The sequence below is a fragment of the Lacicoccus kunmingensis DSM 17847 genome (assembly GCF_059568765.1).
Genome location: NZ_JCANUC010000004.1, coordinates 1 through 57671, shown reverse-complemented (window position 1 = coordinate 57671; position 57671 = coordinate 1). Strand labels below are relative to the sequence as shown.

At 43.8% G+C, this 57671-nt stretch carries 58 protein-coding genes, 1 tRNA gene and 1 other RNA gene (1 of these 60 running past the window's edge); 51 read left to right on the top strand and 9 right to left on the bottom strand.

What is annotated here, in order from left to right:
• The 9 genes from BO48_RS05885 to BO48_RS05845 all read left to right on the top strand — a co-directional run.
• Nucleotides 1–567, top strand: partial view of a riboflavin synthase gene (locus BO48_RS05885; RefSeq protein ID WP_496366491.1) — the 3' portion only. It extends 72 nt beyond the left edge of the window; only the last 567 of its 639 coding nucleotides appear in the window; the start codon falls outside the window, past its left edge; the stop codon is at nt 565–567.
• Complete coding sequence (gene ribB / locus BO48_RS05880) at nt 557–1747, top strand: 3,4-dihydroxy-2-butanone-4-phosphate synthase (protein WP_496366490.1); 1191 nt, start codon at nt 557–559, stop codon at nt 1745–1747. The genes BO48_RS05885 and ribB overlap by 11 nt, the downstream gene beginning before the upstream one ends.
• Nucleotides 1744–2211: a 6,7-dimethyl-8-ribityllumazine synthase gene (ribH, locus tag BO48_RS05875; protein ID WP_496366489.1), complete on the top strand. Its 468-nt coding sequence runs from the start codon at nt 1744–1746 to the stop codon at nt 2209–2211. Before ribB ends, ribH begins: the two co-directional genes overlap by 4 nt.
• 67 nt (nt 2212–2278) lie before the next feature.
• Complete coding sequence (locus BO48_RS05870) at nt 2279–2683, top strand: FixH family protein (RefSeq protein WP_496366488.1); 405 nt, start codon at nt 2279–2281, stop codon at nt 2681–2683.
• Between the two features lie 76 nt (nt 2684–2759).
• Nucleotides 2760–3443 (top strand): SDR family NAD(P)-dependent oxidoreductase, encoded by a 684-nt coding sequence (locus BO48_RS05865; protein ID WP_496366487.1) that lies wholly within the window; start codon nt 2760–2762, stop codon nt 3441–3443.
• Nucleotides 3444–3570: 127 nt separating this feature from the next.
• Nucleotides 3571–4539 carry an ABC transporter permease gene (locus BO48_RS05860; RefSeq protein ID WP_496366486.1) on the top strand — a complete coding sequence of 323 codons (969 nt, stop codon included), beginning with the start codon at nt 3571–3573 and terminating at the stop codon, nt 4537–4539.
• Nucleotides 4532–5491 carry an iron chelate uptake ABC transporter family permease subunit gene (locus tag BO48_RS05855; RefSeq protein WP_496366485.1) on the top strand — a complete coding sequence of 320 codons (960 nt, stop codon included), beginning with the start codon at nt 4532–4534 and terminating at the stop codon, nt 5489–5491. The genes BO48_RS05860 and BO48_RS05855 overlap by 8 nt, the downstream gene beginning before the upstream one ends.
• Complete coding sequence (locus BO48_RS05850; protein ID WP_052255672.1) at nt 5488–6297, top strand: iron ABC transporter ATP-binding protein; 810 nt, start codon at nt 5488–5490, stop codon at nt 6295–6297. Before BO48_RS05855 ends, BO48_RS05850 begins: the two co-directional genes overlap by 4 nt.
• Before the next feature lie 106 nt (nt 6298–6403).
• Nucleotides 6404–7486 carry a siderophore ABC transporter substrate-binding protein gene (locus BO48_RS05845; protein ID WP_496366484.1) on the top strand — a complete coding sequence of 361 codons (1083 nt, stop codon included), beginning with the start codon at nt 6404–6406 and terminating at the stop codon, nt 7484–7486.
• A gap of 60 nt (nt 7487–7546) precedes the next feature.
• Here BO48_RS05845 and murB read toward each other — a convergent pair whose 3' ends face one another.
• Nucleotides 7547–8488 (bottom strand): UDP-N-acetylmuramate dehydrogenase, encoded by a 942-nt coding sequence (gene murB, locus BO48_RS05840; RefSeq protein WP_496366628.1) that lies wholly within the window; start codon nt 8486–8488, stop codon nt 7547–7549.
• Between the two features lie 154 nt (nt 8489–8642).
• Between murB and BO48_RS05835 the strand changes: the two genes are divergently transcribed.
• Nucleotides 8643–9539 carry an EMYY motif lipoprotein gene (locus BO48_RS05835; protein ID WP_496366483.1) on the top strand — a complete coding sequence of 299 codons (897 nt, stop codon included), beginning with the start codon at nt 8643–8645 and terminating at the stop codon, nt 9537–9539.
• A 10-nt stretch (nt 9540–9549) separates the two neighbouring features.
• On the opposite strand, the gene BO48_RS05830 is transcribed toward BO48_RS05835, so the two are convergent.
• Entirely contained in the window at nt 9550–9789 is a 240-nt protein-coding gene (locus BO48_RS05830; RefSeq protein ID WP_496366482.1) for a hypothetical protein, read from the bottom strand.
• A 102-nt stretch (nt 9790–9891) separates the two neighbouring features.
• On the opposite strand from BO48_RS05830, the gene ytxJ reads away from it, so the two are divergent.
• On the top strand, nt 9892–10212 hold the full coding sequence (gene ytxJ, locus BO48_RS05825; RefSeq protein ID WP_496366481.1) for a bacillithiol system redox-active protein YtxJ: 321 nt from the start codon (nt 9892–9894) through the stop codon (nt 10210–10212).
• A gap of 27 nt (nt 10213–10239) precedes the next feature.
• On the opposite strand, the gene BO48_RS05820 is transcribed toward ytxJ, so the two are convergent.
• Both BO48_RS05820 and BO48_RS05815 read right to left on the bottom strand, forming a co-directional pair.
• Nucleotides 10240–11283: a GGDEF domain-containing protein gene (locus BO48_RS05820; RefSeq protein ID WP_496366479.1), complete on the bottom strand. Its 1044-nt coding sequence runs from the start codon at nt 11281–11283 to the stop codon at nt 10240–10242.
• A gap of 40 nt (nt 11284–11323) precedes the next feature.
• Complete coding sequence (locus tag BO48_RS05815; RefSeq protein WP_496366478.1) at nt 11324–12286, bottom strand: LCP family glycopolymer transferase; 963 nt, start codon at nt 12284–12286, stop codon at nt 11324–11326.
• Nucleotides 12287–12415: 129 nt separating this feature from the next.
• Here BO48_RS05815 and BO48_RS05810 point away from each other — a divergent pair, with 129 nt between their 5' ends.
• On the top strand, nt 12416–13474 hold the full coding sequence (locus BO48_RS05810) for a glycosyltransferase family 4 protein (RefSeq protein ID WP_496366477.1): 1059 nt from the start codon (nt 12416–12418) through the stop codon (nt 13472–13474).
• Here the strand turns inward: BO48_RS05810 and BO48_RS05805 are convergent.
• Together BO48_RS05805 and BO48_RS05800 are read right to left on the bottom strand one after the other, a co-directional pair.
• On the bottom strand, nt 13471–13950 hold the full coding sequence (locus BO48_RS05805; RefSeq protein ID WP_496366476.1) for a hypothetical protein: 480 nt from the start codon (nt 13948–13950) through the stop codon (nt 13471–13473). The two genes, BO48_RS05810 and BO48_RS05805, sit on opposite strands and share 4 nt — an antisense overlap.
• Nucleotides 13951–13967: 17 nt before the next feature.
• On the bottom strand, nt 13968–14585 hold the full coding sequence (locus tag BO48_RS05800) for a YigZ family protein (RefSeq protein ID WP_496366627.1): 618 nt from the start codon (nt 14583–14585) through the stop codon (nt 13968–13970).
• A gap of 111 nt (nt 14586–14696) precedes the next feature.
• Here BO48_RS05800 and BO48_RS05795 point away from each other — a divergent pair, with 111 nt between their 5' ends.
• From BO48_RS05795 to BO48_RS05690, 22 genes are all read left to right on the top strand, one after another.
• Entirely contained in the window at nt 14697–15566 is an 870-nt protein-coding gene (locus tag BO48_RS05795; protein ID WP_496366475.1) for a DegV family protein, read from the top strand.
• 67 nt (nt 15567–15633) lie between these two features.
• Nucleotides 15634–16884 (top strand): DEAD/DEAH box helicase family protein, encoded by a 1251-nt coding sequence (locus BO48_RS05790; protein ID WP_496366474.1) that lies wholly within the window; start codon nt 15634–15636, stop codon nt 16882–16884.
• Nucleotides 16881–17555, top strand: a complete 675-nt coding sequence (locus BO48_RS05785) for a ComF family protein (protein WP_496366473.1) — start codon at nt 16881–16883, stop codon at nt 17553–17555. Before BO48_RS05790 ends, BO48_RS05785 begins: the two co-directional genes overlap by 4 nt.
• A 55-nt stretch (nt 17556–17610) precedes the next feature.
• Complete coding sequence (gene hpf / locus BO48_RS05780) at nt 17611–18168, top strand: ribosome hibernation-promoting factor, HPF/YfiA family (RefSeq protein WP_496366471.1); 558 nt, start codon at nt 17611–17613, stop codon at nt 18166–18168.
• A gap of 159 nt (nt 18169–18327) precedes the next feature.
• Nucleotides 18328–20853 (top strand): preprotein translocase subunit SecA, encoded by a 2526-nt coding sequence (secA, locus tag BO48_RS05775; protein WP_496366470.1) that lies wholly within the window; start codon nt 18328–18330, stop codon nt 20851–20853.
• A 14-nt stretch (nt 20854–20867) separates the two neighbouring features.
• Nucleotides 20868–21969, top strand: a protein-coding gene (prfB, locus tag BO48_RS05770; protein ID WP_496366469.1) for a peptide chain release factor 2 whose coding sequence is annotated in 2 segments (ribosomal slippage) — nt 20868–20939 and nt 20941–21969 — 1101 coding nt in all. Because the reading frame shifts where the segments join, the coding sequence is not laid out codon by codon here.
• Between the two features lie 639 nt (nt 21970–22608).
• A complete protein-coding gene (locus BO48_RS05765) occupies nt 22609–23319 on the top strand; it encodes a CHAP domain-containing protein (RefSeq protein WP_496366468.1) in 711 nt (236 codons plus the stop codon).
• 137 nt (nt 23320–23456) lie between these two features.
• Nucleotides 23457–24044, top strand: a complete 588-nt coding sequence (locus BO48_RS05760) for a TlpA family protein disulfide reductase (protein WP_496366467.1) — start codon at nt 23457–23459, stop codon at nt 24042–24044.
• 1 nt (nt 24045) lies between these two features.
• Nucleotides 24046–24684, top strand: a complete 639-nt coding sequence (locus BO48_RS05755; protein WP_496366466.1) for a YfbR-like 5'-deoxynucleotidase — start codon at nt 24046–24048, stop codon at nt 24682–24684.
• 3 nt (nt 24685–24687) lie between these two features.
• Entirely contained in the window at nt 24688–24924 is a 237-nt protein-coding gene (locus BO48_RS05750; RefSeq protein WP_052255690.1) for a DUF2198 family protein, read from the top strand.
• A gap of 80 nt (nt 24925–25004) precedes the next feature.
• On the top strand, nt 25005–26975 hold the full coding sequence (gene uvrB / locus BO48_RS05745) for an excinuclease ABC subunit UvrB (protein WP_496366465.1): 1971 nt from the start codon (nt 25005–25007) through the stop codon (nt 26973–26975).
• Between the two features lie 6 nt (nt 26976–26981).
• On the top strand, nt 26982–29834 hold the full coding sequence (gene uvrA, locus BO48_RS05740; protein WP_496366463.1) for an excinuclease ABC subunit UvrA: 2853 nt from the start codon (nt 26982–26984) through the stop codon (nt 29832–29834).
• On the top strand, nt 29824–31032 hold the full coding sequence (locus BO48_RS05735; RefSeq protein WP_496366461.1) for a DUF4097 family beta strand repeat-containing protein: 1209 nt from the start codon (nt 29824–29826) through the stop codon (nt 31030–31032). Before uvrA ends, BO48_RS05735 begins: the two co-directional genes overlap by 11 nt.
• A 97-nt stretch (nt 31033–31129) precedes the next feature.
• Nucleotides 31130–32068 (top strand): HPr(Ser) kinase/phosphatase, encoded by a 939-nt coding sequence (gene hprK / locus BO48_RS05730; RefSeq protein WP_496366459.1) that lies wholly within the window; start codon nt 31130–31132, stop codon nt 32066–32068.
• The gene (lgt, locus tag BO48_RS05725; protein WP_496366458.1) at nt 32058–32954 is read left to right on the top strand and encodes a prolipoprotein diacylglyceryl transferase; all 897 of its coding nucleotides are present in this window, start codon (nt 32058–32060) and stop codon (nt 32952–32954) included. Before hprK ends, lgt begins: the two co-directional genes overlap by 11 nt.
• Nucleotides 32955–32956: 2 nt before the next feature.
• Nucleotides 32957–33436, top strand: coding sequence for an acyltransferase (locus BO48_RS05720; protein ID WP_496366457.1), 480 nt, complete (start codon nt 32957–32959; stop codon nt 33434–33436).
• A 1-nt stretch (nt 33437) separates the two neighbouring features.
• Nucleotides 33438–34859 carry a tetratricopeptide repeat protein gene (locus tag BO48_RS05715; protein WP_496366456.1) on the top strand — a complete coding sequence of 474 codons (1422 nt, stop codon included), beginning with the start codon at nt 33438–33440 and terminating at the stop codon, nt 34857–34859.
• Between the two features lie 87 nt (nt 34860–34946).
• Nucleotides 34947–35876: a thioredoxin-disulfide reductase gene (gene trxB, locus BO48_RS05710; protein WP_496366455.1), complete on the top strand. Its 930-nt coding sequence runs from the start codon at nt 34947–34949 to the stop codon at nt 35874–35876.
• 195 nt (nt 35877–36071) lie between these two features.
• Complete coding sequence (rapZ, locus tag BO48_RS05705) at nt 36072–36956, top strand: RNase adapter RapZ (RefSeq protein ID WP_496366454.1); 885 nt, start codon at nt 36072–36074, stop codon at nt 36954–36956.
• Nucleotides 36943–37938 (top strand): gluconeogenesis factor YvcK family protein, encoded by a 996-nt coding sequence (locus tag BO48_RS05700; RefSeq protein WP_496366453.1) that lies wholly within the window; start codon nt 36943–36945, stop codon nt 37936–37938. Before rapZ ends, BO48_RS05700 begins: the two co-directional genes overlap by 14 nt.
• A gap of 10 nt (nt 37939–37948) precedes the next feature.
• A complete protein-coding gene (whiA, locus tag BO48_RS05695; protein ID WP_496366452.1) occupies nt 37949–38896 on the top strand; it encodes a DNA-binding protein WhiA in 948 nt (315 codons plus the stop codon).
• 167 nt (nt 38897–39063) lie between these two features.
• A complete protein-coding gene (locus tag BO48_RS05690) occupies nt 39064–39870 on the top strand; it encodes a SurA N-terminal domain-containing protein (protein ID WP_496366451.1) in 807 nt (268 codons plus the stop codon).
• A gap of 152 nt (nt 39871–40022) precedes the next feature.
• Here the strand turns inward: BO48_RS05690 and BO48_RS05685 are convergent, their stop codons facing one another.
• Nucleotides 40023–40937 carry a TIGR01777 family oxidoreductase gene (locus BO48_RS05685; protein WP_496366450.1) on the bottom strand — a complete coding sequence of 305 codons (915 nt, stop codon included), beginning with the start codon at nt 40935–40937 and terminating at the stop codon, nt 40023–40025.
• A gap of 99 nt (nt 40938–41036) precedes the next feature.
• Nucleotides 41037–41630, bottom strand: coding sequence for an ATP-dependent Clp endopeptidase proteolytic subunit ClpP (gene clpP, locus BO48_RS05680; protein ID WP_496366449.1), 594 nt, complete (start codon nt 41628–41630; stop codon nt 41037–41039).
• 159 nt (nt 41631–41789) lie between these two features.
• Between clpP and BO48_RS05675 the strand changes: the two genes are divergently transcribed.
• The 10 genes from BO48_RS05675 to eno all read left to right on the top strand — a co-directional run bounded on the left by BO48_RS05675 (nt 41790) and on the right by eno (nt 50547).
• Nucleotides 41790–41861 (top strand) — tRNA-Arg (locus tag BO48_RS05675).
• Nucleotides 41862–41883: 22 nt separating this feature from the next.
• Nucleotides 41884–42684, top strand: a complete 801-nt coding sequence (locus BO48_RS05670; RefSeq protein WP_496366448.1) for a threonine/serine exporter family protein — start codon at nt 41884–41886, stop codon at nt 42682–42684.
• Nucleotides 42685–42696: 12 nt separating this feature from the next.
• Nucleotides 42697–43149 carry a threonine/serine exporter family protein gene (locus tag BO48_RS05665; protein WP_496366447.1) on the top strand — a complete coding sequence of 151 codons (453 nt, stop codon included), beginning with the start codon at nt 42697–42699 and terminating at the stop codon, nt 43147–43149.
• A 1-nt stretch (nt 43150) separates the two neighbouring features.
• Complete coding sequence (locus BO48_RS05660) at nt 43151–43420, top strand: glutaredoxin family protein (RefSeq protein WP_496366445.1); 270 nt, start codon at nt 43151–43153, stop codon at nt 43418–43420.
• A 119-nt stretch (nt 43421–43539) separates the two neighbouring features.
• Nucleotides 43540–44556 carry a sugar-binding transcriptional regulator gene (locus tag BO48_RS05655; RefSeq protein ID WP_496366444.1) on the top strand — a complete coding sequence of 339 codons (1017 nt, stop codon included), beginning with the start codon at nt 43540–43542 and terminating at the stop codon, nt 44554–44556.
• A 19-nt stretch (nt 44557–44575) separates the two neighbouring features.
• Nucleotides 44576–45574: a type I glyceraldehyde-3-phosphate dehydrogenase gene (gene gap / locus BO48_RS05650; protein ID WP_496366443.1), complete on the top strand. Its 999-nt coding sequence runs from the start codon at nt 44576–44578 to the stop codon at nt 45572–45574.
• Between the two features lie 100 nt (nt 45575–45674).
• Nucleotides 45675–46862 (top strand): phosphoglycerate kinase, encoded by a 1188-nt coding sequence (locus BO48_RS05645; RefSeq protein ID WP_496366442.1) that lies wholly within the window; start codon nt 45675–45677, stop codon nt 46860–46862.
• Nucleotides 46863–46883: 21 nt separating this feature from the next.
• Nucleotides 46884–47636: a triose-phosphate isomerase gene (tpiA, locus tag BO48_RS05640; RefSeq protein WP_496366441.1), complete on the top strand. Its 753-nt coding sequence runs from the start codon at nt 46884–46886 to the stop codon at nt 47634–47636.
• Entirely contained in the window at nt 47633–49165 is a 1533-nt protein-coding gene (gene gpmI, locus BO48_RS05635; RefSeq protein WP_496366626.1) for a 2,3-bisphosphoglycerate-independent phosphoglycerate mutase, read from the top strand. Before tpiA ends, gpmI begins: the two co-directional genes overlap by 4 nt.
• Nucleotides 49166–49245: 80 nt before the next feature.
• Nucleotides 49246–50547 carry a phosphopyruvate hydratase gene (eno, locus tag BO48_RS05630; protein ID WP_496366440.1) on the top strand — a complete coding sequence of 434 codons (1302 nt, stop codon included), beginning with the start codon at nt 49246–49248 and terminating at the stop codon, nt 50545–50547.
• 295 nt (nt 50548–50842) lie between these two features.
• Here the strand turns inward: eno and BO48_RS05625 are convergent, their stop codons facing one another.
• Nucleotides 50843–51754: a nuclease-related domain-containing protein gene (locus BO48_RS05625; RefSeq protein ID WP_496366439.1), complete on the bottom strand. Its 912-nt coding sequence runs from the start codon at nt 51752–51754 to the stop codon at nt 50843–50845.
• Nucleotides 51755–52011: 257 nt separating this feature from the next.
• On the opposite strand from BO48_RS05625, the gene secG reads away from it, so the two are divergent.
• From secG to tnpA, 7 genes are all read left to right on the top strand, one after another.
• Nucleotides 52012–52242: a preprotein translocase subunit SecG gene (gene secG, locus BO48_RS05620; RefSeq protein WP_496366438.1), complete on the top strand. Its 231-nt coding sequence runs from the start codon at nt 52012–52014 to the stop codon at nt 52240–52242.
• Nucleotides 52243–52354: 112 nt separating this feature from the next.
• Nucleotides 52355–53104, top strand: a complete 750-nt coding sequence (locus BO48_RS05615) for an alpha/beta hydrolase (RefSeq protein WP_496366437.1) — start codon at nt 52355–52357, stop codon at nt 53102–53104.
• Between the two features lie 13 nt (nt 53105–53117).
• Entirely contained in the window at nt 53118–55397 is a 2280-nt protein-coding gene (gene rnr / locus BO48_RS05610) for a ribonuclease R (RefSeq protein ID WP_496366436.1), read from the top strand.
• A gap of 6 nt (nt 55398–55403) precedes the next feature.
• A complete protein-coding gene (gene smpB / locus BO48_RS05605; RefSeq protein WP_496366435.1) occupies nt 55404–55868 on the top strand; it encodes an SsrA-binding protein SmpB in 465 nt (154 codons plus the stop codon).
• A gap of 92 nt (nt 55869–55960) precedes the next feature.
• Nucleotides 55961–56323: a transfer-messenger RNA gene (ssrA, locus tag BO48_RS05600) on the top strand.
• 187 nt (nt 56324–56510) lie between these two features.
• Nucleotides 56511–57224: a hypothetical protein gene (locus tag BO48_RS05595; RefSeq protein ID WP_496366434.1), complete on the top strand. Its 714-nt coding sequence runs from the start codon at nt 56511–56513 to the stop codon at nt 57222–57224.
• Nucleotides 57225–57440: 216 nt separating this feature from the next.
• Nucleotides 57441–57671, top strand: a 231-nt coding sequence (tnpA, locus tag BO48_RS05590) for an IS200/IS605 family transposase (RefSeq protein ID WP_496366433.1), incomplete at its 3' end; no start/stop codon positions are given.

The window sequence follows — 57671 nt, the reverse complement described above, 5'->3', positions numbered from 1 at the left end:
ACAATAAATAACGCCGGATTTGATGATTTAAAAGAGGGCGACTCGGTCGCTGTGAACGGTGTATGTTTGACCGCCTATGATATTACAGGGCAATCATTCAAGGTCACCATGATCAATGAAACGAAAAGAATTACAAGTCTTAAAAATATAAGTGATGGAGAAGAAGTGAACCTGGAACGTGCTTTGAAGCTGTCAGAACGTCTCGGCGGCCACCTCGTCAGCGGACATGTGGACGATATGGGAACAGTCACTGAAGTGTTAAATGACGGCAACGCCGTCGTCATGACAATAAAGTGCCCGTCCCGCCTGATGAAGTATATGGCGGATAAAGGGTCCGTGACGATTGACGGCATCAGCCTGACTTTATTTGAAGTGAATCATGAAGAAGAGACGATTACGTTGAATTTAATTCCTGAAACGATTGAACGTACCATTCTGGGCAGTAGACAAGTGCAGGATACAGTGAATATAGAAGCGGATCAGATAATTAAACACATCGAACATCTGCTGCAGCACGGAGACCTGGACATTACAAAATTAAGTAAAGCGGGTGGTCTTGATGTTTGATTCTATTACTGAAGCGCTGGAAGCACTTAAGAACGGTGAGCTGATTATAGTGGTCGATGACGAAGACAGGGAAAACGAAGGGGACCTGGTCGGCATCGCAGAATATTTAAAACCGGAATCGATCAATTTCATGGCAACTTATGGGCGCGGGCTGATATGCACGCCGATGGCAGAAAGCATTGCCCGGAATCTTGAACTGCCGCCGATGGCTGATGAGAACAGTGATCCGCATTCGACAGCATTTACAGTATCGGTCGACCACCATACGACAACAACAGGCATCAGTGCATTTGAACGTTTTGATACGATTATGGCTTTGATAGACAGTGATTCAAAACCTTCACATTTCAACATGCCGGGGCATATATTCCCGCTGGTCGCGAAGCCCGGCGGCGTCATTGAACGTATGGGGCATACGGAAGCATCGGTGGACTTGAGCAAATTGGCCGGTGCGAAACCTGTAGGCGTCATTTGTGAAATCATGAATGATGACGGAACGATGGCGAGAGTGGATGATTTGAACACATATAAAAAGAAACATCAGCTGAAAATGATTACGATTGAAGATTTGAAGAAGTTTATTTTAAAAGACCATAGAGTTGAACAGGACAGCGAAGTCAATCTGCCGACGGCTTTCGGTACTTTTAAAATGCACGGTTTCAAAGATAAATTGACGGGTGAAGAACATGTGGCACTTGTTCACGGTGATATCAGACAGAATATGAATGTCAGAATCCACTCGGAATGTCTGACCGGAGATGTTTTTCACAGTGCACGCTGTGACTGCGGTGAGCAGCTGGAAAAAGCGATGAAAATCATCAGTGAAGAGGACGGAATCATTTTATATATGCGACAGGAAGGCAGAGGTATCGGCCTTTTGAATAAGCTGAAAGCATATGAATTGATAGAACAGGGGTTTGACACAGTCACTGCGAATGAACATCTGGGCTTCAATGCAGATTTAAGAACTTACGAGGCTGCAGGCGGCATGCTGAAAATATTGGGGCTGAATGAAGTGACGCTCCTCAGCAATAATCCTAAAAAAGCGGCGGGACTTGCCGAAGACGCCATTCAGGTGAACAGACGCAGTCATATAGTGGAAGCGAATATATACAATGATGATTATTTAAAAACTAAAAGAGAAAAACTGGGACATCAATTACAGGAGGATATCAAATGAATACAATTCAAACAACAATGACAGGTGAAGGTCTTAAAATCGGTATCGTCGCAGGCAGATTCAATGATTTCATTACAAATCAGTTGATAAATGGGGCAGAAGGCGCGCTGGTCAGCCACCAGGTCGCCAGTGATGACATCGATCTTGTATATGTGCCCGGTGCTTTTGAAATACCGCTTGTTGCGAAAAAGATGGCGGAATCAGAGAAGTATGATGCGATCATCGCGCTCGGCTGTGTCATCCGGGGCAGCACAACGCATTATGATTATGTGTGCAATCAATCTGCCAAAGGAATACTGGAAGCGGGGCTTACGACCGATGTACCGGTAATATTCGGTGTCGTCACAACAGAAAATATTGAACAGGCGATTGAACGTGCAGGCACAAAGATGGGCAACAAAGGAGTGGACTCCGCGAACGCTGCAATCGAGATGGCCAATCTGATGAATGAATTAAAGTCATAAAATGTATAAAAATGAGGAATGCCCAGCTTTAAAGTAATGTTATAGTATTGTGGAAAGGAGTGATGATATGAATATTAAAACATTATTGCTGGCGGTCCTGGCAAGCGTATTTTTAGCTGCCTGCGGCAACGGGGACGAGGGTGACATGAACCATGATGCGCCGGAATCCGATGAAATGAGAACATTGGATGTTGAATTATTTACACCTGACCATATCATGTCCGGTGAAACTGTAGAAATGACAGCACATGTTACATCGAATGAAGAAGATGTCACAGATGCGGATCACGTCATGTTCGAAGTTCAGGATGAAAATGAAGAGACAGTGGAAGAAATCACCGCTGAACACTCAGAGAACGGAGAATACACGGTAGAATTTACATTTGATGAAGCGGGGACATATACTGTAATATCTCATGTGGATGCATTTTCTTTACACACTATGCCGAGTTCAGAGGTTATAGTAGAGTAACAAAATTGCGTATTTATCTGTGTAACTGAGGCTATATTTGGGTATACTAATGTTACTACAGTAACAGGAGGTTAACATGAGATTGGATGATAAGACTTATATAGTGGCAAATGCAACATCACCTCTTGGCTCTGATTTATCCAAGCACCTTGCAGGTGCTGGAGCAAACTTGATACTGACAAGTTTGGATCATGTCGAATTGGATGCTTTGCTTGAAGAGATACAGACCGACTCGACAGGACATCATAGTGCAGTTCTGCTGCAGCAGTCGAAAGAGATTGACTGGCTGAATGTGCTTTCGGAAATAGAGAAGGACTTTGAAAGCCTTAACGGTATCATCCTCGTACACACCATTCATACGGAAAGTAAATCCATATATGATTTAGGTTTCGAAGAGTTCAGTGAAGTGGTGAACGAGCATATCTGGGGGACATACCTCGGAACGAGAGTGTTGCGTCCTTTATTGAAAGATGAAAGAGAAGCTAAAATCATCAATGTGATTGAACCGTCATTTGAAGAAATTTATGAGCGCAACTTATATTACACTGTAACCGGTGCGATAGAAGCACTGACTCATTCCACAGCAATTGAACTGAGCAAGGAAGATGTGGACGTATATGCACTGAGCTACAGACCATCATTTAAAGAATCGATGGACGAGTCGCTTGAAAGATCAAATCCCGAGGCGATCGGCACTGTCATGGATATATTGTCAGACAGCGGTACACAGCCGACCGGGGAAACAATCATCATAAATTAAAAGACTACCTTTCCACAGGTAGTTTTTTATTGGTAATATTAATCATCCTGCTTGAAAAACGGCATATAGGGTGTATAATATTAATTACGCTCGTAATGATAATCATTATCAGTTAAGGATGGTGGAAATGGCAAAAAAATTATTTCGTCTTGATATTCTGATTATCATACTTATAGTCTTATCTATAATTTCTATGTTTGTAGGAGTAATTCCACTATCTATAAATGAGATATTTAGTTTATCAGAGCAGCAGAAAAATATATTGGCATCCAGTCGATTTCCAAGAACGGTTTCGATTATAATTGCCGGAGCTTCGCTTGCGGTCAGTGGTCTGATTATGCAGCAGCTCACAAGAAACAAATTTGTTTCTCCTACAACTGCCGGTACGATGGACTGGGCACAGCTGGGTATTTTAATCGGTATCATAGCATTTCCGGCCATTAACTTATTCGGCAGACTGGCATTTGCGTTAATACTGTCCATGTTCGGTACATTACTATTCATGCAGATCATCACACGTATCAAACTGAAAGATGTTATTTTCGTTCCGCTTATCGGGCTGATGCTCGGCGGTGTTGTTTCAAGTATTGCAACATTCATCGCGCTCAGAACGAATACACTGCAGATTATCACCGGTTGGATGCATGGGAGTTTTTCAACAGTTATATCAGGCAGGTATGAGATTTTATACATAAGTATTCCACTGCTCATTGTCGCAATCCTTTTTGCAAATCAATTTACCGTTGCGGGCATGGGCGCAGACTTCTCCAAAAACCTTGGTATGAACTATACAAGAATTTTATACACCGGATTATTTATCACCGCAGCAATTACAGCACTCGTTGTTGTAACAGTCGGTATGCTGCCATTTCTCGGGTTGATCATACCCAATATCGTTTCAATATTCAGAGGAGACCATCTCCAAAAGACGATATACTTAACCGCAGTTTTAGGTGCGATATTTGTGATGATCTGTGATATTTTAGGCAGACTTCTCATCTATCCATATGAAATCTCAGTCGGTTTGATGATTGCTATATTTGGCAGCTCTATCTTCTTGTGGATGATATTCAGGAGGGTCAGAGCGGATGCTTAAAGATCATAAAAACAGACTCCTTTTAGGACTGTCAATCGTAACGGTCATAGTCATCGTTTTTTATATGCTCTTCCAAATTGATTTTGATATTCTTTTCTACCAATTACCGTCAAGAGGAAGGCGCATACTCTCAATAGTGATTGTTGGGGTTGCGATTGCAGTTTCTACAGTGATTTTTCAGACTATCGTTAAAAACAGAATCTTAACACCATCGATAATGGGACTCGATTCTGTCTATGTTTTCATACAGACATCGATTGTATTTATCGCAGGCGTGAGTTCTCCGTTTCTTCTGAACTCACACTTCAACTACTTTCTCAGTTTAGGCCTGCTGACATTATTTACACTTTTCGTTTTCAGGTATTTATTTAAACTGACGAAAAGTAACGTGTTCATCCTGCTGCTGATCGGTATCATATTGGGTACCTTCTTCGGCAACCTGTCGACATTCATGCAGCAGCTCATCAGTCCGGATGACTTTTTGGTGCTGCAGAACACACTGTTTGCATCATTCAATGTGGTCAATGAAGACCTGATGCTGCTGACAGCGGTTATCCTTATAATTATGCTGATCATCGTGTTTAAGGATTTTCACTCGCTGGATGTGCTGGCACTCGGCCGGGACGGCGCGATAAACCTCGGTGTAAATTATGATAGGAAAGTTTCACAGTTACTTGTTATTGTGGCAATACTTGTGTCGGTTTCTACAGCACTGGTCGGTCCGATAATGTTTTTGGGACTGCTGGTCGTAAATATCGCACACGAACTTTTTAAAACATATAAACATATATATTTGATCATCGGAACATCTTTAATCAGCATCATAGCTTTAGTTGTCGGACAGATGATAGTACAGTTCGTTTTCCAGAACAGTGTAGAAATCAGTGTTATAATTAACTTGGTTGGTGGCGTTTACTTTATTTATTTAATGCTTAGGAGGGGACGCGAATGATTAGCGTCAAAGGAATCACAAAGTTGTATGGTGACAAAAAAGTGGTTGATGATGTATCGTTATCGATTGCAAAAGGTAAAATCACTTCTTTGATCGGCCCGAACGGAGCAGGAAAAAGTACTGTATTATCAATGATTACCAGATTACTCGACAATGACAGCGGTGAAGTGCTGCTGGAAGGTGACAATATATTCACCCAACCCAATACGGATTTGGCTAAAAAGATATCCATCTTAAAACAGTCGAATCATCTTGAATTGAAAATTACTGTCCGTGAGCTGATTGCATTCGGACGTTATCCATATTCGAAAGGCCGTCTGACAAAAGAAGACAATGCTTTGATTGATGAGGCGATCAACTATATGGAACTTGAACAGTTCGAGGACCGCTATATAGATGAACTTTCAGGCGGGCAGAGACAGCGTGCTTACATTGCAATGACAATTGCACAGGATACAGAGTATATATTCCTCGATGAGCCGCTCAACAACCTTGATATGAAGCATTCAGTACAGATTATGCAAATATTGAGAAGGCTTGTACGTGAAAGAAATAAAACCATCATTATCGTTATTCACGATATCAACTTCGCATCATGTTATTCAGATAATATCGTTGCACTTAAAGATGGTGAGGTCGCAATCAGCGGCACGAAGAATGAAGTGATCAAGAAAGATATTCTTGAAGAGATTTACGAAATGGAAATAAACATCGAATGTATCATGGGGCATCAGATCTGTATTTATTTTGATGAACATGCTGATGCGACAGTGGATGACTTTGTTAAAGAACAGGCGCAGATATAAACTCTGCTTCAAACTTTAAGGAGGTGATGGACTAATATCGGATGTAATATAGTAGTATTTTTTAGTGGGGGCTAAAAATCACTATTATTTGGAAAGAGGTAAAGGAATGAAATTCAGAAATTTATACTTAATGTTAACATTTGCACTTGTTTTAGTATTAGCAGCGTGTGGTAATTCAAATGGCGGAGATGACAGTGAATCTTCCGAAGAATCGTCAGCGGGTGCTGAGGAATCGTCTGAAGAAACTGTGAGCTTCGAAAACACATTTGAAGTATCACCAGGAGATGGCGAAGACCGTGGCGCAAAAGGCGAAGAAGTGACAGAAACGATTGAAGTACCTAAAAACCCGGAAAAGGTCGCTATTTTTGACCTGGGTGTAGTTTCAACTTTCCAGGCACTGGGTCTGGAAGACAAAATAGCAGGACTGCCTAAAGGTGAAGGAAATGGCTCATTATCTGAAACATTGTCAGAATTTGAGTCCGATGAATATGCGAACCTGGGCGGATTGAAAGATCCGGACTTCGAAGAAATCGCAAGATTACAGCCTGATGTCATCATGATTCACGGTCGCCAGGCAACAGAAAATAACTTGGCAGAGTTTGAAAGAGTCGCACCTGATGCCGACATTTTATATGTAGCTGCTGATAATGCATCATATTTTGAGGATATCCAAGAAATGACAAAGCTTATCGGTGAGTTATATGGTGAAGAGGAAGCGGCCGACACTTTGGTAGAAGATATGGATAACAGAATAGAAGAAGTAAGCAATAAAGTTGCAGAGGTTGAAGACAATTCTATGCTTTTCATCCAGACCAATGGTGAAAGCTCTGTATCCTTCCATGGTACAGGTGGAAGATTTGGTTACCTTTATGACACATTCGGTTTTAGTTCAGCCGACGAATTTGACGATGCAAGTGACAGCCACGGTTCACAGGTAAACTATGAGTTTATAGCAAATGCTGATCCGGCGCTGATGTTTGTAATGGACAGAGGTGCAGTAGCAGGCGGTGGAGAAGCGACACCGGTTGATACACTGATTAATTCTACTACGGAATCGGCAACAGCCGTACAGAATGAGAATATTTTCTCACTTAATCCGCAGGTATGGTACTTGAACGCGGGCGGTTATGAAACCGGCATGGTTCAAATTGATGAAGTTGAAGAGGCTGTAGACAGCCTGACAGAATAATAAAATGAAAAAGGATCCGTAATTTACGGATCCTTTTTTGTATAAAAATTTTAACAGTGTTTATTTATGTTTGTGGACTCTTTTGTAAACAGGTTCACCGATGACTCTCACTTCTGTGTCGAGTTCGATGCCGTAATTCTCCTTAACTGTGTTTTTGACGAAATTGATCAGGTCTTCGTAATCACCGGCAGTGCCGTTATCTACATTGACCATGAACCCTGCATGTTTCTTGGAAACTTCAACACCGCCGATACGGTGACCCTGAAGACCGCTGTCCTGAATCAGTTTACCTGCAAAGTTACCGGGCGGTCTTTGGAATACACTGCCGCATGAAGGATATTCGAGCGGCTGTTTACTTTCTCTGCGTTCGGTCAAGTCATCCATCATCGCATTGATGTCTTCAATGTTGGCAGGTGTCATCTTGAACTTCGCTTCTAAAATGACATAATTATTTTCCTGGATGATACTCCGGCGGTAGGCAAGTTCAAGCTCCTCATTCGACAGAGTCATGAGCTCGCCGTGCTCTGTTGCAACTGTGGCTTCGAGCAGACAATCTTTCACTTCACCGCCGTAAGCGCCGGCATTCATATAAACAGCTCCGCCGACACTGCCCGGGATGCCGCACGCAAACTCCAGGCCGCTGACGGTGTTGTCCCTGGCGAACCTTGAAACCTCGATGATGGCTCTCCCGCTGCCGACGGTGATTACATTATCTTCGATGTTCAGATGAGTCAGAGCGAGCAGGTTTAAAACGACGCCTCTGATGCCGCCATCTCTGATGATGATGTTGGAGCCGTTGCCGAGATATGTGACGGGAACATGGTTTTCACTGCAGTACTGCAGTACTTTACATGCATCATCAAAGTCACCTACAGTGATATAGAAATCTGCAGGCCCCCCAGTTTCAGTATATGTGTAATTTTTTAGTGGTTCATTAGTTTTTATAGTTGAGTTATTTAATTGCATTTTCAAGTCTTGCTCGATCAGCTTCTTATCCACAATTACAAATCCTTTCGAATTATGCTATTAATCATTATAAATGAATATTCCCGATTTTGGAACTGACACTCACGAAGTTTGTATACAAACAGTGAATATGTTATATTTTTACTATAATTTTGCTTTTTGGTTCTATATAAATAAGGATGTGACTTGAGTGAAAGTGAAACAAATGGTCACCTTTAATTTATTGCTTATTTTTATATTAATATTAAGTGCATGTGGCAATCGTTTAGCTGAAGAAATTGAAGGATATCAGCAGCAGATGGATGAAATTTACACTATAAATGACGAATTAACCAATCACCTGGATAATATAGATAGTGATAAAATACAAAATCATATCTCTGACTTGGATACTGATTTTGAAAGTGAAGAATTGGAAGAGATGATTTCTAAACTTGAAGGTGAGGTACTACCCCTTGCAGAATCATTGAATACAAAAGTGGAAGAAATAGAAGTGAGCGATGAAGATATAAAAGAGCAGCACCAGAATTTTGTAGAAAGTGCTCAAGTAAAATATGAATTTGCAGAACAGTTGAGTGATTATTTAAGCACATATCAGAACTCTGTCGAGGCAAGTGAGCGGCTGATTTCCCTCAGTCAGTCATTTATGGATAATCAAAAAGAGAGAGAGGAGATCATCGAAAATGCATCGGATGATGCGGTCGTGGATGAAATCAATACTCTGATCGATCAGCTGAATTCAAACAGCGAAGAACTTGATGAGGCCTCTAAAATACTTGAAGGTGATGAATCCATAGAGAGCAAACAGAAACAGATTGATGAAGTATTGCTGCCGATGCTTGATGAACATGTGGATTCGCTGAATCAGATCAATTTATCCACTCAGAAGGCCAATAGGGTGAGAACAGTCAGTCTCGAGATGTATTATGGCTATGTCTCCTACTATGAAGAAAGAAAGAACACAATGATCTATAATGAGAAGCTGCAGAATATCCAGCTCCAAAATATTTTATCTTTGCAGGAAAGTTACCAGAGACTGGATGAGGAATACAAACAAGAATTGGAAGAACTACAGAGTGGTGAGTAAAACGACCACTCTATATTTTTTTCTTTCCTCGCACTTGTTTTTCATATAATGGATGATTCGGATTATTTTCAATTTTACTGATGAATACATTGCGGAAAATCAATGTGACAATCCACAATGCAAAAACTCCGAGCAATGCATATGATATTGTCGCGTTATTATTGAAATCCAGGAAAAACAGAATGACGACAAGGAATAATGCCAGATTTACTGTATCGAGCATGTTCCAGCGCTTAATCGGCTTGTTCATAAGACTACCTCCAATCCGGAAAATGTAATATGTAAAATATTCCATTTGCTATATAATTGAATTAATGATAGATTATACTAAGTTTAATAAGAAGGTGATGAAATGTTAACTAAAATAACAAATATTGATTCATTTGATAAACTGTTAGATTCAAAAGAATTTTTCTTCTTTCTTAAACATTCAAATACCTGTCCCATTTCTGCAGGAGCTTTTGAAGAATTTCAAAAATTCCATTATGAAAGAGATATCGATGGATACTATTTAATTGTACAAGACCACAGAGAACTATCCAACTATATTAGTGAAAAATATGATATTAAACATGAATCGCCTCAGGCTTTTTACTTTGATAACAGTGAAGTAAAGTGGCATGATTCGCATAACAAAATATCATTGACAAACCTTGCTTCAGTGGAAGATTAAAGATAAACCCAAACATTCAGTTTGGGTTTATTTTATTATCGGTGAAAACATCACCTGATTCTGTCCCATCTTTTTAGCTGCATGCAGCATGTTGTCTGCATCTTTGAAAAGCTGTCTTCTGCTCGTTTCCTCAGTTTTAAAGCCGATACCAACAGAAACGGTCAGCTTAATGACTTCGTTTTCCCCAACATGGAATTTTGTATTTTCAACTGCATTTCGTATCGCTTCGCCAAGACGTACAGTTTTATCGAAAGAAATATCCGGTATGAGCATCGCAAATTCTTCACCGCTGTTTCTGTAAATGGACCCGCCGGTCGGCACATAGTTTTTGAGCAGTCCCGTAATCTGTTTAATGACAGCGTCACCCGCAGTATAGTCATGCATATCGTTGATCACTTTAAAGTGATCGATGTCGATTAGCAGCATACTGACATTTTCAGCTTTCTGATTCAGACGGTTGACTTCATTATCCAGCGCTTTTATATTGCCGAGCTGTGTTAAATGATCGACATAATCCTCCGTGTGCAGACGCTTGAGCACTTTCACCGTGGAATTGATATCCTGGTACATGATACTCGCGGTGACCATGACGGCCGAGCTCATCGCAGTGATGATGACAAACTGCATCAGCACAAGAGGCTGGATGAAAAGATGAATACCTGTCAAAAAGAGCAGCGTGAATATCAGATTGATCCAGGTGATGATAGTGGTGTTGACTGATTTGAAAAACGGAACACTGAACACCACTATGAAATACAACCCGGCAAAAATCACGATTTCCATCAGGCTGTGACTGATAAGAAAGTAATGAGCGGCAGAAACTATCACCATGCCTGCAATTTTAATATGCACTTTGTTCTGTATCAGGAGCATAGGAACGAAAAACAGACTGAAACTGTAGCCGCGGTAATCAATCGGTACAAATAAAAGAAGGACGGCTAAGGTGATCATCAACGTCACCTGAAACATCGGTGATGATAACCTTGCTGTGTCTTCAGTATATTGAATGCGATGGAAGAGATAGATGCCGCTGATTGTCAATGAGATGTTCAAAACAAAATCTAATAGCATATGATCACTCTCCCATCAAAATTTTTATTGCTGAACATATTTATTCTTCGATTTCAAGGTTGCTCTTCAGTTCTGAAGTGACCTCATTGTATGAAGCCTCATCCGGGAAGAAGTAATACAATCCGTCATCCTGTGAACGCTCGTCATAACCATCAAGTAGCAGTCGGTCCAGATTTTGAGCCGGTTCCTGGTAGGTCGAACGCAGTTTATTCATTTCGTTAAACTGGATGTTCGTACGGATATTTTCTCCCAGTACGTCTAAAATAGAATTGAAATTGGTTACTGTCTGAACACTCATCAGTTCATCAGCGATGCTTTGAACCACCTGCTGCTGTCTTTGCTGACGGCCTGAGTCTCCGCCTGAGCCCGGGTCGTACCTTGCTCTTGAGAAGGCCAGAGCCATTTCTCCGTCCATTTCGTATGTTTCACCGGCCTGGAAGGAATACTCGGATTGTTCAAAAGTATCTTCACTTGTGACTGAAATGCCGCCGACTTCATCTATGATGTTTGTAAATCCGTCCATATTGATGGAAACGAAGTAGTCAATCGGTACATCTAAAAAGTTTTCAATTGTATCTTTTGCCATCATCGGACCGCCGTATGCATAAGCATGGTTAATCTTTTCAACGGAATCACGGCCGACAATTTCTGCCTGTGTATCTCTTGGAATACTTACGATGTTGCCTTCGCCGGTGTCCGGATTTAAAGTGACGACCATGATTGTGTCTGAACGTCGTCCTCTCATGTCTTCATTACGAGCCTGGTCGTCATCGGTACCGAATAGAACGACTGATATCGGATCACCCTCGCTGATTTCGACTTCGGCCTGTCTGAGGTTGGATTGTGAACCTTCAAATTCATCATCGTACATATTATTTGCAGTACTTCTAAGCTGGAAGTATACATATGCCAGTATTCCACCTACAATAAGGATGAACACTAATAAAATGACAATCATTACGATAAATACCGGGTGTAATCCTTTACGTCTGGTTTGTCTCATAAATTTAACTCCTTTGTTTGATTGATATAATTATACAATGAAAAGAACTTAATTTAAATACAGATTCAATTCGATTTCATATTTTGAATGTGATATATTAAATTGAAAATATAATGAACGGTGATGGGTATGTATACTTTCTTTCTACTCTTGATGTCCTTTATGATATCACTTATTTTAACCCCTATATTCATTTGGATGGCAAAAAAACTTGGATTTGTCGACCGTCCGAATTTACGCAAAGTCCATAAAAAGCCGATACCTCATCTTGGCGGGGTTGCGATTTTAATTTCATTCATTATCGGTATCCTTGTTTCAAGGCCGATAGAAATAGAATTCAAACCGATCATCATCGGCGGTGTTCTGATTGTTCTTCTTGGACTGATCGATGATAAATTTGATCTGAAGCCGATCTTTAAATTGGTCGGCCAAATATTAGTAACGCTTGTGCCCATCTATTACGGCATCGTCATAGACAGAATTACACCGTTCGGTATCGAAATAGAGTTCGGTATCTTTGCGATTCCGGTAACTGTACTTTGGATGGCGGCTATCATCAATGCGATTAACTTCATAGACGGTCTGGACGGCCTGGCAACAGGCGTCTCCATCATCGCCCTCTCAAGTATTGCGTTTATAACAATTCTGCAGGGTGATATATTCGTCATGATGATCTGTGTCATCTTGGTCGGTTCATGTGCAGGATTTCTGGTGTATAACTTTAATCCGGCTAAAATATTCCTTGGTGATAACGGAGCGATGCTCCTCGGGTTCGTCATCAGTGTCGTTTCCCTGATGGGCTTTAAAAACATTACTCTGATTTCTTTATTTTTCCCGGTTATCATTTTAAGTGTGCCGATACTGGATATGCTATTTGCGATACTCCGCCGCTACCGGAAGAAAGTATCCATCGTCAGCGCCGATAAAAGTCATATCCACCATAAGCTGCAGAGCCTGGGCTTTTCACATGTGGAAAGTGTGATTCTGATCTATTTCATGGCACTGCTCTATGCGGGTGCAAGCATCATTCTCTTTCTGTCCACAGTGCCGGGTGCAATCATCATCTCGACGTTGCTGATCCTGACCACGGTGATCATCGTTGAAGCGACAAACCTGACCGATAACAATAGAAAGCCAGTGCTCAATTTCCTGCGTAAAATGGTCGGTAAAATTGTTTCTGTCAACTAGAATACCAGATGCAGGGCGACGAGTATGAACAAAGAAAGGCCGAGCCGCCTGTGCAGGTTTCTGGTCATCAGGTCATGACGGATCAGCAGGCTGTACCATCCGGATAGCACTAATGCCAGCATCGCTGATGCGGCGAGCAGTCCGGTTAAAATCTTCATGTTCGTCAAGTCGAAATTGTACAGATACAGTACAGCTGCGCCGTGGGCCAATATTAAGATTACAGATAATGTCCCTGTCCACCGGTGATAGGGCATTATTTTCTTAGAAAATTTTGCAAGCCTGATTTTCTTCTGCCGGTCTTTCGTATTGCGGATGGTTGCAAAGACCGCGTTTCTTGTCCAATTGAAGATGAAAAATAAAAAACCGGCAAATCCGAGCAGCACATGATAGTAGGTTGTGTGGACTGCCAGGCTCTCGATGACATTCCATAATGCCCATATTAAAAGCGCGCCGTTCAATAAAAACCAAATACTCATGACGGACCTCCAAATGTTTATGTCAGTACATTTTCAGCAGTCACTTCATCCCCCTGGACGAGAGTATGGGTGCCCTGTGTGATCTCACTGATCAAATCAGTCAGTGCATCCACATTTTCAAGCGGTGTATGGACCGTATAAGTGACCTTGTCGGTATACGCAGTATCTTTTATTATATGCGGACTCTCCGCCAGTACATGTTCAAATTTGCTTGTGTAAGTATAGTCCATAGTAATTTCAAAAGGCACCATGGCAACCTCATATACTTTGCCTGCACTTTGGACGACTTCGCTTGCCCCGCCCGAATAAGCGCGGATCAGGCCGCCGGCGCCAAGCTTGATGCCGCCAAAATAACGTGTGACGACAACAGTGACATTATACAGCAGTTCCCGCTTCAATACTTCAAGAATGGGCACGCCTGCCGTTCCTGACGGCTCTCCGTCATCATCCGCCTTTTGTATCAGCGCACTTTTGCCGATGATATAGGCGCTGCAGTTATGCGTGGCATCTTTATGTTTATTTTTAATTTCCGAAATAAAGGCCTTCGCCTCTTCTTCGGTTTCAGTTCTTTTTATATAGCCGATGAACCTTGATTTGTTAATGACTGTCTCTTCTGTTTTTGTGTGATGGTTCATATATTTCTGTTCCAAAAATATCACCTCTTAAAATTATAGTAACACATAGACTTTATACAGTGGATTTAGTAAAATACTCATGAGTGTGTCGGTTTGAATGGAGGATACTAAATGAAGACAGCAATCGTAGCAGATTCAACTGCTTATTTATCGGAAGAATTAATAGAAAAGTACGATATATATATCATTCCATTAAGTGTTGTAATGGGAGAGGAAACATACAGGGAAAGTGTGGACATCACCACAGAAGAATTTTTTGAAAAGATGGCGAATATGGATACTTTGCCAACCACAAGCCAGCCGTCTATCGGAGATTATATCCTGTTGCTGGAATCATTGTACCGTGACGGTTATACAGATGTAATCAGTTTCCATCTGTCATCTAAAATCAGCGGTACATGCCAGAGTGCAGTATCCGCAGGAGAAAGCGTCGAAGGCATCAATGTGCATGTGGTGGACAGTGAGGTGGCCGCATTTGTGCAGGGATTCCTGGCGCTGTATGCCGCACAGAACAAAGATAAGATGTCACTTGAAGCGCTTCTTGAAAATGTCGAAGAGATGAAGAAGAAGGAAAATACGAACGCCTACTTTATCGTGGACACTTTGACGAACCTTCAAAAGGGCGGACGTCTGTCGAACGCCCAGGCACTTGTCGGCAGTCTGCTGAAAGTAAAGCCGATTCTTGATTTCGAGGACGGTATGATTGTGCCGTACGAAAAGATCCGGACGAAGAAGAAAGCGAAGAAAAAGGTTCAGGAAGTTTTCGGTCAGGAAATTGAAAATCACCAGAATAAAAATATTACAGCAGTCATCATTCACAGTAATGCTGAAGAAGAAGGCCGTGAATGGAAAGCGGAGCTGGAGTCGCTCCACCCGCATGTAAAGTTCACACTGAGCTATTTCGGGCCTGTGATCGGCACCCATCTCGGTGAAGGGGCGCTCGGTCTCGGCTATACGACATATGATGTCGAGGTCGATTAAATCAAACACAAATTAAATGATAATGGACGCAGCTTATTCGCTGCGTCTTTTTTTATGGGGGAAGAAGATGTATTTTAATACCAATGGAGAAGTTGTTTATAAGGAAGCGGGTGTGGATATCAGTAAAAGCATCTGCCACCGCTGTCATAACAAAGATAAGAAACTGTTTTATGAATTTTATTCCGAACTGTACGATAAGACTGTCAAATACTGTCTGAACTGTATCGGGCTGGGGCGTGTGGACAGCATGACGGCGCTTCGGGCGACAGAAACCCGAAGAAAGAGTGAAACGTGCGACTATGAACTGAATTTCGAGCTGACCAATATTCAAAAGGACGCATCACAAAGAGTCGTTTCTGCAATCAGGGAGCGCCGGCACCTGCTGCTCCATGCCGTGACCGGTGCGGGAAAGACGGAAATCATTTTTGAAGGCATCAAATATGCACGGGAGCACGGTATGAATGTGGCCGTCGTCAGTCCGAGAATAGATGTGGTCAAGGAAGTGCATCTGAGACTCGGTGATGCATTCAGAAAAAGCCGGATTGATTTGATGTTTGCTGGTGTCAAAGTGAAGTTCAAACATCATTTTACGGTATGCACCGTCCATCAGCTGTATAATTTTCATGATCATTTCGACTGTATCATCGTCGATGAATATGATGCATTTCCCCTCGCGGATGATAAACATCTGCTCGGCGCGATAGATAAAGCGGGGACAGCTGACGGGAATATCATCATCATGAGTGCCACACCGACAAGGAAGATGGTGAACTATGTGGGAGAGGGCAATGTATATCACATTGCGCGCCGTTATCATGGGCATGATCTGACGGTCCCGGTGATCCATTACGGCAACGTCAATAAGGGAGTGCAGCGGAAGCGTCTGAATGGAAAACTGAAGCGTCTGCTTGACGGCATTACGGCGGCAGATCGAAGAGTACTGGTTTTCTTTCCCGAAATAAAAATGATGTATGATGCCTATCCTCTGATATTAAAACATTTCGGTGATGCTGAGACGGTGTACAGCGGGGATGAGGCGCGGTATTCAAAGGTGGAACGGATGCGGGAGGGTGAGATTAAAATACTGCTCTCGACGACCATATTGGAAAGGGGCGTGACGTTTGAAAATCTGGATGTCATCGTGGTCCATACTGAATATTTTCCATCGGATACACTGATCCAGATATGCGGCCGTGTGGGCAGGAAGCCGCAGGACCCGACGGGGAGTGTGCACTTCATCACTTTGTATAATACGCATCATATTCAAAAGACGGTACGGACGATCAAAGCGTTCAACAAAGAGAGTGCGGTCGTATGATATGTTTGTACTGTCACGGGAAAATCACGGTCGAGCTCAATTTGCTGAACTTGTTTTCAAAGCCGAAAAAGGTTTGTGAAAGCTGTCATCTGAAGCTGACAAATTGGAGGCGCGGTGAGAGATGCCGCCGCTGCCTGAAAATTATGGCCGGCGGCGAGGAGGACTGCAGTGACTGTGCTTTTATCAGCCGGCGGTTCACGCCTGTCAGGAATATCAGGTGTCTGCTGGATTATAACAGTGAAGTGAAAATGATGATGCACCGCTATAAATTTGTAAGGGATGTTGCGCTTGCTGAAGTGATGGCGGATTTTATTGATATCAAAGAGTGGCAGTATGATGTGATTGTGCCGATTCCGGTATCAAAGCACCGGCTCGGGGAGAGGGGTTTCAATCAGATCACGGAAGTGCTGAAGCGTTCAGGCACCCGATATACTGAACTTCTTGCAACGAATAAAGTCCAGTTGCAGTCGGAGTTGTCGAAATATGAAAGAATGACAAGTGTTAATCCTTTTTCTTTTGAGGAAGGACAGAAGGATGTTAAGATACTGGATAAACGAATATTGATTGTAGACGATATATATACTACAGGTATTACTGTTCATCATGCGGCTGAAATTATAATGCAGCGGAACCCGGCGCACATCGATGTGTTAACGTTTTCAAAAGCGTGATCGAATATGGTATAATAAATACGAAGCGAAATAGCAAATTAAGGAGGCGTGCATCATGATAAGATGTGAAATCAGAGGAGAAAACATTGAAGTAACGGATGCGATCAGAACGCATATTGAGGACAAAGTCAGCAAATTGGAACGTTATTTCAATGATGCACTAAACACTCATGCGCATGTAAACATTAAGACTTACAACAATAAGAAGGGAAAAGTGGAAATAACCATCCCGATGAAAAATCTTACTTTACGCGCAGAAGAAAGCCATGATGATTTGTATGCTGCGGTGGATCTGATCGTAGATAAACTTGAAAGACAGATTCGCAAGCACAAAACAAAAATCAATCGTAAATTCAGAGAAAAAGATCCTGAAATAGAGTTGTTCAGAGCGATTGAAAATGAAAGAGCCGAAGAGAAAGAACAAAATGACGACGGCATTGAAATCGTCCGTACAAAGGAATTCACATTGAAACCGATGGATTCTGAAGAGGCGGTATTGCAGATGAACATGCTGGGGCATGATTTCTTCGTATTCAACGACCGTTATACTGAAAGCACAAGCATAGTCTACAGGCGCAGAGACGGTAAATATGCAGTCATTGAAACAAACTAGCATTCTGAACAATTAAATTATAATAATGAAATTTAAAAAGTGGCAGGACGTGTAACCTTCGGAAGCTGAAGTTGTGCGTCCTGTTTTTATTTTTACAGAAAAAGTGGTAAAATTATGTGATGTATTAATACTTGTTTAAAGAATGAGGAGAGAGCTATCGTGGGCGTATTAAATAAATTATTTGATGGCAATCGGTTTGAAGTAAAGTCTTTGCGTAAGCAGGCTGAAAAAGTTGATAGTTATCGATCTGATATGATGGAGCTGAACGATACAGAGCTTCAGGCTAAAACTGATGAATTTAAAGAACGTCTTAAAGACGTTGAAGATGATGATAAAAAAGAAGCCAAATTACTGGATGAAATGTTACCGGAAGCTTTTGCGGTAGCAAGGGAAGCTTCAAGAAGAACGCTGGGTCTGGAACCGTATCTGGTCCAGATCATGGGCGGTATCTCCCTGCATAAAGGTGATATATCGGAAATGAAAACCGGTGAGGGTAAGACTTTGACCGCGGTTATGCCTGTATATCTGAATGCATTGACGGGCAAAGGGGTCCATGTCATTACGGTGAACGAATATTTATCCGCAACCCAGATGGAAGAGATGTCTGTGCTGTATAACTTTCTCGGACTTACTGTCGGTTTAAACCTGAACCAGAAAAACAGTGAAGAGAAACGGGAAGCATTTGCACAAGACGTTACTTATACGACAAACAACGAACTGGGCTTCGATTATTTACGGGATAACATGGTCACATACAAAAAAGACCGTGTGCTCCGTGAACTGAATTATGCAATCATTGACGAAGTGGACTCAATCTTAATCGATGAAGCAAGAACACCATTAATTATTTCAGGCAAGGCGGATCAGTCCAATACCCAATACCTTCAGGCGAATGCATTCGTTAAAATGCTTAAAATAGACGATGACTTCACATATGATGTTAAGACAAAAGGCATTCAGCTCACTGAAGACGGTATCGGCAAATCTGAGAAATGGTTCAAAATTGACAACCTGTTCGATGTGAAGCATGTCAATCTGCTGCATCATATCAACCAGGCGCTGAAAGCCCACTACTCAATGGAGAAAGATGTGGATTATGTTGTCGAGGAAGATAAAGTCGTCATTGTCGACCAGTTTACGGGTCGTACAATGAAAGGCCGCCGGTTCTCTGACGGCCTGCACCAGGCGATTGAAGCCAAAGAAGGTGTAGACATTCAAAATGAATCCAGAACGATGGCATCCATCACATTCCAGAACTTCTTCAGACAGTTTAAAAAGTTGTCCGGTATGACCGGTACAGCAAAGACCGAGGAAGAAGAGTTCATCAATATTTACAATATGAAAGTGACTCAAATACCGACAAACGAACCGATTGCCCGTGAAGACCGGACAGACAAGATTTTCTCCAGCAAAGAATTCAAGTTCAAGGCGGTTATCGAAGAAGTCATCGAAAGGCACAGAAACGGCCAGCCGATTCTGATTGGTACAGTCGCAGTTGAAACGAGTGAACTGATTTCTGAATTTCTTCGTAAAAAAGGCATACGGCATAACGTGCTGAATGCGAAAAACCACGAGAGAGAAGCAGAGATTATCCAGAATGCCGGTAAAAAAGGCGCGGTGACAATCGCGACGAACATGGCCGGCCGCGGTACGGACATTAAACTCGGGGAAGGCGTCAAAGAAGCGGGCGGTCTTGCCGTCATCGGTACAGAAAGACACGAATCCCGCCGTATTGACGATCAGCTCCGCGGACGTGCCGGGCGTCAGGGGGATGTCGGTATCAGTACATTCTATCTGTCGCTCGAAGATGATCTGATGAAACGTTTCGGGTCGGAGCGTATTCAAAGTACGATGAACCGGTTCGGCATGTCCGGGGAAGAACTGACATCGAAAATGATTTCAAGAGCGGTTGAATCATCACAGAAACGTGTGGAAGGTAATAACTTTGATGCGCGTAAACGACTGTTGCAATATGATGATGTACTCAGACGCCAGAGGGAAATCATCTATCAGGAACGTAATGACATCATAGATAATGAAGATGTGCGTGATCAGCTGATGGGCATGATTGAATCTTCGGTTGAACGCACAGTCGAATTTTATAACATTGATGATGCCGAGCATATTGATTATGACCAGTTCATCATTACAACCAATGATCTTTATTTCCGTGAAGGTGAAGTGACGGTTGAGGAAATCGAGCACAGAGAATCAGAAGAAATCTTTGAAATATTGATGGAAAAAGTGAACAAGGAACTTGAGCTGAAAGAAGAGAAACTCGGAGAAGAGAAAATGCGTCTGTTCGAACGTATGATGATGCTCCGGACGATGGATAAAAAATGGGTCGAGCATATCGACAGCATGGACCAGCTTCGTACCGGTATCCATCTCCGTTCCTACGGTCAGATCAACCCGCTCCGTGAGTATCAGAATGAAGGGCTTCAAATGTTTGAAGACATGCTGGTGGCAATCGAGGACGACACAGCCAAGTATGTTCTGAAGACAGAAGTGAAGTCGGATGAAGAGCTGAAGCGTGAACAAGTCATAGATAAAAAAGAAATGCATACAGGAGACGGCAAGGCTAAAGTTAAGAAAGCACCGAAAAAGCGTGAAGTGAAAGTCGGCCGCAACGACCCTTGCCCTTGCGGTTCAGGGAAAAAATATAAAAACTGTCATGGCAGCTAAAGGAGTACGATGCAATGGAACTATCAGATATCAAGAACTTTATAGAAGCTAAGAAAGAAAAACTAAAAGACTTCAGGGGGTCTCTTTGACTTAGAAGAGATGGAAACCCAGATTCATGAAAATGAAGACAAGATGGTGCAGCCTGAGTTCTGGAATGATCCGGAAGAGGCGCAAAAAGTAATCGACAGCAACAATCATATAAAGAAAATCGTCGACGGTTTTAATGAGCTTCGGGATTCAATAGATGATATTGAAGTATCTCTTGAATTGCTGAAAGAAGAAGACGATGAAGATATGCATGAAATGATTGATGAGAATGTCAAAGAAGCGGAAGAGAAGTTTGATGAATACGAACTGAACATTCTGCTGAGCGATGAGCACGATTACCTGGATGCCGTGCTTGAACTCCATCCCGGGGCTGGCGGTACGGAAAGTCAGGACTGGGCGGAGATGCTGCTCAGAATGTACAACAGATATGCTGAACAGCAGGACTTCAAAGTTGAGACGATGGATTACCAGGCTGGCGATGAGGCCGGTGTTAAGAGCGTCACACTGTCAATAAAAGGCCCGAACGCATATGGACTGTTGAAGGCTGAGAAGGGTGTCCATCGCCTGGTGAGGATTTCACCATTCGATTCATCCGGGCGCAGACACACATCGTTCGTGTCATGTGAAGTGACCCCCCAGTTCGATAACGATGATATTTCAATCGAAGTAAAAAGTGAAGACATCAATGTCGACACATACCGCTCCAGCGGCGCCGGCGGACAGCATGTCAACACCTCAGATTCTGCCGTGCGGATTACACATCATGACACAGGTATCGTCGTCACATGTCAAAATGAACGTTCACAGATTAAAAACCGTGAACAGGCGATGAAGATGCTGAAATCCAAGCTTTATCAGAAAGAACTGGATAAGCAGCAGGCTGAAATCGATGCGGTAAAAGGAGAACAGAAAGAAATCGGCTGGGGTTCCCAGATCCGTTCATACGTTTTCCACCCGTATTCAATGATCAAAGACCACCGTACAAATTACGAGGTCGGCAATACAAGTAAAGTGATGGACGGCGATTTGAATCCGTTTATCGAAGCATATTTAAGAGAGAATATATAAATTTTATGGGAGGCATCTTTTAAGGTGTCTCTTTTTGGTTTTATGTGGCGGTGGTCTTACGTTGCTGTTCACTTGGACGTGAAAGAGACGGTAAGTGAGCAGCAAATCTGTAAATCTGCTCATTCAGGTATGGAAAAGACCACAAGTGAGCAACCCCCCCTCACCTCTTACGTATGAATATGAAATAAATCTGATCGAGTCAAAAAAAGGACGACGCAATCTCATCGATTTCATAACCACTTAACATGACCACACAAATATAACTGGATAGTTAACATTTCACGCTGATGAAACTGCATGAAATAATCGGCTGTGCTCATCAATCGGCGGTCGATAACTGCAAAAATTAAAGTGACATCAAAATTACATCAATAAATTTCTTTGTAATATTCATGAGATAAAAATGTGGTGGAATCTTATTTAACATTGATATGACAATGATTTGAAATGTAATATAACATGCCTTATATTACATTGACACCTTTTAAATTTCGTTTATTTTACAATTCCTTTACATTGCACACAGAGGAAAATTTCTGTGCTATATTACTAGACATAGATTTAACAAGGTAGGTACGGCCCATCAGTTACCGTACATAATATTCACTTGTTATATATTTTCTAGGAGGAAATTTTATTATGAAGAAGACACTTGTATCCATAGCAACTGTTACAACATTAACAGGAATTGCTTCAACAAATATATCAGCAAATGAATACGTACCGGCAGAGGTACAACAGAATCATGACTATACATACAACTATGAATCAAACGGAGACAACTATTCTTACTCTTGGTATTATGGCGACACGGACGGCAGCCAGTATACAAATGGAGAAGGCACAAATTCATACCAGGCACCTGCAGCTTCCCAGGCACCTGCAGTGAGCGAAGCTCCGGCAGTACAGGAAGTATCAGCACCTGCAGTGTCACAATCATCATATGAACCACAGGCGCCTGCAGTGGTTGAAACACCTGCAGCAGCTGCACCATCTTTTTCAAGCGGCTCTAACTTCTATCCGGGCGGCGAGTGCACATGGTATGCATTCGAACGTCGTGCTGAACTCGGCAAAGCTGTAAGCGGCAGTTGGGGAGATGCTAAAAACTGGGCTAGCCAGGCGAGTGCACAGGGTCTTTCCGTCAATAACTCACCTTCAGTCGGTGCAATCATGCAGTCCCATGCACATACAAACGGTGCATATGGCGCTGGACATGTTGCTGTCGTCGAATCCGTGAACGGTGACGGCTCCATCACGGTTTCAGAAATGAACTGGAACGGCGGCCTCGGCGGAAAAACATTCAGAACACTTTCTGCTGCACAGGCAGCAAACCACAACTTCATCCATTAAGATTTATCAGTTGAATCGGACCGGGACATCAGTCCCGGTTCTTTTTTATTGTCTTAAAAATTTCAAGAACCATCCATGCCTGTCCGGTAATGTTGTGTTAAAATAACGGCAATAACTATACTGAGGAAGTTGAAAAAATGACTAAAAAACGTGTGCTGATATTATTGGCAATTGCGGCCGCTTCACTCCTGATCGGTGCGGCGATCGGCGCGGTGCTGAATTACTCGGATGATCAGTTTGAAGAGCAGGCGCTCCAGACTCTGCAGTCGACTGAAGGCAGGGACAATCACCATGCCGTCGGCGAGAATGTTTCAGAAAGCAGTCTCACAGAGGTAATGAATGCAAATGAAACATTTAATGATATTATAGTTAATAACGAGGTCACGGTAGTGAACTTTTTCGCTTCGTGGTGTGAACCATGTAAACGTGAAACCCCGGCGCTTAACGAATATCATCAGGAACATCTGGATGAGCCGATAGATATCATCGGTGTCAACATAAGTGACAGCAGGGAAAACAGGGATCAGTTTTTAGAAGAGTATGAAGTGGAATATCCGGTTTTTGAATTTGAAAATGAAGATCAGGCACTGGATGACTATAAGATTCAGCTGATGCCGACGACATTTTTTGTCGACAGCGACGGCGAAGTCATCAGAGCTTATATCGGTGAAGTGTCACCGGAACTGGTAACCAACTATATCAATTATGTTAAGGAGGCATCCTGAGATGGGTGTACATCAGTATTTTAAAAGCTTGAATGATTTGGAAAAGTTGATACGCTGTCCGGGCAAGTTTAAATATCAGGAACATAATGTTGCAGCACACTCTTTCAAAGTGACTAAAATCGCGCAGTATTTCGGCACGGTAGAAGAGCATGACGGCACGGATATCGACTGGAAAAGCCTATATGAAAAAGCATTGAACCATGACTATCCTGAAATATTCACAGGGGACATCAAGACACCTGTAAAATACGCTTCAAGTGAACTGAACACTTTATTCCGTGAAGTCGAAGAGACGATGACGGTCAAGTTTATAGAAGAAGAGTTTCCTGATAAATATCATAAGGAGTATAAGAGGCGCCTGAAAGAGGGCAAGGATGATTCTATAGAAGGCCAGATTCTTTCCGTTGCGGATAAAGTGGACCTGCTGTATGAATCATTCGGTGAAATACAAAAGCGTAACCCTGAGAAACTGTTCTTTGAAATGTATGAGAATTCATTGATTACGATAAAGCAGTACTCGCATCTCGCATGTGTACAGGATTTCATGCACAATATTTTAACCGAAATGCTGAAGGAGCCCTTTATTCCCAAAACCGAACTGATGGATATTACGGAATCAATCATTAATAAGGAGTTATAAGCTATGGATTTGTACTGGTTGATGATGGCCTTGGTTGTTCCGGCAGTAACAGTGGTTGTCTTTGCCAGATTGACACGAAACAAATACGTTGCTGTAATACTTACCTTTATATTATACGGCGTGTCGATATACAGAGGGTTCTATAACTCGGAATGGGTGATATATCTGGATGCAATCTCTCTGGTTATCGGATACATCCTGGTGGAATTATACAATATAGATCAAGTTGAAGAAGAGTAGAAATGACCGAACAAATGTTTGTCGTCACTGCTCTTTTTTTGTTAAAATAAGATACATGAATAATATACGGAGGCGTATTTATGGCTAAATTTGAATTAGTTTCCAACTTTGAACCGGCCGGCGACCAGCCGAAAGCCATTGAGGAACTGACTGAACAGATTGAATCCGGCCAGCGGCACCAGACACTGCTCGGTGCGACGGGGACCGGTAAAACATATACGATGAGCCAGGTCATTCAAAAAGTGGGCAAGCCCACTTTGATCATCGCTCACAACAAAACATTGGCAGGACAGCTTTATGGTGAATTTAAAGAATTTTTTCCGAATAACAGGGTAGAGTATTTCGTAAGTTATTATGATTATTACCAGCCTGAGGCATACGTGCCGCAAACCGATACCTTTATTGAAAAAGATGCTTCGATCAACGATGAAATTGATAAACTTAGGCACAGTGCCACAAGTTCTTTATTCGAGCGGGATGATGTCATCATCATCGCGTCTGTGAGCTGTATTTATGGTCTCGGTAACCCGGATGAATACCGCGATATGGTGGTAAGTGTGCGTGTCGGCATGCAGATGGACCGCAATGAATTTTTAAGGAAGCTTGTCGATATCCAGTATTCCAGAAACGACATAGATTTCCAGCGCGGTACATTCCGTGTCCGCGGGGACATTGTGGAAGTATTCCCGGCATCCCGTGACGAGCAGTGTATCCGGGTCGAGTTTTTCGGCGATGAAATCGACCGTGTAAGAGAAATCAATTATTTGACGGGTGAAGTGCTCCATGAGAGGGAACACTTTGCAATCTTCCCGGCATCCCACTTCGTTACGCGTGAAGAGAAGATGCGCGTAGCAATCGAACGGATTGAAAAAGAACTGGAAGAACGTCTTGAAGTGCTGCGCAATGACAATAAACTGCTTGAAGCACAAAGACTGGAACAGCGGACGAACTATGACCTCGAAATGATGAGGGAAATGGGCTTTTGTTCGGGCATTGAGAACTATTCGGTGCATCTGACGCTTCGGCCGATGGGTTCGACACCGTACACACTGATGGATTATTTCGATGATTTTCTCATCATGATTGATGAATCCCATGTGACGCTGCCGCAGGTCAGAGGGATGTATAACGGGGACCAGGCGCGTAAACAGGTACTTGTCGACCACGGTTTCAGACTGCCGAGCGCCCTAGACAACAGACCGCTCCAGTTCAGCGAATTTGAATCCAAGGCGAGTCAGCTGCTCTATGTATCGGCGACACCGGGTCCATATGAACTCGAACATACAGAAAAAATGGTCGAACAGATCATCAGACCGACAGGTCTGCTGGATCCGCCAATCGATGTACGGCCGAGCGAGCATCAGATTGACGACCTGCTTGAGGAAATCGTTAAGAGAAGTGAACGTAACGAAAGAGTATTGATTACCACGCTGACGAAAAAGATGTCTGAAGATCTGACTACCTACTTAAAAGAGTCCGGTGTAAAGGTCCAGTATCTGCATTCTGAAGTGAAGACGCTGGAGCGTATTGAAATCATACGTGAGCTAAGAATGGGCACTTATGATGTCCTTGTGGGCATAAACCTGCTGCGTGAAGGACTGGATATACCTGAAGTATCACTGGTTGCGATTTTGGATGCCGATAAGGAAGGTTTCCTCAGGTCGAACCGTTCACTCATTCAGACGATCGGACGTGCAGCAAGAAACAGTGAAGGCCGGGTCATCATGTATGCAGATAAAATTACCGATTCGATGCAATATGCACTGGATGAAACGGAAAGACGCCGTAAAATCCAGATGGCATTCAACGAGAAGTACGACATTACTCCGACGACGATCAAAAAAGCAGTGAGAGATTCAATCAGTGCTGAAGTTGATATTAAGGAAGACAGAGAGAAATCGAAGAACAAGAAGAAGAAAATGACGAAGAAAGAAAGAGAGAAAACGATCGAACAGCTTGAACAGGATATGAAGCAGGCAGCAAAAGATCTGGACTTCGAAACGGCATCCGAGCTGAGAGATGCGCTGTTTGAACTGCAGGCAGAAGGGTGAATCTAAATGAAGAATAAAAATATAAGCATTAAAGGCGCAAGGCAGCATAACTTAAAAGGTGTGAATCTCGACATCCCGCGCGACCAGCTGATCGTCATGACCGGCCTGTCCGGATCGGGGAAATCCTCCCTGGCGTTTGATACCATCTATGCTGAAGGTCAGAGACGTTACGTGGAATCTTTAAGCGCGTATGCACGACAATTTTTAGGTCAGATGGAAAAGCCGGACGTGGATTCAATCGAAGGGCTTTCCCCTGCCATCGCCATCGATCAGAAAACGACGAGCAATAACCCGCGCTCGACCGTGTCGACGATTACTGAAATCTATGATTACTTGAGACTTTTATTTGCAAGGGCAGGCACACCGTACTGTCCAAATCACGGTGTCGAAATCACTTCCCAGACTGTCCAGGAAATGGTGGACAAAGTGATGGGACTGCCGGAGCGCTCAAAAATCCAGGTGTACGCACCGATCATTCACGGGCGTAAAGGCCAGCATAAGAAACTGCTCGAATCACTCGGCAAAGAAGGTTTTGCGAGAGTGGTCATCGATGGTGAAGTATATGATGTCGAAGAAGTACCGGAGCTCAGTAAAAATAAAAAACATAATATCGATGTCGTCGTTGACCGCCTGGTGGTCCGTGACGGCATAGAAGCAAGGCTCGGCGATTCGCTCCAGACGGCGCTTGTTAAGGGGGAAGGCAATATTACCGTCAATGTCATTGACGGAGAAGATCTGTTTTTCTCTGAAAACTATGCATGTCCGATCTGCGGTTTTACCATCGCCGAAATGGAACCGAGATTATTTTCATTCAACGCACCGTACGGGGCATGTAAGGACTGCGACGGTCTCGGCATGAAAATGGCGGTCAATAAAAAGCTCGTCATTCCGGATGACACATTGACGCTTAAAGAAGGGGCGCTCGTTCCCTGGGAGCCCATTTCATCCGGCTATTATCCGCAGCTGTTAAAGCAGACGTGCGAGCATTTCAATATAGATATGAATAAGCCTTTCAAAGATTTGAGCGACAAGGAACAGAAAATTGTTCTTTACGGCTCCGGCAGAGAGGTTTTGACGTACCGATTCAAGCAGGAAAACGGCACGGCAAGAACGAGGGAAATGCCATTTGAAGGTGTCATCAACAATATTGAACGCAGATACAGAGACAGCCCTTCTGAATATACACGGGAAGTCATGAGCCGCTATATGCGGGAGACGACATGTGAGACATGCCACGGCTACCGTCTGAATGAAGAAGCATTGTCGGTTAAAGTGGACAACCGCCATATCGGACACAGTGTCGATCAGCCGGTCGGCGATGCGCTTGAATTTTTCAATGCGCTGGAACTTTCTGAAAAGAATCGGACCATTGCGGCACCAATCTTAAAAGAGATCAATGAACGTCTGATGTTTTTACGCAACGTCGGTCTGGATTACTTAACGCTGAACAGAAGAAGCGGTACATTATCCGGCGGTGAAGCGCAGCGGATCCGCCTGGCAACACAGATCGGTTCCAGACTGAGCGGCGTCCTCTATATACTGGATGAGCCGTCAATCGGTCTGCATCAGAGAGACAACGAGCGTCTGATCAATACGCTGAAAGATATGCGCGACCTCGGCAATACGCTGATCGTCGTCGAACACGATGAAGATACGATGCTTGCGAGCGACTATCTGATTGATATCGGGCCCGGCGCAGGCGAACACGGCGGGGAGATCATGGCGGCAGGAACGCCGGATGAAGTGAAGAAGAATGATCATTCAATTACGGGCCTTTATTTAAGCGGCAAGCGCCAGATCCCGCTGCCTGAAAATTACCGTGAGATCAATCCGGACAGAATGATTGAAGTGAAAGGTGCACGCGCAAACAACTTAAAAGACATTGATGTCAAAATACCGATGTCGGTGCTGAATGTGGTGACCGGTGTATCAGGGTCAGGAAAAAGTACACTCGTCAATGAAATCATTTATAAGGCGCTGCACACGAGACTGTATAAATCCAAACAGATTCCGGGTGAACACGACAGCATGGAAATTGCCGATGAACTCGAGAAGATCATCGATATCGACCAGTCGCCGATCGGCCGTACGCCGCGCAGTAACTCGGCGACGTATACGGGTGTGTTTGATGATATAAGGGATGTTTTCGCACAGACAAATGAAGCAAAGGTCCGCGGTTACAATAAAGGTCGTTTCAGCTTCAACGTCAAAGGCGGCCGCTGTGAAGCATGCCGGGGCGACGGCATCATCAAAATAGAGATGCACTTCCTGCCGGATGTCTTCGTACCGTGTGAAGTATGTGACGGCAAACGTTATAACCGTGAGACACTCGAAGTGAAATATAAAGATAAAAGCATCGCAGATGTATTGGCGATGACAGTGGAAGAGGCGTTCTACTTCTTTGAAAACCTGCCGAAGGTCAAAAGGAAAATAAAAACGCTCGTGGATGTCGGTCTGGGTTATGTGAAGCTCGGCCAGCCGGCAACGACACTGTCGGGCGGTGAAGCACAGCGGGTCAAACTGGCTTCTGAACTGCACAAGCGTTCAAACGGCCGTTCATTATATATACTGGACGAACCGACGACTGGTCTGCACTCCGAAGATATAGGCAGACTGATCAAAGTGCTGCAGAGACTGGTGGACAATGGTGATACCGTCATCATTATCGAACACAATCTGGATGTCATCAAAGTTGCCGACAATATTGTCGACCTGGGGCCTGAAGGTGGTGTCGGTGGCGGAACAATTGTTGTTGATGGTACAATAAAAGATGTCATTAATGAACCGGAAAGCCATACGGGTTATCATTTAAAAAAATGGTTGAATAGAAACCATCAGGGGGCTAATCATGGACAGTAAAGAACGTATTTTGAAGATGCTGGAAGAAGGCAAGATCACTTCCGAAGAAGCTATTCGCCTTATGGAAACGATGGATAAAAAAGAAGACGACAGCCAGTCCGCATCCAATGAAGCGTCCGGCGCTAATCACAGGAAAGATAACGAAACAGACAATGAAGAATACTGGAACGGCGGCATGTTCAACGATTTATACAAGCAGTTCATGGGTGAAGTCAATAAATATGTCAACTCTGACAAAATCAACGAAAAATATAAAGACGTCAATGAAAGAGCAAACAAAACCTACAAAGATGTCAGAACGAAATTCGACAGCAGCCAGCAGGCATCCCAGTTGTTTAAATCGGTGGAAAAAGCTTTCGATTCGGTCAAGACGACCAATTTCGACTCGATGTTTGCTGGCGGCGCAAAAAACCGTCTGATTGAAACGATTGATGAAGAATATTCCTCAATTTCAATCGATATCACGAACGGTAACGTCAACATTGTTCCGACGGACCGTGTCCAGACAGCTAAATTTGAAGTGACCCCTTTCTACAGAAAGCTGGATAAAAAAAGAAATTACTTCAAGGACATCATCTGCGAAGTCAAAAATGGGGAACTGATCATCGTTTCGGATATCCGGGCGGCCAAAGTCAATGTGGAATTGAACTTGAATCCTGAGACGATCAAACGCATGATCATTTCAGGCTCGAATGGCGATGTCACTTTAAAAAAACAGGAAGTCAAGGATCTGACCATCGACCTGTTGAACGGTGATGTAAACCTGGAAGAGACGGTAACAGATCAGGCATATGTGCGTACCTCACGCGGTAATATTACAGTGGAACAGGGTGCGTACGGCAATGTCGAACTCGTATCGATGGTCGGGACGATCAACACCGATCAGTTCAATGCGAAAGATATTACCGTTTCTGCGAACGGTTCGGTGAATCTGACACTTCAGAATACGACCGAGTCGGCAACGATCAACACCAACATGGGCAGCGTCAACCTGAGCATCCCGCAGGGCCGCGCGCTCGAAGGCAGACTGTCTACCGTAGTCGGACAATTGAATTATCCGCCGGAAGTGGATGCAAGATTCATGAAACATCAGGACTTCGGCCTGAAAGAACTGATGCTCGTCAACGATACGGAAGAGCCCGGACTGTTTATAGAAGTAAGTACGAAGTTCGGCAGTGTAACTTTGCATAGAAGTTAACTGTTTGTATAAAAGACTGGCGGATGCCGGTCTTTTTTTTGTTATAATGGAGAAGAAGTCAATTTATTATAAACAAGAGAATTCAAGAGGTGATTGGGTGTTAACCGTACATGAGCTCGTAGATCAATTTACATTGAAAGTCGTCGCCGGTAATGAAGGGCTGACGAATGAAATAAAGAACTATGACATTTCGCGTCCGGCATTGGAAATCGGAGGGTATTTTTCTCATTATTCCTCGGACAGAGTCCAAATACTCGGAATGACGGAAATATCTTTTTTTGAAAGAATGCTGACAGAAAAAGAGCGGGAGGACCGTTCCAACCGTCTCTGCCGTAAAGAAACACCATGTATAGTGCTGGCCAGACAGATCAATCCGCCTCTTGAGCTGATAGAAGCGTGCAACTCGAGTAAAACCCCGCTGCTGGTTACAGATGCAAACACGACGACATTCTATTCGAGGCTGTCGAGCTATCTGGAAAAAGCACTGGCACCGGAAACGAATATGCACGGCGTACTGGTGGATGTGTACGGTATCGGTGTGCTCATCACCGGTGAGAGCGGTGTCGGCAAGAGTGAAACCGCGCTCGAACTCGTTAAAAACGGGCACCGTCTTGTTGCCGATGATAATGTGGAAATTAAAGAGGTGACGGACAATGTCCTGATGGGCAGTGCACCGAAACTGATTGAGAACCTCCTTGAAATCAGGGGGCTCGGCATTATAAACGTCATGACGCTGTTCGGTGCAGGCTGTATTCTGGCCGAGAAACGCATTATGCTGAATGTCAATCTTGAGACATGGGAAAAAGGCAAGGCATATGATAGAGTGGGTTTCGACCGCACAAAAATCACCATATTGAATTCCGAAATAGAAAAAAGAACGATTCCGATCCGTCCGGGCCGGAGCCTGGCGGGTATCATAGAAGTTGCTGCGATGAATTACCGTCTTCAGAATATGGGATATGATGCAGCTGTAGAATTCAATGACCGCCTGAACAAGCAAATCAAAGTCAACGGAGGAATGGACAATGATCTTTAATATACAACCGCTCGACCCGGTGATCGTATCCCTCGGTCCCATCGACCTCAGATGGTACGGTGTCATCATCGCAGCCGGGATGCTGATCGGTTTTTTGATTGCCAACAGGGAAGCGGATAAAAAGAAAATGCCGGAAGGCATGTTCATCGACTTGATGTTCTATATCATATTATTCTCGCTGATCGGTGCAAGACTGTACTATGTATTCTTCAACCTGGATTACTATCTGCAGGATCCGATTTCGATCATAATGGTCAACGAGGGTGGCATGGCCATCCACGGCGGCATCATCGGCGGTATTCTTGCGGGACTCGTCTACTGTTATAATAAGAACCTGAGTTTCTTCCAGGTCGCCGATATCGCAATACCCAGTCTGATTTTAGGGCAGGCAATCGGCAGATGGGGCAACTTCATGAACCAGGAAGCCCATGGCGGCGAAGTGACGAGAAACTTTCTTGAATCCCTCATGCTGCCTGAATTCATCATCAATCAGATGTACATAGACGGGGCTTATTATCATCCGACATTTCTGTACGAGTCGGTATGGAATATCATCGGATTCATCATTCTCATACTGCTCAGACCAAAACTTAAAATTGGCCAGACGATGCTGCTTTATCTGATCTATTACTCAATCGGCAGGTTCTTTATCGAGGGCATGCGTACTGACAGCCTGATGATCGGTGACGTGCTCAGAACGGCACAGGTCATATCGATCATCACGGTGGTTGTTGCGATTGCGATATGGATCTACCGCAGCAAAAAATACAATCTGCCGAAATACGGCAATGTGGACGGTGTCTATGACCCGGATAACAAACGACAGAAAAAGCAGTCGAAAACAAAAGGCAGACCCGTAAATAAGAAACACAAAAGGAAGAAATGATCATGAGAAATACGACCCGGTACAGAGTTGGAAAGTATAATCCATTGTGGAATCTATACAGGACGGTTTCGGTTTTCAAAGTTGCCAGGAACTTTATTTTTATAGAAATCGGCCGTTTTTCACCGTCGACAAAAATGAAGCACTTTTTGTACCGCAAGTTTTTGAAGATGAAATTGGAGGATAAAGTATCTTTTGCCTACAAAGCGATGCCGGACCTCATGCATCCGGAAAAGATACACATTGGAAAGAACAGCATAATCGGTTATAATACTGTAATATTGACCCATGAGTATTTAGTTGATGAATACAGGCTTGGAGACGTTCATATCGGGGAAGATACGATGATCGGCGCCAACGTCACAATACTGCCCGGCGTTACAATCGGCAGCAACGTGACTGTCGGGGCCGGCGCTGTCGTGTCCAAGGATATTCCGGATAATTCAAGCTGTCATGGGAATCCACTTGTGATAAGGAGCAGGTAAAATGTCTGAAAGAAAAGTTATACCCTTCAATCAAAGTGGTTCATTTTACTTCAATCAGGGATTAAAGAGAATAGAGCAGAAAAAGAAGAGAGATGCTCTTAAAAGCTTTGAAAGAGCATATGATATAGATGATAATAATTTAGCTTATTTGTCACAATATGTGTATTTACTAGCTGAAAACGGACGGCAGGCTGAAGCTGAATATTTACTGATCAATAAATTCATTCAGCATCAATATGATGCTGAATTTTATTTTATACTCAGCCAATTGTTTGTCATAACAAACGATCCGAACAAATCTTTTTTATTTGGAGTAGAGTATGCGAAGCATTTTCCGGAAGCGGGATATGATGAAGAGCTGGAAAAAATGTTCGATCTGTCGATCGAGGATGAAGATGAAGTCGAAAAAGAATCCGAGCGGTTCGTCAGCCATCACATATTCCAGCATCTGTTCATGAATGCACGCATAGATGAAGCACTTGAATATTTATCGATGTTACCGGTCAGTCTGCAGGAAGAAAGAACGTTCAGAAACTTAAAAGCGATGGCGTATTTATTTTTAAACAAGTTTGATGAGGCTTACGAAATTTTGGATATGCTGCTTAAGGAAAATAAAACCGATATGCACGCTTTAAGTCATCTGACGCTGCTTTACTACCACACAGGGCAGCAGTCCAAGTATGAGTCATATTTGAAAAAGCTGGAAGTTGTCGAGCCTCTGGATGACGACTCCAGATTCAAGGTCGGCCTCGTACTGAATTTCCTCAAACAATACAGCAGATCATATGAGTTATTGTTCCCGTTATATAAAAACCAGCAGTTTATCAGTTTCCAGCTGCTGCATGCCTTAAGCCACGCAAGCTACCACATTGGAAATAGTTCCGAAGCGGAAATGTTCTGGGAGAAAATGCAGAATTTCCATATGGTAAATGAAATGTACAGTCCGTGGAAAAAGCAGGAAGCCGCTGATGCAATATCGGATATCGCGCAAGTGTATCTGCATGACGATGATGTTCATATGCGTCTCCTCGGCCTTTATAAGATTAATCTGGTCAAACCGAAAGATGCGGTGCTCGGCCACCCGGTATGGGATACGATTGAACAGCTGGACGATTACGAAAAATTATATGTTACATTTCTGTTCCAGGGTGTTAAACTGGTCAGGCTGGGTAAAATGCATAACGGCCTTGAAATCATGAGGGCGGTCGGATACGAGAGTGAAGAAGACCGTCTGCAATGGATCGATACATTCCATCTGCTGTATGAAAAAATCAAAGAGTATGAAGATGTTTCATCTCTCGCGGCAGCGACATTGTATTTACATCCAAAAGGCAGAAAAATAACGAAAAAGGCAATGACCGAGCAATTTGAAATCACATCTTACCGTCTGAATAAGGCCATTGATATCATTAAGCAAATTTGATGTAAAGAGAATTATTAACGCTTATAATATTAGTGATGTGATTTAGGAAGAGCATATAATTAATAGTTAAATGTTAGGAGAAGTGTAATGGCGGAAGAAAATATATATGATGTAGTAATAGTGGGTGCGGGACCGGCAGGGATGACTGCTGCGGTCTATGCATCAAGAGCGAATTTAAAAACAGTCATGCTTGAAAGAGGCGTTCCCGGCGGACAGATGGCGAACACAGAAGATGTTGAAAACTTCCCGGGCTTTGATTTCATAACAGGACCGGATCTGTCATCGAAGATGTTCGGGCACGCTCAGAAATTTGGAGCGGAATATAAATACGGCGATCTCCAGTCCGTTGAAGACCACGGGAGTTACAAGCTTCTCAAAACGTCTTCTGAAGAATTTAAAACTAAAACAGTCATTATTGCGACGGGTGCGGAATATAAAAAAATCGGTGTCCCCGGTGAAGACCTCCTTACCGGACGCGGCGTAAGCTACTGTGCAGTATGTGACGGTGCATTCTTCAAAGAACGTGAACTTGTCGTTATCGGCGGCGGGGACTCTGCTGTAGAAGAAGGTGTCTACCTGACGAAATTCGCAAGCAAAGTGACAATCGTCCACAGACGTGCTGAACTTCGTGCTCAGAAAATACTTCAGGAACGTGCATTCAAAAATGAAAAAATCGAATTCATCTGGGATACAGAGCTGCAGTCCATCAATGGTGAAGGTAAAGTCGGCAGTGTGACGCTTTTAGATAAGAACACGGGTAACACATACGACTTTGATACAGACGGCGTTTTCGTATATATCGGCATGCTGCCTCTGACAAAGCCTTTCAAAAATCTCGGCATCCTGAACGAACTGAACTATGTTGAGACAAACAGAGAAATGGAAACGAGCGTACCTGGCATATTTGCAGCGGGCGACGTTATCGATAAAACACTGCGTCAGATCGTTACAGCAACAGGTGACGGCAGTATCGCAGCTGAAAACGCACAGAAATATATTGAAACACTAGGCGACTAATTGATGAAAGAAGACAAAATTTTTATGTTTTGTCTTCTTTTTATGTGCGCCGGATGACAGCGAATGTGCATCGGACGTGCTTTAGACATTGTAAAAAGTAATCAATTTTGGTATTATGATATATTGGCATTAACTTTAGTTCGACCCATTTATGATGTAAAATAAAGTTAATAATATAAACGGGATGTGGAGCCATTGAAGAATTTGATCATTCTAACGGGTATGAGCGGCGCAGGTAAATCAGTCGCCCTGGAAGCGCTGGAGGATATGGATATTTTCTGTATCGATAATTTACCGCCGATACTGATACCCAAAATAGCAGACTTGATGGAAACAACGGATGGCAGAATGGACAATGTCGGACTCGGCATTGATTTAAGAGGCAAAGAACTGTTCGATACGCTCGTATCGGAACTGGAAAAAATCATTGACAACGACAATATAGAACTTAAAATCATCTTTTTGGATACGACGGACGAAAAGCTGGTCGCACGTTATAAAGAAACGAGACGCTCACATCCTCTGGATCACGGCATGAACGTGCTTCAGGCAATTAAAAAGGAAAGGGCGCTGCTTGAGGAACTGAAATACAGAGCGGATGTTCTAATCGATACGACAGAGCTCAAGCCGAAAGAACTGCGTTCCAAAATGTTTGAAGAAATCACCGGAGACGGAGAGAGTGGATTTCATGTCAATGTGCTGAGCTTCGGCTTCAAGCACGGGGTGCCGATAGATTCGGATCTTTTATTTGATGTGAGATTCCTGCCGAATCCGCATTACATCAGTGAACTTCAGCCATTCACCGGGCTCGACCAGCCGGTATATGACTATGTGATGAGATCCAAGGAAACGAATATCTTTTACACTAAACTGTTGGACATGATGCGATTCCTTCTGCCGCACTATTTGAGAGAGGGAAAATCCCAGCTGGTCATCGGTATAGGATGTACAGGGGGACAGCACCGTTCTGTAGCGCTGGCAGAACGTCTGAGCAGAGATCTGACCGATTATTTTGATTTCAAAATAAAAGCAAAGCACCGCGATGCTTATATAGAAGGCGTCAAACATGAAGAAAGTTAGAGTGACGATAATCGGCGGCGGCACCGGACTCAGCGTATTGGCACGTGGTTTAAAACAGTATCCGGTGGAAATCTCTGCGATAGTCTCAGTTGCGGATGACGGCGGCTCTACAGGAATCATCCGTGATCAGATCGATATGCCGGCACCGGGAGATATCAGAAACGTGATGTCTGCCTTGTCCGACATGGAATCGAAACTTGAAAGCCTGTTTAAGTACAGGTTTAAAAAGAATGAAATCAGCGGACATTCACTTGGAAACCTGATGCTTGCGGCAATGTATGACATGACAGGCGACTTCGCCCTGGCCGTCGAGGAACTGAGTGATATTCTGAACGTCCGGGGGACAGTCATCCCGTCGACAAATATCAGTCCGAAGCTCGCTGCCCGCATGCATGATGACTCGATCATCATCGGTGAGAGTTATATACCTAAAGTGCAGCAGCAGATTTCTGAAGTATTCTTATTACCGAAAGATACAATCGCCACACCGGAAGCGATTGAGGCGATTGAAGAAGCGGATATCGTAGTGCTTGGGCCAGGCAGTCTGTATACGAGTATCATCCCGAACCTTCTGCCCTCAGGCATGAGGGAAGCGCTCATCCATTCCCGGGGAACGAAAGTATATATATCCAATATAATGACACAAGTCGGTGAAACAATCGGCTACACCGCAGCAGATCATTTAAAAGCGATCAATAAACATATTGGAAAGAATGTATTTGAGTACATCGTCCAGAATGAAAAGAATATCACATCGGATATATCCGACTATTATCAGGAGAACGGCATGACTGTCGTTACAAGTGATAAAGATCAGCTGGATGAAATGGGTGTCTCCATACTGACACGGGACAACCTGGTCAGTGTCGATAAAGACGGTGCAGTCAGACACAACAATGATGTCATTGCAGAAATTATTTATGATATTGCACTGACGGAAATCAGTACATTGCAATATCGTTTGAACAAAGATCAAAGTTAGGATTGATGAAATGTCTTTTGCATCAGATATGAAAAATGAACTTACGCGTGTGGACGTCGATACATGCTGTCAAAAGAGTGAATTGTCCGCACTCATAAAGATGAACGGGGCATTAAGCTTTTTTAACGGCGAGTGGGTGATCAGCGTTCAAACTGAAAATGCGGCGATCGCCCGAAGAATCTTCTCTTTGATAAAAAATCTGTACGGCGTTGATATCGAACTTCTCGTACGAAGAAAGATGAAGCTGAAAAAGAACAATGTCTATATAAGCAGAGTGAAGAAAGATGCACATAAAATGCTTACAGATCTCAATATCATCAAGGACGGCATCATCACAAACGCCATCAATGAAGAGATTAAAAGTAAAGAGTGCTGTATACGCAGCTATTTGCGCGGTGCATTTTTAGCGGGCGGCTCGGTGAACAATCCGGAAACGTCTGCCTATCACCTGGAAATCGCATCATTGTATGAGGATCATGCAAGAGTGCTGACAGAGCTGATGAACGGTTATGAACTCAATGCGAAGTATATTGAGCGTAAGCGCGGAGGGTATATCACTTATTTGAAAGGTGCAGAGAAAATCGCTGAATTTTTAAGTCTGATCGGTGGTTACCAGGCGCTCTTGAAATTTGAGGATGTCCGCATCGTCCGGGATATGAGAAACTCCGTCAACAGGCTGGTCAACTGCGAAACGGCCAATTTGAATAAAACCGTCGGCGCAGCGATGCGGCAGGTTGAAAATATTCAGCTGATCGATGATGAGATCGGCATCAGCGAATTGCCTGAAAGACTTCAGGAAATCGCAAGACTCCGTATCGAGCATCAGGACGTCTCTTTGAAAGAGCTTGGTGAGATGCTGTCGACCGGCGCAATTTCGAAGTCCGGCGTCAACCATCGCCTGAGAAAACTCGACACCATCGCAGAAAAAATAAAGAGCGGAGAAGTGATGGAATTTTGATGACCGCATTCAATCATTCCCGGTGAGCGCAAACTTGCCGGGTTTTATTTGTCACTAAATGGCCAAACATTGAAAAAAAGTCTATAGTTTGAGCCGGCTTTAAATTGAAATTTGTATTTTACAAGAGTAGAATGACGGATTATAACGACATGGAGGTAATTTACGATATGAAAAAATGGTTAACGATGATATCACTCGCGGCCACGATGCTTGCAGTATCTGCATGTGGAGACGAGTCCGCAGAAGGTGAAAACGGCGACGGTGCAGAAAATGGTGAATCTCAGACTGCTGAAGAAGGCCAAGCATCTGAAGGTCAATCTGCTGAAGGCGGCGAAACGCCTGAAATGCCTGAACCGGACCTTGAAGACGTCCCTGACGTTGTTGCTGAGATAAATGGTGAGGAAATCACTAAGGAAGAATTTGAGCAAGTGTATACCGGCCAGTTCCAGCAGGCTTCAATGATGCAGGAGATGACCGGCGAGGAAGTGAACGAAGATGAGCTGAAGCAGCAGATTGCTGAAGGACTGGTTTCTGAAAGACTGCTTGTACAAGAAGCGGAAAACCGTGACATGAGTGCTTCAGAGGAAGATGTCGATGCGATGATCAGTGAGATTACAGAAGCGAACGGCATGGAATCTGAAGATGATTTCTTCGCAGCGATGGAAGAGAGCGGCATGTCAGAAGATGAAATCAGAGCCGAGCTTGAAAAACAAGTCAAAGTCGAAGCGTTAATTTCTGAAGAGGCCGGCGATATCGAGCCGACAGATGAAGAACTTCAGAAAGTCTACGATGAGCAGATCGCAGCACGTGAAGAAGCTCAAAGCGAAGGTGAAGGCGAAGAGACTGAACCGCCGGCATTCGAAGATGTAAAACCCCAGATTGAAGAACAGCTTGTCAGAGAAAAAGAGGCAGAAGCGGCACAGGGTCTTGCAGATGAACTTCGTCAGGATGCCGACGTGACTGTGAATCTGTAATTGACGGGCAATCACTTTAATGAATGAATTGAAAACTTTATGAGTGAGTTGTGAGTGGCATGAAATATGCTTTTTGGACCACTTCGTCCCATCACTCATTCACCAAATAAAAATCCGCTGACAATCTTAAAGTTGTCAGCGGATTTTTATTATCATTCGCCGTAAATTTCATCGAGGGCGACATCGAGTGTCGGGTAGTTGAATTTGAATTCGTTCGCAAGCAGTTTTTCAGGGATGACTTTCTGTCCTCTGATAATCAGAATGGACTGGTCGCCAAGTACCGTTTTGAATAAAAACCCCGGGGTCTTGACGATTGTCGGCTTGCCGAGCGCCATGCCCAGATATTTTGCGAATTGTTCCTGTCTGAGCGGAACGGGGGCGGTCATATTGACCGGCCCGTCAATCTCATCGACAGCAAGTACATACAGGAGGGAATTAATCAGGTCTTCCAGGTGAATCCAGCTGTAATACTGCTGTCCGGTGCCGATGTTCCCGCCGGCCCCGAACTTGAACGGCAGTGCCATCATCGGCAGCACGCCTTCATCTTTATCCAGTACGAGTCCGAAGCGTCCGAGAACGACTCTTGTCCCGAATTCTTCAAATTTGAGTGCTTCCTTTTCCCATACACTCACGACTTTTGCGAGATAGTTCGACGGCTGGAATTCATTCTCTTCTGTGAAGCTGACATGTTCGCTGGTCGGATAATATCCGACGGCGCTTGCGTTAATCAGAACGCCGGGCTTTATTTCGCTGTTTCGTACCCAGCTATGAAGCAGCCTTGTCGTATTGATTCTGGAGTCCATTATTTCTTCCTTATGGCTGTCCGTCCACATTTTCTGCAGGGAAGCACCGGCAAAGTTGTAGACCGCATCTATATTGACGGGCAGCGCATCTGCCCAGCTCAAATTATTGATGTCATCCGGATCGTATTTTATATAATGTATAAAAGGGTGATCGTCTGAATGTTCGCTGCGGCTTAAAATATATACGTGATTGCGTTCCTCGACTAAAACTTCTGTTAAACGGGCACCGACTAAGCCTGTTCCGCCGGTAATCAATATATTCATTAATGGAGGGCCTCCTTATATTCCTTTATATTCTTTACCCAAAAATGGCAAAAATAAAAGTGCTATATGCCTTTTTGACATATAGCACTGCTTCAAAAATTATTTTTGAACTTTTTCCGGTTCCATCACTTCGTCGATCAGACCGTATTCCTGTGCTTCCGCAGCAGTCATAAAGTTATCACGATCAGTATCTTTTTCGATTTTTTCAAGTGGCTGGCCGGTTCTTTCTGCCAGAATCTTGTTCAGTTTTTCGCGTGTTCTTAAGATGTGCTTGGCAGCAATTTCAATTTCAGTTGCCTGACCTTGTGCGCCGCCCAGCGGCTGGTGAATCATCACTTCGGCATTCGGCAATGCAAAGCGTTTGCCTTTTGCTCCTGCTGCAAGAAGGAATGATCCCATTGAAGCAGCCATGCCGACACAGATTGTCTGAACATCCGGCTTGATGTGCTGGATTGTATCATAAATAGCCATTCCAGCTGTAACACTGCCGCCCGGGGAGTTGATATAAAGATAAATATCTTTCTCAGGGTCTTGTGCCTGCAGGAATAAAAGCTGACTCACTACCGAGTTGGCAACATTATCATCGATGCCGCTGCCGATCATTATGATTCTATCTTTTAATAGTCTACTATAAATGTCATAAGCTCTTTCACCGCGATTTGTCTGTTCAATCACTGTAGGTATTAAATTCATAGTTCTAACCTCCATATATATCTGTAATTTGCTACTGTTTTAGTTATATCACATTAGTCAAACAAGGTCAAAGGATTAAAACCAACTTTAAATTGTCATAAATATTTGATACAATTATGATGTTTTAATCACCGCATTTAGGTTACAATGTATAAGTATGCCCCCATGGTGTAATGGATAACACGTAAGATTCCGGTTCTTAAGATAGGAGTTCGATTCTCTTTGGGGGCGTTTTTTATTTACCATTAATAATGTGGCAGGTGATGATATGCTGAATGATATTGAAATCATTGAGGAGCCGAATGATAATCTCAAAGAAGGTTACGTGCGCGATGTTTTTTTCGTCGCTATTAACTGCGGAAAATTATTATTGGAAAGCGGTGCTGAAACTTACCGCATCGAAGATACCATGATGCGCATCTCAAATACATACGGCATCAGCAATCCTCAGGTTTTCGTCACACCTACCGTCATTATATTTTCGATGAACGAACATTCACTGACACAGACCGTGCGCATTGAAGAGCGGGCAAATGACCTTGGCATGGTCGATGTCATCAACAACTTATCCCGGGATATCGCCCAGGGCATGCCGATAAAGTCGGCGATTAAAAGAATAGAAAAAATACATGATGCACTGGTCTTTCCTTTTTGGCTGATGGTCCTGTGCGGCGGCATGACCGCTTTCATGTTCCTGCTGTTATTTAACGGCTCACTTGCAGATCTGCCTGCAGCAACATTCGGCGGTGCGCTCGGCGTCTTTATAATGGAAAGTATTTTACGTTTTACAAGAGTCAAATTCTTCACGGAGTTCTTCGCGTCATTCTTTATCGCTGTCACATCATTTTTCTACGTTCAGTATGGTCCCGGTTTAAATATGGATTTAATTATCATCGCAGCAGTCATGCCGCTCGTTCCCGGTGTGCTGATCACCAACGCCATACGGGAGATGATCCGCGGACACTTGCTTGCAGGCGTGATGAAAGGGACGGAAGCGATGCTCACAGCCTTCGCGATAGGTGCAGGTGTGGCACTGATATTCATGCTCATTTAAGGAGGCGGCGCCATGTTAACGTTACTCTATCAGTTCATCTTAAGCTTCTTTGCCTCCATGGGTTTCGGGATACTGTTCAATGCGCCGAGAAGGGCACTGCTCCAATGCGGTCTGACAGGCGCAGCAGGCTGGATTGTCTACTATATATTGAGCAGTTTTGAAGTCAACCAGATATTGGCGAGCTTTGCCGGCGGCATAGTTCTCACTGCAGTATCTATTTTCAGTTCAAGATATATGAAGATGCCGATTGTCATATTCATTACATGCGGCATCATCCCGCTCGTTCCGGGCGGTAAAGCCTACCAGGCGATGCGCAATGTCGTTCTGGAAGATTATCAGCTGGCATTTTCATTCGGTATAGAAGCGGCGCTTATAGCCAGTGCAATCGCACTCGGCATCATTACATCAGAAATGCTCTACTCATTGGTGAATACGGCATTAACTAAATTAAAGACAGGTGAATAAGGTGTTAGTTTTAGATTATTATACGAGAGACCGTTGTGCATTGTGTGATGAAGGCATTCTTCAAATAAAAATCGCACTGTCGGAGCTCAGGGAAATGAATGTTAAAATCAATAAAGTAAATATTGATGAAGATGATGCACTGCAGGAAGAATACATGGTGAGGGTTCCGGTATTGAAGCACGACTCAACTGTCATCCAGGAAGGCGTCCTCGATTTCGTCCAGATCTATGATTATTTAAAAGCGAATAAGGGTAAACATAATATGAATTGATTTATGAATTGATTAAATTAATTGCATTGTTACATATATTTCTGATATATTAATAATGTAATTTTTTTGTCCCTGGTGGGACGTAAAACGTCTCGCTATGATGAAAGGTGGTTGAATGAATGTGGCAGAGATTGATTGACATCCAGAAAAGTATCGTACCTGATATTTTATCCCACATGCTTAAACGCCTGGATATACTGAGTTGTATTGAAACGGAACAACCAATCGGCAGAAGATCACTGGCCAGACAACTGGGGATGACAGAAAGAGTTTTGCGCAGAGAAGTTGAAGAACTTTCACAACTGAACTTGATAAAAGTCGACGCGAAAGGCATTTCCATCTCAGAAATTGGCAGGGCAGCATTAAAGGAAGTTGAACCATTCCTGACATTGATTGAGAGCCGGAATGACCTGGCAGAAAAGCTGAAACAGCAATATCCGCTAAAAGATATATTTGTTGTCAGAGGTGATGCCGATCAAAATGCGATGGTTAAAGAAGAGTTGACGAGATTGATGGCAGAGGAACTGATGGAAAACCTGTTCAAGGGTGCGGTTGTTTCAGTCGCAGGCGGTTCCACGATGGCATCGGTCAGCAAATTTTTAAGACCGAAGCATGACAATCTGCTGTTCGTCCCTGCAAGGGGCGGTCTCGGTGAAGATGTTGCATTCCAGGCGAACTCGATAGTGAGCCACCTGGCGGAAGCGACTTCCGGAGAACACCGGATGCTTTATGCACCGGACAGCATCAGTAAAGCATCACTTGAATCATTGAAAGAAGAACCGATGGTCAAAGAAATCATCGATCTGAACAATCGTTCATCGATGGCCATCCATGGCATCGGAGATGCACTGCAGATGGCCCGCCGCAGAAATGTCACTGAGGAAGTGATGTCGAAACTGGGCGCGGAAAATGCAGTCGGAGAAACTTTCGGTTTTTATTTTGATGCTGAAGGGAATATGGTCCATAAGGTGAAAACCATTGGACTGCAGCTGGAAGACCTCGAAAATAAAGAGTCCATCTTTGCAGTTGCAGGCGGAGACAGTAAAAAAGAAGCAGTAAAAGCGTATTTGAAATTAGCGCCGCAAAACACAATCTTATTTATTGATGAAGCGGTCGCACAACATTTATTAGGATAAAACTAAGGAGGCCATTTTAATGGTTAGAGTAGCAATTAATGGATTTGGAAGAATAGGAAGACTTGCAGCAAGAGAGATTCAAAATTATGATGACATGGAAGTCGTCGCAGTAAACGATTTGACAGATGACGACTTTTTAGCACACTTATTCAAATATGATTCGACTCAGGGCCGCTTTGAAGGCGATATCGAAGTATTGGAAAACGGCTTTAAAATCAACGGTCAGGAAGTAAAATCATTCACTGAGAAAGATCCTTCCAACCTGCCTTGGGGCGATTTAAATATAGATATCGTACTTGAATGTACAGGTTTCTTCACTGAAGAACAGGATGCGAGAAAACACCTTGATGCAGGCGCTAAAAAAGTATTGATCTCTGCACCGGGTAAAGGCGATATGAAAACAATCGTATACGGTGTAAATGAAAATACGCTGGACGGTTCTGAAGAAGTTGTTTCTGCAGCATCATGTACAACGAACTGTCTGGCACCGGTTGTTAAAGTATTGAATGACGAGTTCGGCATCAAAAAAGGTCTGATGACAACAATTCACGCTTATACCGGCGACCAGAACACATTGGATGCGCCGCATGCAAAAGGCGACTACCGCCGTGCGCGCGCAGCAGCAGAAAACATCGTACCAAACTCTACTGGTGCAGCTAAAGCGATCGGTCTTGTTCTTCCTGAACTTGAAGGCAAACTTGACGGTGGTGCACAGCGTGTGCCGGTCGCAACAGGTTCACTCACTGAAGTGACTGTAACATTGGATAAAAATGTTTCAGTTGAAGATGTGAACAATGCGATGAAGAATGCAGTCAACCCTTCATTCGGCTATAACGAAGATCAGATTGTATCTGCAGACATCATCGGTATTAAAGAAGGTTCACTGTTTGACGCGACTCAGACGCGTGTACTTGAAGTGGACGGCAAACAATTGGTAAGAGCCGTTGCATGGTATGATAATGAAATGTCCTATACTGCCCAGCTTGTCCGTACTTTAAATCATTTGGTAACACAATAATAAACTTAACCTGGCGGGTGGATATTCCACCCGTTTTTTATTTTTTATGTGAAGCTAAATTGGGTATAATAAAGACAATGAATATTTTAGGAGGCAAGTCATGAAGAAAACTGTTGAAGATATTGAATTAAAAGGCCAGAAAGTGCTCCTGAGAGCCGATTTGAACGTACCGATGGAAGACGGTACAGTGACGAATGATAATCGGATCGTGCAGGCGCTTCCTACAATCAAGTATGTATTGGAACAAGGCGGCCGGGTCATTTTATTCTCACACCTCGGCAAAGTGAAAACAGAAGAAGACAAGAAAGATAAAACTTTGAAGCCTGTTTCCGATAAGCTCGGCGAATTGCTCGACCAGACAGTTTTATTTGTGCCGGAAACGAGAGGCACTGAGCTGGAGTCGGCAATCGATGAGTTAAAAGACGGTGAAATTCTATTGTTCGAAAATACCCGTTTTGAAGATATAGACGGTAAGAAGGAGTCCGGAAATGATGCGGACCTCGGCAAGTACTGGGCAAGGCTCGGCGACGTCTTCGTCAACGACGCTTTCGGTACTGCACACCGCTCGCACGCATCGAACGTCGGCATCGCAGAAAATGTTGAAACCGTATCCGGTTACCTGATGCAAAAGGAAATTGACTTTATCGGCGGTGCGGTCGATGCGCCTAAAAAGCCGTTTGTCGCAATTTTGGGCGGCGCAAAAGTATCGGATAAGATTGGCGTTATTGAAAACCTGCTTGAAAAAGCGGATAAAGTGCTGATAGGCGGCGGTATGGCCTACACCTTCTTCAAGGCACAGGGCAAGGAAATCGGCACTTCACTTCTTGAAGAGGACAAAGTGGAACTTGCGAAATCACTGCTTGAAAAAGGAAAAGACAAAATCGTCCTGCCTGAAGATGCCATCGTGGCAGAGAAATTTGATAAAGATGCTGCACATAAAACAGTATCAGTGGACGACATTCCCCGCGACATGATGGGGCTCGATATCGGACCGGATACTGTCAAAGCGTTTGAAAGCCATCTGAAAGATGCAAAAACCGTCGTATGGAACGGTCCCATGGGCGTATTTGAATTTGAAAACTTCGCACAGGGCACCATCGGTGTATGTAAAGCACTTGCCGGACTGGAGGATGCCATCACAATCATCGGCGGCGGCGACTCGGCTGCAGCTGCGTTCGATCTTGGGTATGAAGACGACTTCTCCCACATTTCAACAGGCGGCGGCGCTTCCCTTGAATATTTAGAGGGCAAAGAACTGCCGGGACTTGCAGCAATCAACAATAAGTAATGAAACTTTAGGAGGAAAATTATGAGAACACCATTTATCGCAGGAAACTGGAAGATGAACAAAACGATTTCCGAAGGGGAACAATTTCTTGACAGCTTAAAAAATCTGCCGGCTAAAGACGAAGTGGAAAGTGCAATCTGTGCACCATTCATCCACCTGCCGTCATTAGTTGAGAAAGCGAAAGACCTGAACGTCGGCATCGGTGCTGAAAACGCACACGAGGAAGACAGCGGTGCATTTACAGGCGAAGTTTCTGTTACAATGCTTCAGGACCTCGGTGTGGACTATATCATCATCGGCCACTCTGAACGCCGTGAACATTTTAACGAAACAGATGAAACGGTAAATAAAAAGACCCTTACCACTTTGAAAAACAACATTGTACCGATTGTCTGCGTCGGCGAAACTGACGCTGAACGTGAAGAAGGCAAACATATTGAACGTGTTGAAAACCAGGTAGAAAAGGCGCTGCTTGAAGTATCTGCTGCAGATGCTGAAAAAGTGGTCATCGCATATGAACCGATCTGGGCGATCGGCACAGGAAAATCTGCGACAAGCGATGATGCAAACGAAATGTGCGGCGCTGTCCGTAAAAAGATTGCTTCATTATACAGTGACGATGTCGCAAATAAAGTCCGCGTCCAGTACGGCGGCTCTGTAAAACCGGCAAACATCAAGGAGTATATGGAGCGTGAGCACATCGACGGTGCACTTGTCGGCGGTGCGTCTCTTGAAGCGGATTCTTTCCTCGAACTGCTGGAAGGTGCTAAATAATGACCAAACCGACAGCTTTAATCATTTTGGATGGGTTTGCCAACCGTGATGAAGAGAAGGGCAATGCGGTAAAAGCGGCGAATAAACCGAACTTCGACCGTTATTTCAATCAGTATCCCCACAACGAACTGTCGGCGGCCGGCATGGATGTCGGGTTGCCGGAAGGACAGATGGGGAATTCGGAGGTCGGCCACTTGAATATCGGTGCCGGCCGCATCGTGTATCAAAGCCTGACACGCATCAACAAGTCGATTGAAGACGGTGACTTCTTTGATAACGCAGTGCTGCTTGATACGATGAAGCATGTCGAGGGTAATGACAGCGAGCTCCATGTCATGGGGCTACTCAGTGACGGCGGCGTCCATTCGCATTATGAGCATTTATTTGCACTGTTGGAAATGGCGAAGAAGCAGGGGCTGAAACGTGTATATGTTCATGCATTCCTTGACGGCCGTGATGTCGGCCAGAGTTCTGCACTCGGCTTCATTGAAGAAAGCGAGCGCCGCTTTAAAGAAATCGGCATCGGTGAATTCGCATCAGTGTCCGGCCGTTATTACGCCATGGACCGTGATAAACGCTGGGACCGCGGAGAACCGGCATACCATGCGATTTCAAACGGCCGCGGCCCTGTATTTGACAGTGCAGCGGAAGGTGTACAGGCGAGCTATGATGAGGGAGTTTACGATGAATTCGTCGTACCGTTCGTTGTTAAAGGTTATGAGGACAAGGAAGGGACGGGCATCAAAAATGATGATGCAGTCATATTTTATAACTTCCGTCCAGACCGTGCCGCACAGCTGTCCGAAGTATATACAAATGAAGATTTCATGGGCTTTGAAATGGACCGCAAATACAGCGGGCTGAAGTTCGTGACATTTACGAAATACAGTGATGATGTCATCGCTGAAATCGTCTTTGAAAAGAAAGACATCGTCAACACAATCGGGGAAGTCGTGGGGGATGCGGGCGGCAAACAGCTGCGAATCGCAGAAACTGAAAAATATCCGCACGTCACCTATTTCATGAGCGGCGGACGGCACAGTGAATTTGAAGGTGAACGCCGTGCGCTGGTGGATTCTCCCAAAGTGGCGACGTATGATCTGCAGCCTGAAATGAGTGCGTATGAAGTCCGTGATGAGTGTCTGGCGGAACTCGAAAAGAAAGATCTTGACCTGATCATTTTAAATTTTGCGAATCCGGACATGGTCGGACACAGTGGTAAACTTGAACCGACGGTCAAAGCGATCGAAGCGGTCGATGAATGCCTCGGACCGATTGTCGATGAAATCATCGCGCAGGGCGGTCATGCAATTATCACGGCTGACCACGGCAACTCCGACGAGGTGACGACACCTGAAGGCAAGCCGATGACGGCGCATACGACGAACCCGGTGCCGATCATTGTCACTAAAGAAGGCGTTGAAGTAAGAAGCGGCGGCATACTGGCCGACATCGCACCAACGCTCCTCGACTTGATGGGTATTAAACAGCCGGAAGAAATGACCGGTAAGAGTTTATTGCAAAAGTAAATAGGTTTTTATTTTCATTGAAATTAATTTTTGTTTCACACATAATAAAATAGACAAATACAATTTAAGGAGATATTGATATGCCATTAATTATTGATGTTTATGCACGTGAAGTAATCGATTCCCGCGGGAACCCTACGGTTGAAGTGGAAGTATTGACTGAAAGCGGTGCGTTTGGCCGCGCCCTTGTACCGTCCGGAGCGTCAACTGGTGAATATGAAGCGGTTGAACTGCGTGACGGGGACGATACACGCTACTTAGGTAAAGGTGTAGAAAAAGCGGTGGAAAACGTCAATGAAGAAATTGCTGCTGAACTTATCGAAGGAGAATTCAGTGTACTGGAGCAGGTATCCATCGATAAAATGATGTGCGCACTTGACGGCACTGAAAACAAAGCGAAATTAGGTGCGAATGCAATACTGGGTGTATCTATGGCAGTGGCTAAAGCAGCTGCAGATTTCCTTGGACAACCTCTTTATAAATATTTGGGCGGATTCAATGCAGTTCAGCTTCCGGTACCGATGATGAACATCATCAACGGCGGCGAGCATGCTGACAACAACGTCGACATTCAGGAATTCATGATCATGCCGGTTGGTGCGGAAAGTTTTAAAGAAGGCTTGCGCATGGGCGCTGAAATTTTCCATAACCTGAAAAAAGTGCTGAGCGAAAAAGGTCTGAACACTGCAGTCGGTGACGAAGGCGGATTTGCTCCGAACCTCGGTTCCAATGAAGAGGCACTGTCTACGATCATTGAAGCAATTGAAAAAGCAGGATACGAGCCTGGGACGGAAATTCGTCTGGCGATGGACTCTGCATCATCAGAATTCTATAATGCTGAAAAAGGCGTTTATGAATTAGCGGGTGAAGGTAAGACATTCACTGCTGCAGAAATGGTGGAGTGGTATGCAGAAATGGTCGACAAATATCCAATCATCTCAATCGAAGACGGCTTGGATGAGAACGACTGGGAAGGCCACAAGTTACTCACGGACCGCCTCGGCGACCGCGTCCAGCTTGTCGGTGACGACTTGTTCGTTACGAACACTGAAAAACTTGCGCGAGGCATCGAAGAAGGCGTCGGCAACTCAATCCTGATCAAAGTGAACCAGATCGGTACACTGACTGAAACTTTCGAAGCGATTGAGATGGCTGAACGTGCAGGTTATACTTCCGTAATCTCCCACCGTTCAGGCGAGACGGAAGATACAACCATCGCAGACATCGCAGTGGCGGTGAACGCCGGTCAGATCAAGACAGGTGCACCATCCCGTACAGACCGTGTTGCGAAATACAACCAGCTGCTGCGCATCGAGGACGAATTATTTGAAACAGCTAAATACGAAGGACTTAACTCATTCTTTAACCTGGATGAAGTTTAGGAGATTGTATTAGTGTGAGGACCCCGCTTCTTGTGAAGCGGGGTTTTTGGTGTGGTTAAGATTATTTTGCAATGAAATTTAAAAATCTGCGCTATAAGTATCAGTCCACCATATGAAATATAGCGCAGCAGAGGTTGTCACGCTATAAGTTGCAGTCAGACTCATGAGATATAGCGCAACAGAGGTTGTCACGCTATAAGTTGCAGTCAGACTCATGAGATATAGCGCAGCAGAGATCGTGACGCTATAAGTTGTCAAATATTCACCACATATAGCGCTTCGATACTACTTTAAATCAATAATCAATATTTCCACGTTGTTTTTGCCGTCTTATATACGAACTGGAAATCTGATGGCCACTGTACTTGGCTATAATAGAAGAATCCAGCTTCCAATCTTCATTCAACATCTTCAACTCATTAATTAACCGCCGGGTAACGGTCAGCAAGTCGAAATTTTCATTACACTTCACGCAGTTGTATTTATTACGGTTCACACGCTCCAGCCCCACATGACAATTCTCACAATAAACGCCGCCACGAAGTGACTCCAGATCGACATTCGCCTTGCCGTCATACATGGATTTCGTCAGACGGCGCGACTTCAAAAATTCCAGCAGCCGGTCATAAGAATAATGGTTATCCCGCACAATCCGGTCCAAAAACTTCTCGACCCCGCTGTAAGTCAGTATATTTTTCCCGTAAGGCAAATTATAAATTGTCTGTTTTGGATTAATAAAGACCAGACAGCTGTAGACTTCAAAGTCAGCCCCATGACCGGACTGCCGAAGCAGGTAGCGGAAAGCATCGTTATGCCGTGATACCTGCTGCATCAGATTTTTAAATTTATCTCCGCCGGTAAAAGTCCATACAGTATCTGAATACACCAGATCAAAATTGAACTTCTTCACTTCAAAAGTGAACACCCGGTCGCCGGCAATCAATATATTATCAATCTGCACCTCACTCGAACTCATCGAAATTTTGCGGCTGTCACCACCAGCCTCACTCACAGAAAACCGGTAATCTTTCAGATGAACACAATCCCGTCCCTCAATCCTCTCATCAATCAACCGGTCCAGCTCACCTTCCCCTTCCCAGCCAAGCTTCAAATGACCCAGCTCATTCACTTCATCTTCAGCCACTGCGGCACGGCATTTCAAAATTTCCAGCTGCTTCAGTTTCAACGGCTTATATCTCAATATCACAACCATCCCCTTATAATGAAATAAAACATATGCCAACTTTAAAATTGCCCGAAATTGTTGTCAAATCGCAACAATTCAATAACTGCACCCTCCCCACTCCAAAAACCCAAAAACCGCCTTGACAAAAATCCAGAAACTGCACAAAACACTCCGCCAAAACACGAAATCTGCCATTTGGACAAATCAAACCCGGCTTGCATTACAGCAACACTTTTGGTATGCTTTCTAATGTTAATATTTATTGGAGGGACTACCACATGCAAACAGTTTTAATAGTTGTGTTGATAATCGTTTGTATATCTTTAATTGCAGTGGTATTGCTTCAGTCAGGAAAAAGCGCCGGCCTTTCGGGTGCAATCAGTGGCGGGGCAGAGCAATTATTCGGTAAACAGAAGGCACGCGGAATGGATCTTGTATTACACAGAACGACTGTGATTCTATCCGTACTATTTTTCTTAATTATGCTTTTACTCACATATGTGAGCTAAATTTAATGAAAATGACTGAAAAGAAAACCCTCAATAGCCAGGGTTTTCTTTTTCTTTTGTTTGACGAATTTTTAACGTACAATTGAAGTAACACACAAAAGGAATGTTGACGATGAACGTAAAAATGCCAGGTGAATTTTATTTTAATGAGCACTCGGACTACGCTGTCCTTCTCCTTCACGGATTTACTGGAAATACATCGGACGTCAGACAGTTGGGTCGTTTCCTGCAGAAAAAAGGCATCACCTCATATTCATTCAACTACCAGGGCCACGCAGAGGCGCCCGAAACCATTTTAAAGTCCTCCCCGCATGTCTGGTACCGCCAGGTCACAGAAGCATACGACTTCCTGAAATCGGAAGGATATGACAAAATTTTCACAGCCGGTGTATCCATCGGCGGCGCACTCGGACTGCTGCTCACCCACGACCGGGACGTCATTGGCACTGCAACAATCTGCAGCCCGATGTTTATAAAATCAAAAAAAGAGTTATTGAAAAGCTATACGACGTATGCAGCCAATTTCAAAAAGCGTTTTGAAAATAAAGACCGTCAGACGATTGATGACGAAATCAATGCCAGTCTTGACGACGCTGATGATACGCTTGAAGACATCAACGCCATCATAAACAAGGCAGAACAGTCACTCGAAGATATATTTGTGCCGGTGTACGCGGCACAGGGGTCTCTGGATGAAGTCATCGATCCGGAATCCGCGAATGTAATTTATAACAATGTGTCCACAGAGGAAGCAGAAAAACGATTGAAGTTTTATGAAAACTCCGGACACGTACTGACAATAGATAAAGACAAAAACGAACTATTCAACGATTTATATGAGTTTATAGAAGAGATAATATAATGGAGGTATTCTCATGAGTAACTACAGAGAAATGGTTTTGGAAATCATGAACAAAGAAGATTATAAACCTGTGACGATTGACCATTTTATAAATGCGTTTGATGCCCATGATTCAGAGGATTTCAAAGAAGTGGTCAAAGTAATGGTTGCTCTTGAGGAAGAAGGCATCATTTTCCGCACGAAAAAAGATAAATATATGAAGGTTGCGGAAACGAACCTCGTCAAAGGAAAACTGTCCATGCATAAGAGAGGCTTCGGCTTCCTGCGGGTGGAAGATGAAGATATCGATGATATCTTTATTCCGCCGACAGGCATTAACGGGGCGCTCGACGGAGATACGGTGCTTGTTGAAACGTTCAACGAGAGTTCCGGCACTAATATGGAAGGGAATATTACGAGCATACTGACACGCGGCATTACAAGAGTGGTCGGGGAGTATGTGGACAACAAGTCCTTCGGCTTCGTATTGCCGGACTCGAAAACTTTCAAGACGGATCTCTTTATTCCAAAAGGGCAGAATCTCGGTGCAATCGACGGCCATAAAGTGCTTGTCGAAATTACGAAATATCCGGAAGATGAAAATGCAAATCCGGAGGGGCATGTCACCCAGATTTTAGGGCATAAAAACGACCCGGGCGTCGATATACTGTCCATCATTTTCAATCATGGCATCAATATCGACTTTCCTCAGGAAGTATTGGATCAGGCAGAAGCTGTGCCGGATACCATCCAGGAAGATGAGCTGCAGGGCAGAACGGATTTACGTCATGAAAACACGGTTACGATTGACGGCGCAGATGCAAAGGACCTGGATGATGCGATTGCTGTCAAAAAACTGGATAACGGCAACTATGAGCTGACAGTCAGCATTGCGGACGTGAGCTACTATATCACTGAAGACTCAGCGATGGATAAAGAGGCATATGACCGAGCGACGAGTGTGTATCTCGTTGACCGGGTCATCCCGATGATTCCTCACAGACTGTCAAACGGTATTTGTTCACTGAATCCTGAAGTGGACCGTCTGACGATGAGCTGCAGAATGGAAGTGAATCATGACGGCCATGTGGTCAATCATGAAATTTTCCAGAGTGTCATCAATTCGAACAGAAGAATGACTTACGATGCGGTGAACGGTATGCTTGAAGATGAGGACCAGGTACTGATGTCCGAGTACAGTGATGTGTCCCCGATGATTATGGCTGCAGGAGAGCTTGCGCAGATTTTAAGAAATAAAAGAGTGAAGCGCGGTGCGATGGACTTCGACTTCAAAGAGGCGCAGGTACTTGTCGGTGAAGACGGTACACCTGAAGATGTCGTGTTAAGAAACCGCGGGCAGGGTGAAAAGCTTATCGAAGAGTTCATGCTGCTTGCCAATGAAACGGTGGCGGAGCATTTCCACTGGATGGATGTGCCGTTCCTTTACCGCATACACGAAGACCCGAAAGAAGAGAAGCTTCGAAAGTTCTTTGACTTTATTTCCACATTCGGAATTGTGGTCAAAGGCAAGGGCAATGAAATCCACCCACATGCGCTGCAGGATATATTGGAAGAAATCGAAGGCAGACCGGAAGAACTGGTCATCAGTACTTTGATGCTCCGTTCAATGCAGCAGGCGAAATATTCACCGGAAAGTCTGGGACACTTCGGCCTGTCGACTGAATTTTATACTCACTTCACATCACCGATCAGACGTTATCCGGACTTGATCGTCCACAGGCTCATCCGCAAGTATCTGATCGAAGGCAAGACGGACGACAAGACAATCGGCAAAGTGGATGCATTCCTGCCGGATGCAGCTGAGCACACGTCCGAGAGAGAACGCCGTGCGGTCGATGCAGAACGCGATACGGACGATTTGAAGAAAGCGGAATATATGAAGCAGTATATCGGTGAAACGTATGAAGGCGTCATTGCCGGTGTGATGAATTTCGGTATGTTCGTGGAACTGCCGAACACTATCGAAGGTCTCGTCCATATTTCCAATATGACTGATGATCACTATCAGTATCAGGAACGCCACATGGCACTGATCGGTGAACGGACGGGCAACGTCTTCAGAATCGGGGACCCGGTTGAAATCAAAGTGATGGATGTCAATGTCGACGAACGTCTCATTGATTTCCAGGTAGTCGGCATGCCTGAGCGAAAAAAATCCGAAAGACGTTCAAGACCGGTGGAAATTAAAGCCAAGAAGAAGAAGCCGGAAGACCACAAGGAGAGCGGGAGCAAGAAAAAAGGTAAAAAGCCGTTTTATAAATCAGTGGCCAAAAAAGGAAAAGGGAAGAAGTAATGTCTTATGAAAAAACATCATACTAAACCACTTGCCCAGAACAGAAAGGCAAGACACGACTATACAATAGAAGACACCATTGAAGCGGGCATTGCGCTTAAAGGCACTGAAATCAAATCCATCAGGCGGGGATCGGCCAACCTGGTGGATGCCTATGCAAAGACGTACAGAGGTGAGATGTATGTGTACAATATGCACATCGCCCCCTACGAAGAGGGGAACCGCTTCAACCATGATCCCCTCCGTACGAGAAAGCTCCTGCTCCATAGAAAAGAGATCAACAAAATGATGGGCCACATCCAGGAGACCGGCAATGCTTTGATTCCTCTTAAGCTGTATATTAAAAACGGGGTATGCAAAGTGCTTTTAGGCATGGCCAAAGGTAAGAAGAAATTTGATAAGCGTGAAACAGCGAAGAGGAAACAGATGAAACTGGAAGCGGACCGCGCGATGAAAGACCGTATGAGATAGGCCAAAGCTTGCAGAAGCTATACCACTTGATGTACAGTCTTATTCTTGGTATAATATACTTCACTCGAAAATATCGAGACTATTTTAAATCCGGGGACGTTCCGGATTCGACAGGGGCTATTTGGGCATTTTAAGCGTGTCGGAGGTTGCGGCTTCGTCATCAACGCTACACAGTTTATAATAACTGGCAAACAAAACAATTTCGCAGTAGCTGCGTAATAGCGCTCTGCATCATCCCATGAGCTTTCCTGTGGCCCATGACGATGATCCAACTTTAACAGGGTACGCACGAAGTCTGCAGTCTTAAGACTTTGTGAAGAGACCAATAAGACTAGCATGGACTTGACGGTTCGTTCATTACCATCATCCATGCGAAATTGAGAAATGAACTACACACGTAGAAAGAAATGTATCAAGGTCTCTGGACGCGGGTTCAACTCCCGCCGTCTCCATATAAAAAAGCTCAACCGTTAATGGTTGAGCTTTTTCTTTTTATTCTGGGCTGCTCCGACATCTAAATGACCATGTATCATTTATTTTAGTTAAAACTATACTGGAACTCCTAAATAAGAAATATACAGATACTACTCAATGCGAGTGAGTTTTTCTGTTATGATTTGCACAGAGGGGTGATTGCGTAATATGGATTCTATTGTTGAGTTAATGGGTTCCGGCGGATTTATAGTATTATTAACTTGGTTAGGCAAAGAATTATTCAGTGGATTTTTAAGACGTTCAGATGCTAAAAAAATTAAAGAACTGGAATTCAAACAATATAAACAGCAGGCAAGTTTTGATTTAAAATATAAAGTTTATAGCGAGATTTACTCTGATATCAAAAAGCTTCAGGGGTCTATTGAAGTTTTCCAGAATGTTAGAAGCTTTTATAATGATTTTGAAGAGGCTCTTTTTTCAAAAAGTAACAAAAAATTTTTTGATGCAGGAAATGAAAATCCAGAACAGTACAGGAGTATATATTATTCAGATAGAAATGGAAGAGTATTAATAAACATAAATCATTTTATCGGTTTAATGGATGAAGTTCATTTTAAATTGAATAATGATACATCAAGAAATGAATTTTTATTTTCAGATGATGAGGCGTTATCTATTAAAGCGATATTAGATCATGGGAGAGAAATAATAGAAGGAGTAAAAGAAACATACTTCGCTACATATCCTACTTTAGGAATAGATTCAGAAAGCCCTCCTGATAAATTAGATGAATTAATGAAAGAATTTATGACAATGCTCGATGATGATTTAAACAAGTTTTTAATAAAAGACTTAGATAAGATGCAAGTAATAATTAGAGATACTGATAATCTATTTCGTAAAGAATTTGACACCCATTGAGACAATGTCATTAACTTTAGGTCTTGACGTTATTTAATAATAAGCAAGCATTCATGTAAAAATCATGAATGCTTGAATTTTTGTTATGGGTTTTGAAAACCCCCTGCTATGCGGGGGGTTCCAAAGAGCTTCCAGCGTGGTATAAAAAAGGTCCTCGACTATGCTACTATGGAGTTGGTTTCCCGACCACTCCACAAGACATAGGAGGACAGCCCAGTGAAGGACAACAACAGTTTAGCACACACATCATGGAAATGTAAGTATCATATCGTGTTTGCCCCGAAGTACCGGAGACAGATTATATACGGCAAATACAAACGCAGCGTAGGAGAGATCATCAGAGAACTATGTGATCGAAAAGGTGTGACGATTCATGAAGCGAATGCCTGTTCAGATTATATACACATGCTGGTGAGCATTCCACCCAAATTGAGTGTTTCCAGTTTT

Coding starts and splice junctions, on each gene's coding strand:
- ribH (WP_496366489.1), top strand. CDS start 1,744: ATGAATACAATTCAAACAACAATGACAGGTGAAGGTCTTAAAATCGGT.
- BO48_RS05870 (WP_496366488.1), top strand. CDS start 2,279: ATGAATATTAAAACATTATTGCTGGCGGTCCTGGCAAGCGTATTTTTA.
- BO48_RS05865 (WP_496366487.1), top strand. CDS start 2,760: ATGAGATTGGATGATAAGACTTATATAGTGGCAAATGCAACATCACCT.
- BO48_RS05860 (WP_496366486.1), top strand. CDS start 3,571: ATGGCAAAAAAATTATTTCGTCTTGATATTCTGATTATCATACTTATA.
- BO48_RS05855 (WP_496366485.1), top strand. CDS start 4,532: ATGCTTAAAGATCATAAAAACAGACTCCTTTTAGGACTGTCAATCGTA.
- BO48_RS05850 (WP_052255672.1), top strand. CDS start 5,488: ATGATTAGCGTCAAAGGAATCACAAAGTTGTATGGTGACAAAAAAGTG.
- BO48_RS05845 (WP_496366484.1), top strand. CDS start 6,404: ATGAAATTCAGAAATTTATACTTAATGTTAACATTTGCACTTGTTTTA.
- BO48_RS05830 (WP_496366482.1), bottom strand. CDS start 9,789: ATGAACAAGCCGATTAAGCGCTGGAACATGCTCGATACAGTAAATCTG.
- ytxJ (WP_496366481.1), top strand. CDS start 9,892: ATGTTAACTAAAATAACAAATATTGATTCATTTGATAAACTGTTAGAT.
- BO48_RS05820 (WP_496366479.1), bottom strand. CDS start 11,283: ATGCTATTAGATTTTGTTTTGAACATCTCATTGACAATCAGCGGCATC.
- BO48_RS05815 (WP_496366478.1), bottom strand. CDS start 12,286: ATGAGACAAACCAGACGTAAAGGATTACACCCGGTATTTATCGTAATG.
- BO48_RS05810 (WP_496366477.1), top strand. CDS start 12,416: ATGTATACTTTCTTTCTACTCTTGATGTCCTTTATGATATCACTTATT.
- BO48_RS05805 (WP_496366476.1), bottom strand. CDS start 13,950: ATGAGTATTTGGTTTTTATTGAACGGCGCGCTTTTAATATGGGCATTA.
- BO48_RS05800 (WP_496366627.1), bottom strand. CDS start 14,585: ATGAACCATCACACAAAAACAGAAGAGACAGTCATTAACAAATCAAGG.
- BO48_RS05795 (WP_496366475.1), top strand. CDS start 14,697: ATGAAGACAGCAATCGTAGCAGATTCAACTGCTTATTTATCGGAAGAA.
- BO48_RS05790 (WP_496366474.1), top strand. CDS start 15,634: ATGTATTTTAATACCAATGGAGAAGTTGTTTATAAGGAAGCGGGTGTG.
- BO48_RS05785 (WP_496366473.1), top strand. CDS start 16,881: ATGATATGTTTGTACTGTCACGGGAAAATCACGGTCGAGCTCAATTTG.
- hpf (WP_496366471.1), top strand. CDS start 17,611: ATGATAAGATGTGAAATCAGAGGAGAAAACATTGAAGTAACGGATGCG.
- BO48_RS05765 (WP_496366468.1), top strand. CDS start 22,609: ATGAAGAAGACACTTGTATCCATAGCAACTGTTACAACATTAACAGGA.
- BO48_RS05760 (WP_496366467.1), top strand. CDS start 23,457: ATGACTAAAAAACGTGTGCTGATATTATTGGCAATTGCGGCCGCTTCA.
- BO48_RS05755 (WP_496366466.1), top strand. CDS start 24,046: ATGGGTGTACATCAGTATTTTAAAAGCTTGAATGATTTGGAAAAGTTG.
- BO48_RS05750 (WP_052255690.1), top strand. CDS start 24,688: ATGGATTTGTACTGGTTGATGATGGCCTTGGTTGTTCCGGCAGTAACA.
- uvrB (WP_496366465.1), top strand. CDS start 25,005: ATGGCTAAATTTGAATTAGTTTCCAACTTTGAACCGGCCGGCGACCAG.
- uvrA (WP_496366463.1), top strand. CDS start 26,982: ATGAAGAATAAAAATATAAGCATTAAAGGCGCAAGGCAGCATAACTTA.
- BO48_RS05735 (WP_496366461.1), top strand. CDS start 29,824: ATGGACAGTAAAGAACGTATTTTGAAGATGCTGGAAGAAGGCAAGATC.
- lgt (WP_496366458.1), top strand. CDS start 32,058: ATGATCTTTAATATACAACCGCTCGACCCGGTGATCGTATCCCTCGGT.
- BO48_RS05720 (WP_496366457.1), top strand. CDS start 32,957: ATGAGAAATACGACCCGGTACAGAGTTGGAAAGTATAATCCATTGTGG.
- BO48_RS05715 (WP_496366456.1), top strand. CDS start 33,438: ATGTCTGAAAGAAAAGTTATACCCTTCAATCAAAGTGGTTCATTTTAC.
- trxB (WP_496366455.1), top strand. CDS start 34,947: ATGGCGGAAGAAAATATATATGATGTAGTAATAGTGGGTGCGGGACCG.
- BO48_RS05700 (WP_496366453.1), top strand. CDS start 36,943: ATGAAGAAAGTTAGAGTGACGATAATCGGCGGCGGCACCGGACTCAGC.
- whiA (WP_496366452.1), top strand. CDS start 37,949: ATGTCTTTTGCATCAGATATGAAAAATGAACTTACGCGTGTGGACGTC.
- BO48_RS05690 (WP_496366451.1), top strand. CDS start 39,064: ATGAAAAAATGGTTAACGATGATATCACTCGCGGCCACGATGCTTGCA.
- BO48_RS05685 (WP_496366450.1), bottom strand. CDS start 40,937: ATGAATATATTGATTACCGGCGGAACAGGCTTAGTCGGTGCCCGTTTA.
- clpP (WP_496366449.1), bottom strand. CDS start 41,630: ATGAATTTAATACCTACAGTGATTGAACAGACAAATCGCGGTGAAAGA.
- BO48_RS05665 (WP_496366447.1), top strand. CDS start 42,697: ATGTTAACGTTACTCTATCAGTTCATCTTAAGCTTCTTTGCCTCCATG.
- BO48_RS05655 (WP_496366444.1), top strand. CDS start 43,540: ATGTGGCAGAGATTGATTGACATCCAGAAAAGTATCGTACCTGATATT.
- gap (WP_496366443.1), top strand. CDS start 44,576: ATGGTTAGAGTAGCAATTAATGGATTTGGAAGAATAGGAAGACTTGCA.
- BO48_RS05645 (WP_496366442.1), top strand. CDS start 45,675: ATGAAGAAAACTGTTGAAGATATTGAATTAAAAGGCCAGAAAGTGCTC.
- tpiA (WP_496366441.1), top strand. CDS start 46,884: ATGAGAACACCATTTATCGCAGGAAACTGGAAGATGAACAAAACGATT.
- eno (WP_496366440.1), top strand. CDS start 49,246: ATGCCATTAATTATTGATGTTTATGCACGTGAAGTAATCGATTCCCGC.
- secG (WP_496366438.1), top strand. CDS start 52,012: ATGCAAACAGTTTTAATAGTTGTGTTGATAATCGTTTGTATATCTTTA.
- BO48_RS05615 (WP_496366437.1), top strand. CDS start 52,355: ATGAACGTAAAAATGCCAGGTGAATTTTATTTTAATGAGCACTCGGAC.
- rnr (WP_496366436.1), top strand. CDS start 53,118: ATGAGTAACTACAGAGAAATGGTTTTGGAAATCATGAACAAAGAAGAT.
- smpB (WP_496366435.1), top strand. CDS start 55,404: ATGAAAAAACATCATACTAAACCACTTGCCCAGAACAGAAAGGCAAGA.
- BO48_RS05595 (WP_496366434.1), top strand. CDS start 56,511: ATGGATTCTATTGTTGAGTTAATGGGTTCCGGCGGATTTATAGTATTA.